Here is a 56,323-nt window from a genome sequence, read left to right as displayed (position 1 = left end):
CCCGAAGGGTTGTCACGGCCTCGCAACGATGGGATTCGCGTCGACGGCGATGCAATGTACGTGGATCTGGCTGATGGCAAGGTCACCCGTGTCACCTACGATCCCGTCCTGGCGGCCTATTGCGCACAGAGTCTGAACGAGTCGCAGCGTTTAGGCCCTGCGCTCTACAGGCCCGAAGGCGAAACGTACTGGCGCAAAAACACGGTTGCCACGCGATTGCGCGCCTATCAACTGAAGCCTGAACACCGGGCAAGTTTTGACCGACGTATCAAGGGGCTGATTACTCAGGATATCCATCTTCGCGATGCCCAGTTGCTGCCGCTTTGCTCAGCTCCGCTGCTGCGGGCCAGAACAGACGCAGACGCATTTTTCAGTGTTGCCAGGCCAACACCCCGTCCTGCCGTCCCCCCTCTGGTCGGCGTGGATTCTTTTCCGAAGCTTGTCGAGACGATCCTTGCGAACTCACCAGGAATGATACTGACCGAAAATTACGCCGGCACCGGCGGCAAGATGCAACTGATAGATAACATGCCGACGCTGGCGGGAAACGGTGTGACCACGCTTTATCTGGATCATTTCAGAACCGATATCGATCAGGTCGCCCTCGATGACTTCCACAAAACCGGCGTAATGAGCAGCGGCCTGATGGATCGCCTGAGAAGCCTGCGTGGCGATACCGATGATTTTCCTGTAACCCCATACACTCATTCGAGCTTGATCAGCGCGGCACAGAAGCAGGGTATCCGGGTCAGGGCCCTGGATTTTGCCGCCTATTACTGGAAGGATATGCTCGAGCACGAGCGCGAAGGTCACTCGGCTTATCACGCCATCCAAGTGATCACGGCTGACAGGCTCAGCCATCCCGAGGGGAAGTGGGTCGCGCTGATAGACGCGCCTCATGAACGTCGAAGAAATTCGAATGCCTATGAACAGCTCCACGGCAGGGAGTTTTTTTATCCACCTCCGATGGCTTACAAACAGGTGCGACTTGAAGGGATCCTGAACGTCCGTGTCGAGGACGCTCCCCATGGCCCGGCCCTGCGTATCATTCAAGAGCCCCCAAGTTCCACTGCGGACCTGAGCCTGGAAGTCGGTGATCGAGGGTTGGTGCCCTATGAATTACCCCGCCGATACCGAAGCGTTCTCGAAGCCGACATTCGAAGCGTTGATCTTTCCAAAGCCCCCAACCACGACCCCACCAAGTATTTACAGCCATACGCCCCCTTCGACTTGGAGGTGGCGAAGCGGGCACGCTCGCGACGCGCCTGGGATACCGTCGACGCCAGCCAGCGGTTTTTCGATCGGCATTGGCCCGTTGCTAAACCGCCGGCACCGACACTGCCGCCCGACAGCCCAGCCTCAACGATTTTCGAGCGTGTTTATCATCAGTCCAACGGACTGGTCCTGGGGGCGGCCTATGATGCCCAAGGTGCAAGAACGCTCTTGATCGACAACATGCAGGCGCTGGCGAAGCAACAAGTCAAGACGCTGTATCTGGAAAACCTCATCACCGAATTCGATCAACCGCCACTGGCTTCTTTCGCCTACACCGGTGAAATGCCCGGGAAGTTGCGGGCCAACCTTCGTCGTCAGGATGAACTTCAACAAGTGGACCTGCAAAGCGCCCACACTTTAGAACATCTTATAACGACCGCCCGACAGCATGGCCTCAGGGTGCAAGCGCTCGACACGACGGCCTCTTTCCGGGACGAATTGAGAGCCTATGAGCCCGCGCGCCCAAGTTCCTTCAAGTACATTGCCCACACCATCATCCAGAGCGATCAGGCTCAACGGGGCCCGCACAAATGGGTGGCGCTGGTCGCAAGCGAGCATGCCAATACCGTCCGAAACGTCCCGGGGCTTGCGGAACTGCAAGGTGCCATTGGCATTCGTGTCACTGATGTTGGCGGTCAACCCACTCGGGTAATACCCGACGAGGGCCAAATCATGACGAGCCTGTTGCCATACCAGCAGCCTGCTCAGAGTGCCCACCCGCCACGCCCCTCACATCAGTTTGTGAAATCGGACTTGTTGGTGGAGGTCAATGTCAGTGCCCAACCGATTCCACGGCCCTCCATCAACCCGGGCAAGTTATTGCACTGGACCACGGACTTCCTGATCGAAAAGTCGGGAGAAGACTTCGTCCTGTACCTTTTACCCAGCTCGCGCTCGGACTTTCAGACCTTCCCCGTGCGCCTGAGCAATGACAAGTTTTCAGTCGACATACCTCATACCTACGATCGCCTGAAAATGATGCATCTAGTGAAATTCAGCAGCCTGGATAATCTGGCGTGGACACTCAAGAGTGCCGGCATGGTACAGATCCGCGGCACTACGTCCATTCCCGTGTCGCCTCGCCGGCTCTTCGATCAATTCCCTGAGCTGACCCAGCCTGGGCAGTACGTCATCAATCACACCTCCAATGGCGCTGAGCTGTTCCATCGGTCCAGGCACGGCGAAGTCCAACTCATACAGATCAACAAAATCAAGAAAACCGGCAAGGTGTATATCGACCACAACGATTGGGGAATGGACGCAGAACACCTATACCCCGACGTGGCGACCCTCATGGCTCATTTGGAAAGCCAGCACGGGTTGGTTCGCGAGCGGACCTATAACCAAGGAGTCCCGCAAAACCCCTCCTGAAAATAGACAAATAGACCACGAGGTTCAGACCATCGGAACGGCTCTGGACCATTAGAAGCACCCCGCCGATAAGGCCTTTTGAAAAAACCAGCCGCAGCGCCTCCATCAGGCTTGCGGCGCTCACCCGCATGTATCAAGGACGAACAAAATGGCTCCAAAACAACCCAAGCGCCCAAAGGAAACGGGCACGCCAAGGCCTGATGCCGATATCGGCCTGCCGAATACGCCGCGGCTTCCCGAACCTGGGAGGTTGCCAGACTCTGCAAGCACGTCACGTCCGTTCACCCCGCCATCGGAGCCAGGCGGCTCTGCCACCCGCTCTCCCGACAGGGGGCAACAACCGACTGTTGAAGTGACCGACGCTTCACGGGACACGCTTACAACTGGGCGGCCCTTGGAACAATCGCTGGTCAGCTACGCATTCGATCCGTGGCAAGGGTTGCCGCCACCGCGCAGCGACGGGATCAGAGTCGAGGGCTCTGCAATGTACGTCGATCTAGGGGGCGGCAAGGTTGCCAGCGTGGCCTACGACACCGCTCTGGGCGCATATTGCGCAAGAAGCCCGAACGAATCGCAGCCCTCAGGGCCTGCGCTCTACAGGCCTGAAGGCGAGATGTACTGGCGCGAAAACATCTTTGCCAATGGTTTGCGCCCCTATCAACTGCAAACGGAACACCGAGCGAGTTTTGACCGGCGTAGTGAGGCTTTGATCGGCGCAGATAGCCGAACTCGCGAAGCGACGTTGAAGCCGTTTTACTCGACTCAACTGACGCGGTTGAGCGACGACGCTCAAACGTTCTATCGCGCCGTCACGCCGGTACCTCACCCACCGCTTCCCTCTCTGGCCGACGTGGATACTTTTGCGAAGCTTATCGAGACGATTCTTGAGGGCTCCCAAGGCGTGATACTGAGCGAAAACTACACCAGCACCAGCAGCAAGATGCAACTGATGGACAACATGTCAGCGTTGGCAGCAAACGGTGTCACCACCTTGTACCTGGATCGCTTGAGAATCGACATCGATCAGATCGCCCTGGACAGTTTGTTTGAAACCGCAGAAGTGAGCAACGCGCTGGGCAGGCATCTAAAACACTTGGATGTAAATACCGACGCGGTCCCGCCAACCCCATACACCTATGGAGGTCTGATCATCGCGGCGCAAAAAAATGGCATACGGGTCAGAGGCCTGGCTTGTGCCGCCAGCTATCGGCAGACACTGTTGTATGGAGAATATCAGGGGCTTTCCGCATACCATGCCAACCAAGTGATCAAGGCCGACAGGCTCAGTCACCCCGAAGGTAAATGGATCGCGTTGATAGGCGCCCCTCGGGAGCGTCAAAGAGAGTCGCCCTCCTACCAGCAACAGCACGATGATCAGGGGTGGAGTAGCTACGCCAGTCGTCCCCGCCTGGAGCAATTTCAGGGTGTCCTGCATATTCGAGTCGAGGATATCCCCAGGGGGCCGGCCTTGCGCATAACGCAGGAATCACCCCTCTCTACCGCAAACCTGAGCCTGGAAGTGGGTGGTCAAGGACTGACGCCTTATGAATTATCCAGGCCATACAGAAATGTCCTTGAAACGATTGTCCGACGCCCCCGACTCCCTGCGGACCCTTATGGTATTTTTCAACAGATTGACTTGACCCCTGACCTCGGCCGCGCGCCCAGAGAGCATGGGCAACGCAAATGGGATATTGTCGACGCCAGCCAACGGTTCTTTGATCGTCATTCGTTACCTCCTAAACCACCTGCGCCCACACTCCCGATCTACAGCCCCGCCTCCGATATTCTCCAGAGTGTCTATCGCCAGTCCAATGGGCTGGTCCTGGAGGCCGCCTATGACGCGGTCGGCGCAAGAACGCTGCTGATCGACAATATGGAGGCGCTGGCGACACAACAGGTCAAGACGCTTTACTTGGAGAACTTGATGACCGAGTACGATCAACCGCTACTGACCGCTTTCGCCTCCAGCGGGATAATGTCCGAGAAGTTGCGGACTAACCTTCGTCGTCAGGATGAGCTTCAACGCGTGGACCCGCAAGGTACCCACAGCTTGGAAAATCTGGTCACCATCGCCCAACAGCATGGCATCCAGGTGCGAGCTCTCGATACGTCTGTCACTTATAGAGATGACCTGAGGACGTACTCTCCCCTACGATCGAGAGGTTTCAAGTTCATTGCCCACACCATTATCGAAAGCGATCAAGTTCAACAGGGCGCGCATAAATGGGTGGCCCTGGTTGCCAGCGGGCACGCCAGTACCGTTCGAAACGTTCCGGGACTCGCGCCATTGCAAGGGGCCATCGGGATTCGTGTCGTTGATGTTGGCGGCCAACCCAACCGGGTGATTCCCGATGAAGGTGAAATCATTTCGAATCGGTTGCCCGTCCTGCGGCCAGCCGTAAACACTCACACTCCCCCTTCCTCCCACCAATTCGTGAAATCGGATCTGCTGTGGGAAGTCAGTGTCAGCACCCAACCGATACAACGACCGATCGCCAGCCCAGGCAATCTATTGCATCGGCCCAATGAATTCCTGATTGAGCGATCGGAAGCAGGCTTTGTGCTTTACCTCAAGCTCGACGGCAGTGACCCATTCAAAACAATCCCTGTGCAAATGAACGATGGCAAGTTTTCAGTCGCAGTCCCATTCACACGGTTGAGCATGGTGCATGAGGTGCAGTTCAACAGCCTCGACAGGCTTGTGTGGGCGCTCCAAGGCAGTGGCATGAAGCAGGTGCCCGGCACTACGGTCATCCCCGCGTCGCCTCATCGACTCGTTGATCAATACCCGCTGCTGACCAGGCCCGGACAGTACATTGTCAATTATCGACCCGAGGGAATTGAGCTGTACCACAGGTCCAGGGATGGCGAAGTCAAACGAACAAAGGTCAATAACGTAGGCAGCCAGATATATATCACCAACGCACGCTGGAGAATGAGCATAGAAAATAAATTCGACGGTATGAAAGAGCTCATGGCTCATTTGGAGAACCAGCATGGCCTGACTCATGTGCAGACGTTTGACATGGGGATTGCTCAGTTCCCCTTGTAACAGTCGCAACGTCAGCTGAAACATGAAAAAGCCCGCCCGACACAATCGCCGGGCGGGCTTTTTCAAGCGGTCAGGCGCTACTCGGTAGCAAGCACCCCGCGACGCACCTGGTCGCGCTCGATGGATTCGAACAGCGCCTTGAAGTTGCCTTCGCCAAAACCATCGTCGCCCTTGCGCTGGATGAATTCGAAGAACACCGGCCCCATCAGGGTTTCCGAGAAGATCTGCAACAGCAGGCGCTTGTCACCCTGCTCGGAAGCACCGTCCAGCAGAATGCCCCGCGATTGCAGTTCATCCACCGGTTCGCCGTGGTTCGGCAGGCGGCCTTCGAGCATTTCGTAGTAGGTGTCCGGCGGCGCGGTCATGAAGCGCATGCCGATGCTTTTCAGGTGATCCCAGGTCTTGACCAGGTCCTCGGTGAGGAAGGCCACGTGCTGGATGCCTTCACCGTTGAACTGCATCAGGAACTCTTCGATCTGCCCGGCGCCCTTGGACGACTCTTCGTTCAACGGGATACGGATCATGCCATCCGGGGCGGTCATGGCCTTGGAGGTCAGGCCGGTGTATTCGCCCTTGATGTCGAAGTAGCGGATCTCGCGGAAGTTGAACAGTTTCTCGTAGAAGCCGGCCCAGTAGGCCATGCGCCCGCGATAGACGTTGTGGGTCAGGTGGTCGATGATTTTCAGGCCCGCGCCCACCGGGTTGCGGTCCACGCCCTCGATGAACACGAAGTCGATGTCATAGATCGAGCTGCCTTCGCCAAAACGGTCGATCAGGTACAGCGGCGCACCGCCGATGCCTTTGATCGCCGGCAGGTTCAGCTCCATCGGGCCGGTCTCGATGTGGATCGGCTGGGCGCCGAGTTCCAGGGCACGCTTATAGGCCTGCTGCGAATCCTTGACCCGGAACGCCATGCCGCACACCGACGGACCGTGTTCGGCGGCAAAGTACGATGCCACGCTGTGGGGTTCGTTGTTGAGGATCAGGTTGATCGCGCCCTGGCGATACAGGTGCACGTTTTTGGAGCGGTGGGTGGCCACTTTGGTGAAGCCCATGATCTCGAAGATCGGCTCCAGGGTGTTGGGGGTCGGGGATGCGAATTCGATGAATTCGAAGCCCATCAGGCCCATGGGGTTTTCGTATAGATCTGCCATGTCGGCGCCTCATCATGCTGGTCAATTAACAAAAAACGTTAGTTGCTGGCGATGCTGAGGACACGGGGCGGCGCGCAGGAAATGCCACGAACGCTGCGGGCGAGGAAATCGCCATAGATCAGTTGAAACCCAAGTATCTTCATTGTCGACCCAAGGCTCTTGCGGGCGAGGCTTCTGCTGCCAGAAGACGTTATTCTTATATGCGTAAATCGATTCTACACAGCGTAACCATGTTTGTCCGCCTTCTGTATCAAATCGCCTTTTCCTTCGACCGCGCAAGGGGTTTGTTGCACAGGAAAATCCCCACCAGGATCACGCCCCCGCCGACACACATCAAGGCCGTGAGCCGTTCGTCCAGCAGCAGCGCCCCCAGCAGCACCGCCGTCAGCGGATTGAGCGCGATGAATACGCCGGAGCGGGTCGCGCCAATCCGACGAATGCCGTCGTACCAGGCGATATAGGCCAGGGCCGAGCCCAGCACGCCGAGGTACAACAGGCTCAGCCATTGCTCCACGTCCAGGCCGCGCAGGGTTTCGAAGCGAATCTGGCCGGCAGCCGCGCAGCCCAGCCACAACATCAGCGTGCCCAACAGAATCGACCAGGTCACAGTCTGCAAGGGGCCGAGGCTGTCATTCAGGCTCCTGGAAAACAACGAATAGATGCCCCAGCCCAACACGCAGCCAAAAATCAGCAGGTCACCGACCCAGCCTTGCGCTGCGCCTTGCAGCAAGGACGGATCACGACTGACGATCACCAGCCCCGCCCCACCGATGCAGAGCACGATGCCGGCCACTTTCAAGCGGCTCAGCCGCTCCTTGAACAACCACCAGGACGCCAGCCCGATCACCGCCGGGTTCAAGGCCACGATCAGCGAGGCCCGCGACGCATTGATGTACTGCAAGCCATAGAAGAAGCACAGGTTGTAGAAAAAAATGCCGAAGAACCCCAGCGCGGCCAATTGCAGCGCCTGCTTCACACTGGGCCTGGCCAGCGGGATCCCGGCCAGGGCGAGAAACGACAGCAGCGCGATACTCGCCAACAGGAAACGCAAGCTGGCGGCAAACATCGGCGCTAAGGCATCGGCAAGGATCCGACCGGCCACGAAGGTTCCACCCCAGATCATGGTGACCATGGCGAGCTTCAGGTAGACCGGCAGGTCTGACGGGGTTGGGAAGGTTTGTTCGAGGATTTTCATGGTTATAACCTGTGGGAGCAAAGCGTGCTCGCGATGAACGATGACCCAGTTTGCCTGCTGAATCGCGTCGCCTTTATCGCCAGCAAGCTTTGCTCCCACAGGGCGCGACCTCGCTAAAAGGGGGTTGTGCTGCTTTCTGATTCAGGTCAGATGCCTCATTATCTTGTTCATGTTCGATCATCGTAAAATGAGCAATCCCTCATGACCCTCACCCAACTCGAAATCTTTTCCCTGGTCGCCGAGTTGCGGGGTTTCACCGCAGCGGCCACACGATTGGGCATCGGCCAGTCAGCGGTATCTCACGCCATCAAATCCCTGGAACAGGAATTGGGCGTTGAACTGCTCAGGCGTCATCAATCCCAGGTAGAACTCAGTGACATAGGTCAGCAATTGCTGCAGCGGGCCCGGGCCATGCTCGGGCTGGCCAACACCTTGCGCCAGGAAGCCGCCGATGCCCGAGGCATGCACCGAGGCACCTTGCGCATCGGCTCGTTCGGTCCCACGTCATCGATCAAGCTGCTGCCCGGTTTCCTGCGGCGCTATCGAGACTTGCACCCGGGGATCGAGGTGCACATCGACGAAGGACCCGACAGGCAGGTCATCCAATGGCTGGACGAACGGCGGATCGACGTCGGCTTCGTGGTGCTGCCCGAGGAGCGTTTCGATACGTTCATGCTGATGGAAGATCAGATGGTCGCCCTGCTGCCCACTAACCATCGCCTCGCCGCCCAGACCAGCCTGAGCCTCAAGGACCTGTGCAACGACCCCTTCGTGCACACCGAGGCCGGATCGTCGGAGCTGGTTTCGCGCCTGTTCAATGCCGCGGGGTTGACACCGAACGTACGTTTTCGTTGTTCGCAACTGCTCAGCACCCTGGATGTCGTCAGGCGTGGCGAAGCGGTGAGCGTGGTGTCCGAAGGCTCGTTGCCGGCCGGTGAAAGCCCGGGCTTCGTCGCGCGCCCCTTGTCGCCGCCGGTGCCGCGCCAGATTGGCCTGGCCGTCCTGGACCGCCGCCAGGCCTCGCCCGCCACCCTGGCGTTCATCGAGCTGGCCCGGCAGTCATGAGCCCAGCATCAAACCTGGGGGAGCATGGCATTGAACCTGTGGGCTTGCTCGCGAAAGCGGTGTATCAATCGACATCAACGGTGACAGACACGACGCTTTCGCGAGCAAGCCCGCTCCCACAGTCACACCGCGGTCAGCAAGCACGCGGCAAGCCATCTATCATGATCGGCATCCGACGATTGCCCCTCATCCCTTTTCTTCTCAGGTTGTGCCGATGCCCTTAACCGCCACACGCTCGCACACCCGGACCCGTCGCTATCTCGTCACCCTGCTTTGCGGCCTGGTACCGATGCTGTCAGGGCTGGCCATTTTGTACCTGCAGGCCGAACGGACGCTGGCGCAACACACTCGGCAGACCGCCGAGGAACTGGTCAGGCAGATCGAGCTGATGCTCGACAGCACCGCCTTGGCGGCCCATGAACTATTACCCCTGGCCGGCCAACCCTGCGAAGCGGTGAAACTGGCATTGCGCGAACAAGTGACGCGCCGCCCCTTTGTCCGTTCGACCAACCTTATCTGGGACAACAACTTGTATTGCAGCTCGCTGTTCGGTGCCTTCGAGGAGCGCGTCAACCCCAGCGACTACTATCAAGGCACGTTGTGGCTCATGAACGGCAACCCGGTCACGCCAGACACCGCGCTGCTGATTTACCGGCTCAACGAGGGCCGCCAAGGCACCTTGGCCACGCTTGACGGGTACCACCTGACGAACGTCTTGCGCTTGATCGGCCGCCAGACCCCGCTACGGCTGCAAGTCGGGCCTAACTGGCTGGCGGCGGACGGCAAGGTCCGGTCAGCGCCCTTGCCCGGGCTGACGGTCGCCCAGCATGAGCTCGGATCATCACGCTACGCCTTCAATGTAGAAGCCGGCTTCGATGAGGGTGAAACCTGGCGCTACATGGCCAGGGAATATCCGCCGCTGTTCAGCTTGCTGATTTTCTTCGGCGTCGTGGCTGGGAGCCTCGGGCACTGGCTGCAAAAACGCGCCTCCTCGCCCAGTCGTGAACTGCAACGGGCCCTGGAAGCCGGCGAGTTCGTGCCCTACCTGCAACCGGTCGTGCACAGCGACAGCAAACGCTGGGCCGGCGTCGAAGTGCTGATGCGCTGGAACCACCCCAAGGAAGGCCTGGTACGCCCGGACCTGTTCATTCCATTCGCCGAACACAGCCGCCTGATCGTACCGATGACCCGGGCGCTGATGCAGCAAACCATGAACCTGCTGGCACCGCTTGCGCCTCAACTCCAAGCGCCGTTTCATGTCGGCATCAACATCACCGCCCGCCACTGCCAGGACCTGGCGCTGGTGGACGATTGTCGCGAGTTTCTCAGCGCCTTCGCGCCGGGTACGATTGCCCTGGTGCTGGAGTTGACCGAGCGCGAGCTGATCGAACCTACGCCCGTTACCCGACAACTGTTCGACCAACTGCGGGAACTGGGCGTCAAGATCGCCCTCGACGATTTCGGCACGGGTCATTCCAGCCTGGCGTACTTGCGCCAGTTCAACGTGGACTTCCTGAAGATCGACCAGAGTTTTGTCGCAATGATCGGTGCCGATACCCTGTCACGGCACCTGCTCGACAGCATCATCGAACTGTCGGGCAAGCTGGGCCTGGACATGGTGGCCGAGGGCGTCGAAACCGTCGAGCAAAGCGACTACCTGAGCGCCCATGGGGTGAACTTTCTGCAGGGCTATCTATTTGGTCGACCGCTTAGCGGGCAGGCGTTCATTGAGACGCTGGCCCGGCATTAATGGCAGTTAACCGCCGCCGTTCTATTGACGACGATGCCCAACTGATTAAAACGCTTGCTGTTGTTACATAACGAAAAAGTTACGATTTACACTTTCCGGATTAACTACTACAATTTTTCTACCTGTGTCAGATAGCAGGAGAATCATTAACACCAAGGCGCTTGGCTTATAGCTTTGTTTGCGGTTGGTATCAGCCAAATATTTTGATTGGAGTAACGATTTTGTCCAGACTCGCTGAATTTCGTGCAGCCGAAAAGGCCCTTCAAGAACAGCTCAAGCAGTTGGAGTCGCTGAAGAACGATGCCGGGCTCAAGAAGGAAATCGAATTTGAGGAAAAGCTCCAGGGACTGATGAAAACCTACGGCAAGAGCCTGCGCGACATCGTCGCGATCCTCGACCCGAACTCGTCCAAGGCGAGCCTGCAATCGACCAAACCCGTCAAGACCCGCCGTGCGCGAGTGGTAAAGGTTTACCAAAACCCGCACACGGGCGAGTTGATCGAGACCAAGGGCGGCAATCACCGCGGCCTGAAAGCCTGGAAAGAACAGTACGGTGCAGCCACCGTTAATTCCTGGTTGCGTGGTTGACAGCCCCCATGATGCAAAAAAGCCCTGAATACACTCAGGGCTTTTTTATGGGCTAAACTTTTGGATTAAATCACGAACGTATTACGCTGACGGCGTTATAGTTTCAAACTGTTTCGCAGCGACTGTATTTCATCCTGGCTTTCAACAAACACCCGCGCCTGCCCTGCATAGGACAGCACATAAGCCTTGCCCTCGTTTAGTGCCGCGACGAGCGCCTGAGACAATACATGTCGTCCGTTTTGCGTGATCGTGCAAGTGGTTTCCAATGCAGTTATGCCGCCCAACATGGAAGCATGGATCTTATTGCACACACTTTGGTAACCGCCCTGGAAGAAATCCTTCTGGATCGATTTGCGCATTTCCAGCAACACGCCTTGCAAGTTGACCTGGTGATCGGGTTCGACGGTAGTCGTGGTCAATTCCATGACCATCACGGCATTGCCTGCCGAATCGCTCTTGGTTGCACGTTGTCGCAAGGGACCCGGCGCCGCGGCGTCGGCGGGCAGCGGCTCGACAACCCAGCCTTGGGGCCAGGCGATCTGCGGTTCGTCCGCCTGGACGCCGCCGACACTCGCAATGCAGGCAACCAGCAGGACAAACAGCGAAAGGAACGGTCGAATCATTGCGTTGGCACTCAAGGGCGAATCGTAAAGTCTGAAGCCCGGGGCAGAACCAGGCAATAGCCACACGCGGTTTGGCGACACCGCGCCCCTTGCGTATCATGGGCGCACCTGCAAGGACGCCGTCTGACGCAAGCCCAGGAACCGCCGCAATCAAGCTTGCGACGCCGTTTGCCCCACTTATTTCCGGAGGGCCCATGAGCCTGCACGAACTCAATACTTTCCCAGGCGTCACCGCCCAACCCGACGCCGCCACGGCCAAGTTCGTCTTCAACCACACCATGCTGCGGGTCAAGGACATCACCCAGTCCCTGGATTTCTACACCCGCGTGCTGGGTTTCTCGCTGGTGGAGAAACGCGACTTCCCGGAAGCCGAATTCAGCCTGTATTTCCTCGCCCTGGTGGACAAGAACCAGATCCCGGCGGACGCGGCGGCGCGTACCGAATGGATGAAGTCGATCCCCGGCATCCTGGAGTTGACCCACAACCACGGCACCGAAAGCGACCCGGCCTTCGCCTACCATAACGGCAACACCGACCCACGCGGCTTCGGCCACATCTGCATCTCGGTACCGGACGTCGTCGCAGCCTGCGAGCGCTTCGAAGCACTGGGCTGTGATTTCCAGAAACGCCTGAGCGACGGTCGCATGAAGAGCCTGGCCTTCATCAAGGACCCGGATGGCTACTGGGTTGAAATCATCCAGCCTGCGCCGCTGTAAACCTCACCACCGCTCCCACATTTGATTGTCAGTGATGTGGATTTTTCGCCCCGCACAAATCTCCTGTGGGAGCGAGCCTGCTCGCGATGACGGCGGCACATTCAGCATTGATGCAGGCTGCATCCACCGCGATCGCGAGCAGGCTCGCTCCCACATTGGTGAGTGGTGAGTGGTGAGTGGTGAGTGGTGAGTGCGTGAAATAGCCACAAAAAAACCCATGAGCCAGGCCCATGGGGTTTTGTTTTTTCTGCTATCGGCTATTCAGGCCGGCGCAGAGGTGCGGATCAGGTGGTCGAAGGCGCTCAGAGAAGCCTTGGCACCCTCGCCTACCGCAATCACGATCTGCTTGTACGGCACGGTGGTCACGTCACCGGCGGCGAACACGCCAGGGATCGAGGTTTCACCCCGGGCGTCGACGATAATTTCACCCCGCGGCGACAGCTCGACAGTGCCTTTGAGCCAATCGGTGTTGGGCAGCAGGCCGATTTGCACGAAGATCCCCTCCAACGCCACATCCCGTACTTCACCGCTCGGACGGTCCTTGTAGCGCAAGCCGTTGACCTTCTGGCCGTCTCCGGTCACTTCGGTGGTCTGTGCGTTGGTCACCACCGTCACGTTCGGCAGGCTGTGCAGTTTGCGCTGCAATACCGCATCGGCACGCAATTGCACATCGAACTCCAGCAACGTGACGTGGGCGACGATACCGGCCAGGTCGATGGCCGCCTCGACGCCGGAGTTACCACCGCCAATCACCGCCACGCGCTTGCCTTTGAACAGCGGACCGTCGCAGTGCGGGCAGTACGCCACGCCCTTGTTGCGATACTGCTGCTCGCCCGGCACGTTCATTTCACGCCAGCGGGCACCGGTCGCCAGGATCACGGTCTTGGCCTTGAGGCGCGCACCGCTGGCGAACTTGATTTCATGCAGCTCGCCGTCCTTGCCTGGCACCAAAGCGTCGGCACGTTGCAGGTTCATGATGTCCACGTCGTACTGCTTGACGTGCTCCTCCAGGGCAACGGCCAGTTTCGGCCCTTCAGTTTCCTGGACCGAGATGAAGTTCTCGATGGCCATGGTGTCGAGCACCTGGCCGCCGAAACGTTCAGCCGCTACACCGGTGCGAATGCCTTTACGAGCTGCGTAGATCGCCGCCGAAGCGCCGGCCGGGCCACCGCCGACCACCAGCACATCAAAAGCATCCTTGGCGCTGATTTTCTCGGCTTGGCGTTCGATACCGCCGGTGTCGATCTTGGCGAGAATCTCTTCCAGGCCCATGCGGCCCTGGCCGAAGTTCACACCGTTGAGGTACACACTTGGCACGGCCATGATCTGGCGTTCATCGACTTCGGCCTGGAACAACGCGCCGTCGATGGCGACATGGCGGATGTTAGGGTTCAGCACTGCCATCAGGTTCAGCGCCTGGACCACGTCCGGGCAGTTCTGGCACGACAGCGAGAAATAGGTCTCGAAGTTGAACTCGCCCTTGAGGGAGCGGACCTGTTCAATGACCTCGACACTGGCCTTCGAAGGGTGACCGCCAACTTGCAGCAAGGCCAACACCAGCGAAGTGAATTCGTGGCCCATGGGAATGCCGGCAAAACGCAGACTGATATCGGCTCCCGGGCGATTCAACGAAAACGACGGCTTGCGCGCATCGCTGCCGTTGTCGAGCAAGGTAATCTGGTGGGAAAGACTGGCAACGTCTTGGAGTAACGCAAGCATTTCCTGGGATTTCGCACCGTCGTCGAGGGAGGCAACGATCTCGATCGGCTGGGTGACCCGTTCCAGGTATGACTTCAACTGAGCTTTAAGATTGGCGTCCAACATACGGGCGATTTCCATTTTTTGAATTTCAGAAAAAACAACGCCCGAGCGAATCTCGCCCGGGCGTTTTTTGGGGCGAAGCGGCTTACTTGATTAAGAGCGAATCGCCCTCGAATGACTCACAGACTTAGATTTTGCCGACCAGGTCCAGGGACGGAGCCAGGGTGGCCTCGCCTTCTTTCCACTTGGCTGGGCAAACTTCGCCCGGGTGAGCGGCAACGTATTGAGCAGCCTTGATTTTGCGCAGCAGCTCGGAAGCGTCACGGCCAACGCCTCCATCGTTGACTTCAACGATCTTGATCTGGCCTTCTGGGTTGATCACAAAAGTACCGCGGTCGGCCAGGCCGACCTCTTCGATCAGCACGTCGAAGTTGCGCGAGATGACGTGGGTCGGGTCGCCGATCATGGTGTACTGGATTTTGCCGATGGCTGGCGAAGTGTTGTGCCAGGCAGCGTGGGCGAAGTGAGTGTCGGTGGAGACGCTGTAGATCTCGACGCCCAGTTTCTGGAACTCGGCGTAGTTGTCGGCCAGGTCTTCCAGCTCGGTTGGGCAAACGAAGGTGAAGTCAGCCGGGTAGAAGAACACGACAGACCACTTGCCTTTCAGGTTGGCGTCCGATACTTCGACGAATTCGCCGTTTTTGAAGGCGGTAGCGTTGAACGGTTTAACTTGGCTGTTGATGATAGGCATCGATGTTTCTCCATCAGGGTTGGAAAGTTGATGGAGGGAATCTTATCCACTCATTCCCGGGCTGGCTCATTGGCAAACCTGATGTGAATGATTGGTTTTGGCTATCAGGAATCTATATGGATAGAGAAAATCTGTAGGAGCTGGTGAAGCCTGCGATTTTTTGATCTTTCGTTTGAGACCCAAGTGTCTTGGGAAAGATCGCAGCCTCGTTGCACTCGACAGCTCCTACGGACAGCTTTTGCGGGTAGCGTCAGGCTACGGGGGTACGCATCGTCACGAATTCTTCGGCGGCCGTCGGGTGCACGCCGATGGTTTCGTCGAAGTCGCGCTTGGTGGCGCCGGCCTTGAGGGCGATGGCCAGCCCTTGGACGATTTCACCGGCATCCGGCCCGACCATGTGGCACCCCAACACCTTGTCGGTCTTGGCATCCACCACCAGTTTCATCAGGGTGCGTTCCTGGCACTCGGTCAAGCTCAGCTTCATCGGCCGGAAGCGACTTTCGAAAATCTCCACCGCATGCCCCTCCTCCCTGGCCTGCTCTTCGGTCAGGCCCACCGTGCCGATGTTCGGCAAGCTGAACACGGCGGTGGGAATCATCCGGTAATCCACCAATCGATACTGCTCGGGCTTGAACAGACGTCGCGCCACCGCCATGCCTTCGGCCAGGGCAACGGGGGTGAGCTGGACGCGACCGATCACGTCGCCAATGGCCAGGATTGACGGTTCGGTGGTCTCGTATTTTTCGTTGACCTGGACAAAGCCCTTCTCATCCAGCGTGACACCGGTGGTTTCCAGGCCCAGGTTATCGAGCATCGGCCGCCGACCGGTGGCGTAGAACACGCAATCGGTGAGCAACGTTTTGCCATCCTTGAGCTCGACCCTGAGGCTGCCATCGTCCAGTTTTTCGATTGACTTGATGTCAGCGTTAAATTGCAGGTCCAGGCCACGGCGGGTCAGTTCTTCTGCCAGGTGCTTGCGTACCGCACCGTCAAAGCCACGCAGGAACAGTTCACCGCGATAGAGCAAAGACGTCTGCGCGCCCATGCCGTGAAAGATTCCGGCGAACTCCACCGCAATGTAGCCACCGCCCACCACAATGACGCGCTTGGGCAGGTCTTTGAGAAAGAACGCCTCGTTGGAGCTGATGGCGTGCTCGCGCCCCGGAATCTCCGGGATCACCGGCCAACCGCCCGTGGCGATCAGGATGTGCCTGGCGGTGTAGCGCTGGCCATTGATCTCAACCTCGTTGGGCCCGGTCAGCCTGGCATGACCTTCGTGCAGCACGACACCGCTGTTGACCAGCAGGTTGCGGTAGATGCCGTTGAGGCGATTGATCTCCCGGTCCTTGTTGGCGATCAACGTGGCCCAGTCAAAACTCGCCTCGCCCGCCGTCCAGCCATAGGCCGACGCCTGCTCGAGGTCCTCGGCGTAATGCGCGCCATAGACCAGCAGCTTTTTCGGCACGCAACCCACGTTCACGCAGGTACCGCCCAGGTAACGGCTTTCCGCCACGGCCACCTTGGCCCCGAAACCGGCGGCAAACCGCGCAGCCCGCACACCACCGGAACCGGCGCCAACCACATACAAGTCAAAATCGTAGGCCATTTTCTATCTCCTTCGGCAGGTCATCAGCATACCTGCTGTTTTCACCTGAGGCAGCGTTGTGATGGTTATGGGGGTGGAAAACGCAAAAGCCAGCCGGGCTGGATCATGTCGAGCGTTCAAGCCCGCTCCCACAGGGTTTTGCATGTGTGATTGAGGCGTTGCGAGCCATTTTTCCCCACGCCAAAAAAAACGCCCCGAACCAGTCGGGGCGTTTTTTTCAAGGCATGGCGCAGGCTATCAGTAAGCCTTGCCCGTCTTGTAGAAGTTCTCGAAGCAGAAGTTGGTCGCGTCGATGTAGCCTTCGGCGCCACCGCAGTCGAAACGCTTGCCTTTGAACTTGTAAGCCATGACGCAGCCGTTCTGGGCCTGTTTCATCAGGGCGTCGGTGATCTGGATTTCGCCGCCCTTGCCTGGCTCGGTCTGTTCGATCAGGTCGAAGATGTCCGGGGTCAGGATGTAGCGACCGATGATCGCCAGGTTCGACGGTGCGTCTTCAGGTTTTGGCTTTTCAACCATGCTGTGAACGCGGTAGATGTCGTCGCGGATCATTTCGCCGGCAATCACGCCGTACTTGTTGGTTTCCTGCGGATCGACTTCCTGGATCGCCACGATGGAGCAGCGGAACTGCTTGTACAGCTTGACCATCTGGGTCAGTACGCCGTCGCCTTCGAGGTTGACGCACAGGTCGTCCGCCAGGACCACGGCGAAGGGTTCGTCACCGATCAGTGGGCGACCGGTGAGGATCGCATGGCCCAGGCCTTTCATTTCGGTCTGGCGGGTGTAGGAGAACGAGCACTCATCCAGCAGCTTGCGGATGCCGACCAGGTATTTTTCCTTGTCAGTGCCCTTGATCTGGTTTTCCAGCTCGTAGCTGATGTCGAAATGGTCTTCCAACGCACGCTTGCCACGGCCCGTCACGATGGAGATTTCAGTCAGGCCTGCATCGAGGGCTTCTTCGACGCCGTACTGGATCAGTGGCTTGTTCACCACCGGCAGCATTTCTTTGGGCATGGCTTTAGTCGCTGGCAGGAAGCGAGTACCGTAACCGGCTGCTGGGAACAAGCATTTCTTGATCATATAAGTCCTTGAAAAGGAGGTGTGTACGAGTTTCGGCGCAGTCTAATCAGGCGACAGGCACCTTACAATGCCCGCACTGGCCAACCGGTGCCATCATAGAGAAATAAAAAACGGCGGATAGTTCAATCGCCTTTCGTTTCGATGGCAGCAGCGGCCCACTGTACGCCAGTGGGCGCTGTTTGCGAGCATTTGACGTATCATGGCGCCCTTGATCCCGCCAATTGAGGCAGCTAGATGTCGGCAACAAGAAACGCAAACGGTTATTCGGTCAGCCAGGGCAAGGACGGCCAGTGGTGGATTATCAACTACCACGGCGAGCAGGTCGCCGGTCCTTTGCCCAGCAAGGCCATGGCGGTGGAAGTGGCCGCAGTATTCCAGGATGAGCGCGCTGCCCCGGCGGCGAAAGAACGCGACACCGCCCCCGCACGCAGCCCACGCCGCAAGAAATAACCAGGCGAGCCTCTAGTAAATGCCACACGAGCATTGAACGAGGCTTGTTTAGCTGTACTTTAGCTGTACCGCAATGGCCATTCGCTATAACCTCGCCGTTGCCCTTCCCTTCTCGATGACGATCCCATGAAGACACTTCTGGCACTGTTTACAGTCCTGGCCTTGGCGGGCTGTGCCTCGGCCGAAAAAACCTACCTGAACAACGGTGAACAAGGCCTGACCATTGACTGCTCGGGCGAGGCCAACGCCTGGGCGACATGCTACGAAAAGGCTGACGCGTCCTGTGCCGGCACCGGCTACCGCATCGTCGGTACCGACGGCACACCCCAGGTCAAGGAAAGCGAGAAGACCCTGGGCGTCGACGTCGGTAACTTCACCAGCCGCAGCGTCGTGGTGGTCTGCAAGTAATCAAATGTGGATCTCGGCAAACTTGATGCCCAGCCCGCGCAAGGTTTCGATCAGTTCATCGAGACGGCTGAAGGACTCGACTTCGTCCTGCTCATCCACCAGGAAAAAACTGCGCCCGGCGCTTTTCTTGAAGAACACGATCCATTCGCCCGGGCTCGCCGGGTTCTGAATCACATGGGTGGCACAGATAAGACCTTCTGCATGGCGCTCACGCACCTGCTCGCGTTTCATCGACTGACTCCATAAATGACAATGCCGCCAACGTCGATCGTGGCGGCATTTTTTGTCGAGGGCAGTAGTTTATCCGATGCCCGGTCCGCTCGTCAGGCGCGTAATGTGATCAGCCGGAAATGCAGGCGTTGGCCGCATCTTGCACATCGCCCGGACGCACCGGCACGTTGGACATGCTTTCGTGCAGCTTGATGCTGCTGCCGCTGGAGCGCTCGTCAATGTCGAACACCGCCGCCGGCAGGGTCGACAGTTTGCCCGGGACGATCAGCCGCACGCCGTTCTTGTGCGGCTCCATTTGCAGCGAGCCACGGCTGCTGGCCAGCTTGTCGGCAACGCACTTGGCGTATTCTTGAGGCTTCTTTCCGGAGATGACGCTCATGGTGGGCGGCGTCTGGTTGATGTCCGATACCGATGCACATCCACTCATGACCAATGCCAACACCCACACGCTGCGCTTCATATGATTCCTCCAATAAAGACCGTCCGACAGTGCAGACGCCGTTTTTCTCCGGTGCTGCACCGCTTTATTTTTTCCGCAACCCGCAATAAATGAACAAAGCCTGGAGCGCGGGCCGGATATTAACACTCGGGGCTGATAAACTGCGCATCATTGCCCCTTGCTATCGTTTTGATTTTGTAGAAAAAGCCCTTCTGGAGGCGCCCATGAAATTCATCCATCAGCGCGAGCACCTGAACGAAGACGACATCGTCGTCATCGAATGCTCCCAAATGTGCAATATCCGTTTGATGAACGACGCCAACTTCCGTAGCTTCAAGAACGGCGGTCGGCACACGTATCACGGCGGCGCGTTCGACACTTTCCCGGCCCGGATCACTGCCCCTAGCACCGGTTTCTGGAACATCACCATCGACACCGTCAACCGCCGTGCAATCAGCGTCACGCGCAAGCCGACCCTGACCCACAAGATCAAAATCATCCGGCGTTCCAGCTCGAAACTGAGCTGAGCCTCGCCCACTTTCAAGACAGGCAAAACCGTGGCCCAGACGACCAAATACGTCATCAAGTACAAACTCAACGGCGAACGCCGCTTCGAATTCGCGCAACTGCAAACCGGTTCCGAGGAAGAAGCCAGGGCAGCCCTGCAAAAGCTGCATGGCGAAACCAACGATGTGATCAGCGACCTCCAGGTCAGCAAGGCGCTGTAGCTCCCGCTCGATTCTGTAGGAACGGTGTAGCAGCTGTGTAGGAGCTGTCGAGTGCAACGAGGCTGCGATCTCTCCCCAGACAATTGAGTCAAGAGCGAAAGATCAAGATCAAGATCAAAGGATCGCAGGCTTCGCCAGCTCCTACAGAGCCCAGCGCGAGCTTGCCCCCTCGCCACAGAATGCCGCACCGCAAGAATCGGGGTGCCCTGCAACGCAGCACTGCGCAGACTGAACAGTCCTTCCAACAAGGATTGCCATCGTGCCCCCTACGCCTTCCCTGCTCCCACACCTCGCCAACCTGGACTGGCCCGCCCTGGAACACAGCCTCGATCAGCACGGCTGTGCAGTCATTCGCAACCTGCTGCCAACAACACAATGCCGGCTACTGAGTGGTTTGTACGCCAACCCCAGTCTTTTTCGTTCGCGGGTGATCATGGCCCGCCATGGATTCGGGCGCGGCGAGTATCAGTATTTTCGCTATCCATTACCGGACCTCATCCAACAGCTGCGTCAGTCGTTGTACCCAATGCTGGTGCCGCTGGCGAACCGCTGGAATGAATGCATGGGCCTGGAGGTACGCTACCCCCACGCACACGCCGATTTCATCCATCGCTGTCACGCCGCCGGGCAATCGCGGCCTACGCCGTTGTTGCTGCAATACGGTCCGCAGGACTACAACTGTCTGCATCAGGATCTGTACGGCGAGCAGGTGTTCCCACTGCAGGTGGCAATCCTGCTGTCGGAACCGGGCCGGGACTTTACCGGCGGCGAGTTTGTCCTCACCGAACAGCGCCCGCGCATGCAATCGCGGCCCCAGGTCATCGATCTGAAACTGGGCGATGCCGTGGTGTTTGCCGTGCACCAGCGGCCCGTCAAAGGCGTTCGCGGTTATTATCGGGTGACCATGCGCCATGGCGTCAGCTGCGTGCACAGCGGCAGGCGGCACACCTTGGGAATCATTTTTCATGATGCGCAGTAATGACACACCGCTCACCTTGGACCTGTTCGCCGACCAGGCGCCCACCACGCCTGGCCAGGTCGAGCAGATCGGCCAGCAAGCATTCGTGCTGCGCGGGTTCGCCTTGCCCTGGCTCGAGCGCTTGCTGCCGGCGTTGGAAGGCGTCTTGCAGGCTGCGCCGTTCCGGCAGATGGTCACGCCCGGTGGCTTTACCATGTCGGTGGCCTTGAGCAGTTGCGGTGCACTGGGCTGGACCACCGACCGCAGCGGCTATCGCTACACCGCCCACGACCCGCAGACCGGCCACCCCTGGCCCGACATGCCGACGGTGTTTCGCGAACTGGCCCAGGCCGCCGCCCGGCAGGCGCGGTTCGAGCATTTCGAACCCGACGCCTGCCTGATCAACCGCTACGTGCCCGGCGCGCGGATGTCGCTGCACCAGGACAAGAACGAGCGCTCCTTCGCCGCTCCCATCGTCTCGATGTCCTTGGGCCTGCCGGCGGTGTTCCAGTTCGGCGGTTTTGAGCGCAGCGACAAAAGCCTGCGCATCCCGTTGTTCCATGGCGACATTGTGGTCTGGGGCGGCGTGGACCGGTTGCGTTACCACGGCGTGTTGCCGCTCAAGGACGGCCAGCACCCGCGCCTGGGGACCCAGCGGATCAACCTGACGTTTCGCACGGCTGGGTGAAGGTGCAGAATTCAACCGCAAGACCCGGAGTGTCGTCACTTGGATGGCTCGCTACTCTAGTGTCCTGTAACACAAATACTGTTCGTTTTTGCGAAACAGGGCACTAGACAAAACGGGCCAATGGACATCACGACCATGAACAGCACTTCGAACAACCTCGCCCCTGAACTGGATCCTCGCTGGGCTGCCGTGCTCGCCCGGGATCCACGCGCCGACGGTACCTTCGTCTATGGCGTGAAAACCACCGGCATCTACTGCCACCCCAGCAGCCTGTCGCGCCTGCCCAACCCGCGCAACGTCGAGTTCTTCGACACGCCGGAGCAGGCCCAAGCCGCCGGTTACCGACCCAGCAAGCGCGTGGCCCGGGACCAGACCCAGATCGCCGCCCAACAAGCGGCACGGGTCGCGGCTGCCTGCCGGCAGATCGAGGCAGCCGAGGCACTGCCGGGCCTGAATGAGCTGGCAGAAAGCGCAGGGTTGAGCCCCTTCCATTTTCATCGGATCTTCAAGGCAGTCACCGGCCTGACCCCCAAGGGTTATGCCGCCGCCCACCGCTCACGCAAGGTGCGCGAACGTCTGGCCGATGGCGGCACGATCACCGAGGCGCTGTACGATGCCGGTTTCAACTCCAACAGCCGCTTTTATGAGGCTGCCGACAAGGTGTTGGGCATGAAACCCGCCGACTATCGCGCCGCCGGGCAGAACACTGACATCCGTTTCGCCGTCGGCCAATGCTCCCTCGGTGCGATTCTGGTGGCGCAAAGCGAGCGTGGCGTGTGCGCGATCCTGCTGGGGGACGACCCGGACGCGCTGGTGCGGGACCTGCAAGACAAGTTCCGCCGGGCCAACCTGATCGGTGCCGACCGCGAGTTCGAGCAATTGATCGCCCAGGTGGTTGGCTTCATCGAAGCGCCGGCCCTGGGCCTGGACCTGCCCTTGGACCTGCGCGGCACCGCCTTCCAGGAGCGGGTCTGGCAAGCCTTGCGGGACATTCCCGCAGGCAGCACCGCCAGCTACGCCGAGATCGCCCAGCGCATCGGCATGCCCAAGGCCGTGCGGGCCGTGGCCCAGGCCTGCGGCGCCAACAGCCTGGCGGTGGCGATCCCTTGCCACCGGGTGGTACGCAGCGACGGCAACCTGTCGGGCTATCGCTGGGGCGTGGAGCGCAAGCGTCAGTTGCTGGCGCTGGAGCGCTCATCCGGGGATTGAATGCCAATGTAGACCGCCACCGAATCGGGGCTGCTGTAGAGCTCGAAATCGGTGGTGAAGCGACGCACGGTTTGCGGGTTGTCGGCGAAATACGCCCAGATCAGGCCCCAGGCCTGGATCACGCAGTCGGGCATCGGCCCCTTGGCCGCAAACATCAGGTAATCCCCGCCCTCGATGGCCACGGCAGGGTAGCCTGCGCTGGTCGCATCCACCTGCACCCCGGCCGTCACATCGAAGTGGCCGGTGGCGTCAGACTCATAATTGGAATACACCCCATAGACGAACGACTCCGACTGCCGGGCCGCAATCGTATCGAACAGCCCTTCGGTGAAGAACCGCTGCCACATCGGGCCGATCCGGGCGGTGTCGGGCTGCTGCTCGTCGGCGTTGCGGGTGCGTACCTGCAAACCGGCCACGGTGAAGGGTTCGACGGTCTTGAGTTTCACGTCCATGGGGCGGGTTCCTTGATGTATGAAGCCCGCATGGTACCCCTCCCGTCGTCGGGATCAAGTTGCAGCGCTCGATTGAAAAACTCGACTGGCCCACGCCTCCCCACACCTGCTAAAAACGCTGTTTCCTTCTGCCGTCGGAGACCCCGCACATGAGCCAGTGGCCAGACACTCGCATTCTTGACCTGCTCGGTATCGAGCTGCCCATCCTCCAGGGGCCGATGGCCGGGGTGACCGGGCCAGCCATGGTGATCGCGACGTGCAATGCCGGCGGGCTGGGTTCGATGCCGGCGGCGATGCTCGATGTCGAGCAACTGCGCCAGGCGCTGACGACCATCGGCGAACAGACCGACAAGCCATTCAATGTGAATTTTTTCTGTCACCAGCCGCCGGCCTTCGACGAACAACGGGTCGCGGCCTGGAAGCAACGGCTCAAGCCGTACTACCAGGAACTGGGCGTCGACTTCGACGCGCCGACCCCGGTGTCCAACCGCACGCCGTTCGACGATGCCGCCTGCCGGGTGCTGGAAGAGATGCGTCCCAAAGTGGTCAGTTTCCATTTCGGCCTGCCGGAAAAAACCTTGCTGGACCGGGTGAAGGCCACTGGCGCGAAAATCCTCTGCTCGGCCACCACCGTCGAGGAGGCCATCTGGCTGGAACAGCATGGTTGCGACGCGATCATTGCCATGGGCTATGAAGCCGGTGGTCATCGCGGGATGTTCCTCAGCGACGACCTCGACACCCAAGTCGGGCTGTTTGCCTTGCTGCCGCAGGTGGTGGATGCGGTGAAGGTGCCGGTGATCGCTGCCGGCGGCATTGGCGATGGGCGGGGGATCGTCGCGGCGTTCGCCCTGGGGGCCTCGGCGGTGCAACTGGGCAGCGCCTACCTGTTCACGCCCGAGGCGAAGATCAGCGCCTCCCATCACCGCGCCTTACGCACGGCCAAGGAAAGTCAGACCGCCGTCACCAACCTGTTCACCGGTCGTCCGGCCCGGGGCATCGTCAACCGGGTGATGCGCGAAGTGGGCCCAATGAACCCACTGGCCCCGGCTTTTCCCTTGGCGGGTGGCGCATTGATGCCGTTGCGCGCCAAAGGCGAAGCAGACTTCAGCAACCTCTGGGCCGGCCAGGCCTTCCCCCTGGGCCGCGAGCTGTCGACAGCCGAGCTGACGCAGTGGCTGGCCGAAGAGGCATTGGCCCGACTCCACAGGGCAAATGTCTGATCGAACGCCATCGCGAGCAGGCTCGCTCCCACAGGGTTCTGTGGTGTACATGAGCCCTGCTGCCACCTCAGGTCCCATGTGGGGCTTGCTCGCGATGGCGCCAGCCCTTGCACCCTCACTCCCCAGGCAAAATGCCGCGTTCCGTTTGTCGGCCATTCGCTATATATTCCGGTATATAGCGAACCAGACCTTACGGAGCCTCATCCATGCCCCTCACCCGCTTCGCACCGTTGTTGCTGACCACGCTCTTTACCGTTGGCGCTGTCCAGGCCGCTGAGGTACAGGTGGCGGTCGCTTCCAATTTCACCGCGCCGATCCAGGCCATCGCCGCCGACTTCGAAAAAGACACCGGGCACAAGCTCGTGGCGGCTTACGGCGCCACCGGACAGTTTTACGCCCAGATCAAGAACGGCGCGCCATTCGAAGTCTTCCTCGCCGCCGACGACACCACCCCGGCCAAACTCGAAAGCGAAGGCGACACCGTCAAGGGCTCGCGCTTCACCTACGCGGTCGGCACCCTGGCGCTGTGGTCGGCCAAGGACGGTTATGTCGACAGCACAGGGCAGGTCCTCAAGCACAACGACTTCCAGCACCTGTCCATCGCCAACCCGAAAGCCGCGCCCTACGGCCTGGCCGCAACCCAGGTATTGGACAAGCTCGGCTTGACCGCACGGGTGAAAAGCAAGCTCGTCGAAGGCCAGAACATCACCCAGGCCTATCAATTCGTCTCCACCGGTAACGCCGAACTTGGTTTCGTCGCCTTGTCCCAGGTGTACAAGGACGGCAAAGTGACGGGCGGCTCGGCGTGGATCGTACCGGCCGAACTGCACGACCCGATCAAACAGGACGCGGTGATCCTCAACAAGGGCCGGGACAACCCCGCTGCCGTGGCCCTGGTGGATTACCTCAAGGGCCCGAAAGCCGCCGCCATCATTCAAACCTACGGTTACCAACGCTAAATGCCACTGACCAGCGCCGACTATGCCGCCATCTGGCTGACCCTGAAACTGGCGTCATTGACCACAGTGATCCTGCTGCTCATCGGCACGCCCATCGCGTTGTGGCTATCGCGCACCCGCTCCTGGCTGCGCGGGCCGGTGGGTGCGGTGGTGGCGTTGCCGTTGGTGCTGCCGCCCACGGTGATCGGCTTTTACCTGTTGCTGGCATTGGGACCGAACGGCTGGATCGGCCAGCTCACCCAAACCCTCGGGTTGGGCACCCTCACCTTCAGCTTTACCGGGCTGGTGATCGGCTCGGTGATCTATTCCATGCCGTTTGTGGTGCAGCCGTTGCAGAACGCCTTTGCCGCCATCGGCAATCGTCCCCTGGAAGTCGCCGCCACCCTGCGGGCCGGGCCCTGGGATACGTTTTTCAGCGTCATCCTGCCCCTGGCTCGCCCCGGTTTCATCACCGCGGCGATTCTCGGTTTTGCCCACACCGTCGGCGAGTTCGGTGTGGTGCTGATGATCGGCGGCAACATTGCGGAGAAAACCCGGGTGGTGTCGGTGCAGATCTACGACCACGTCGAAGCCCTGGAATACGCCCAGGCCCACTGGCTGGCGGCGGCGATGCTGGTGTTTTCATTCCTGGTGCTGCTGGCGCTGTACTCCAGCCGCCAAACCCGTGCCGGTTGGAGCTGATTGATGATTCACGCGCGTTTTCAGCTCGACCACGAGGCTTTCTCCCTGGACCTGGATGTGCAACTGCCGGGCCGGGGCGTGACCGCCCTGTATGGGCCTTCCGGTTCCGGCAAAACCACCTGCCTGCGCTGCATTGCCGGGTTGGAGCGGCCGGCTCGCGGTTTTATCGAGGTCAACGGCCAAGTCTGGCAAGACAGTGAGCACGCAGTGTTCGTGCCGCCCCATAAACGGTCGGTCGGGTATGTGTTCCAGGAGGCAAGCCTGTTCGCCCATCTGTCGGTGCGGGCCAACCTGGCGTTCGGCCTCAAACGCATCGCGCCGACACAGCGGCGGGTGGACATGGAACAGGCGACCGAACTGCTGGGCATCGGGCACTTACTCGATCGACAGCCGCACAACCTGTCTGGCGGCGAACGCCAGCGGGTGGGCATCGCCCGCGCCTTGCTCACCAGCCCGCAACTGCTGCTGATGGATGAGCCGCTGGCGGCCCTCGATACCCGACGCAAAAACGAAATCCTGCCATACCTGCAGCGACTCCACGATGAGCTGGACATCCCGGTGCTGTATGTCAGCCATTCCCAGGACGAAGTGGCGCGCCTGGCCGATCACATCGTGCTGCTCGACGGCGGCCGCGCACTGGCCAGTGGGCCGATCGGCGAGACCCTGGCCCGGCTCGACCTGCCATTGGCCCTGGGGGATGACGCGGGGGTGGTGATCGAGGGCAAGGTCAGCGGTTATGACCCGGCTTATCAATTGTTGACCCTGAATCTGCCCGACAGCCAACTGAACGTACGCGTGACCCATACGTCCCTGGCCCTCGGCCAACCGCTGCGTTTCAAGGTCCAGGCCCGGGACGTCAGCCTCAGCCTGGCGAACGATGCCCAGACCAGCATCCTCAATCGCCTGCCGGTCACCGTGGTCAGCGAACAGGCCGCCGACAACGCCGCCCACGTGCTGATCCGCCTGGAAGCCGCCGGCACCCCGCTGCTGGCGCGTATCACCCGTTATTCGCGCGATCAGATGAAACTGCATCCGGGGCAGGTGTTGTGGGCGCAGATCAAGGCGGTGGCGGTGTTGGCGTAGGGTCCGAAACCTGCGGATCCCACTGTGGGAGCAAGGCTTGCTTCCACAGGTTTGCTCCCACAGGTTTCGGGGCAGCATCAAAATCTTGGCACGACCACAATAGGCTGCGGTCAATGAGTTCACAGGCCACTGGATTCGTTGCCAAGGACTCGTTTCATGCCCGATACCCAACCGCCGGATGCACTGCCGGCCGACCTGCATTATGTCGATGACACGGCCCCGGGCATCACCCGCAAAAAGCAGCGGGGCACATTCTGTTATTTCGACCCGCAGGGCCAGCGCATCACCGACGCGGCCGAGATCCAGCGCATCAATGCCCTGGCGGTGCCGCCGGCCTACACCGATGTCTGGATCTGCACCGACCCGCGCGGCCATCTCCAGGCCACCGGGCGCGATGCTCGCGGACGCAAGCAGTACCGCTACCATGCACGCTGGCGCGAGGTTCGTGATGCGGACAAGTATTCGCGAACACTGGCATTCGGACGCGCGCTGCCGCGCTTGCGCAAACGCCTGGAGCAGATCCTCGCTACGCCCGGGTTCAGCCGCGACAAAGTCATGGCCACCGTCATCACCCTGCTGGACGTGACCCTGATCCGCGTCGGCAACAGCCAATACGCTCGGGACAATCGCTCATACGGCCTGACGACCCTGCGCAACAAACATGTCGAGATCAACGGCAGCGCCATCGCCTTCCAGTTCCGTGGCAAGAGCGGCATCGAGCACCAGATCACCGTGAAGGACCGCCGCCTGGCGCGGATCATCAAGCGCTGCCAGGAGATCCCCGGGCAGAACCTGTTCCAGTACCTGGACGAACACGGCGAGCGCCACTCCATCAGCTCTTCGGACATCAACGCCTACCTCAAGACCCTCACTGGCGCTGACTTCACCGCCAAGGACTACCGCACCTGGGCCGGCAGCGCAGCCGCTCTGGCCGGGTTGCGGACGCTGCGCTGGGAAACCGAGAGCGAGGCCAAAAGGCATGTCGCCGAAATGGTCAGGCAAGTCGCCCGACAGCTGGGCAACACACCGAGCGTCTGTCGCAAGTGCTACATTCATCCTGCGGTGGTGGAGGGTTTCCTGCTCGGTGCCCTGACCCAGTTGCCCAAACCCCGGGCACGTAAAGGCCTCAGCGAAGAAGAAGCCGGGCTGACGCTATTTTTGCAGCGCATGACACAAGCCGCCCAGAAATGCGAGCAGCAGCAACCGGCTTGACGCGCTCACCGCCAGCCCGCCACGGATGAGGAACATCCGGAGATCGGGGGATTGCGACGCAAGATTCGTTAAAGACCGTTGAGGCGCAGACCTGCTGCGCCCTGGCGCTTCCCGCCCTTTCCCTCGCCACAAATACGGAATTCCATATATTCGATTGTCCGCATACACTCCGACACAGCCCAACCTTGCGCTTATCGGAGCCGATCGATGAAAGTCCTCTTCATGTGCACAGCCAACAGTTGCCGCAGCATTCTCAGCGAAGCGATGTTCAACCACCTGGCCCCCGCCGGGTTTGAGGCCGTCAGCGCCGGCAGTTTCCCCAAGGGCCACGTGCTGCCGCGCAGCCTGAGCACCCTGCAAGAAGCCGGTATTAGCATCCAAGGCTTGCGCAGCAAGGGTCACGACGCACTCGAGGGCAGCCCGCCGGACATCGTCATCACCGTGTGCGACAGCGCCGCTCGCGATGCTTGCCCGGTGTACTTCGGTCCGGCCATCAAAGCCCACTGGGGCCTGGTCGATCCATCGACCATTAAAAGCAGCGACGATCAAATCGGCCAGGCCTTCCATGCCACCCTGGATCGTATCGAAACACGCTGCCGGGCCTTTTTCGCCCTGCCCTTCGACCAACTCGACGCCCGAGCCCTGAAAGCCGAGCTCGACCGCATCGCCACCCTCTGACCGATCAATCCGCGCGATAGGCCTGCTTCACCGTCTCGATCCAGCTCGCCTCCAGGCGCGACTGTTCGGTGTCCAGGCCCAGTGCCTGCATCTGCGCCAGGTGCGCGTCGGCCTCTCGCGCCAGAGAGCCTTGGCCGCTGGAGTTGGCGTCCAACTGATGCATCTGCCCCAGCCCCAGGTGGTAGAAGCGCAGCAGCTTCATGGCGGTGGGGTCCTGGGCCTGCACGCCGGCGGTCACCTGATGCATCACGTTGGTGATTTTCATCAGGCTGCGCTTAAGCTGCCAGCCGTACACGGCGGCGGCCATCCACGGCTGCGACCAGAAATACTGGCGCATTAGAACAGCCATCGCCAACACCGCGACAATCACCCCGCCGAGATTGAAACGAAAGTTATCGCCTCCGGGCGTCCCCAGCACCATCACAGCCAGGCTGGACAGCAGCATCGCCAGTGCCAGGAACACCACCGCGATGATCAGGGTGCTGCGGCGGGTCTGCTTGCGGTAGGTGTCGCCATCCCACGGTTTGATCTCGAACATCGCGGTGCAATTTCCTTGTACGGCATCAAAAGAGTCACGCATTATCGCCTCCCCGGTCGATTTAGCTATGCTGGGGCTCATTTTGTATGGCAACCGACTCGCCGGGACCGGATCAAAGTCCATGGCGATAGCGCAAGGATCGTGCGATCTTTCAGCGTGGACGTTTTTTTCAAGATGCCGTCGTTGTGTGCATGGCATCGTTTTCAAGGAAAGCTGAATGACTCAAAGACATGTAATCAACGCCTCGGTAAGCCCCAAGGGCAGTCTGGAAACCTTGTCCCAGCGCGAAGTCCAGCAACTGAGCGAAGCCGGTTCCGGCAGTATCTATACCCTCTTCCGCCAGTGCGCCCTGGCCATCCTCAACACCGGCGCCCATGTTGATAACGCCAAGACCATCCTGGAAGCCTACAAGGACTTCGAGATCCGTATTCACCAGCAGGACCGGGGCGTGCGCCTGGAGCTGCTGAACGCGCCGGCCGATGCGTTCGTCGACGGCGAAATGATCGCCAGCACTCGGGAGATGCTGTTCAGCGCCCTGCGCGACATCGTCTACACCGAAAACGAGCTGGACAGCCAGCGCATCGACCTCAGCTCGTCCCAGGGCATCAGCGACTACGTGTTCCACCTGCTGCGCAACGCTCGCACCTTGCGTCCTGGCGTGGAGCCGAAAATCGTCGTGTGCTGGGGCGGTCACTCGATCAACACCGAAGAATACAAATACACCAAGAGAGTCGGCCACGAACTGGGCCTGCGCAGCCTGGACATCTGCACCGGTTGCGGCCCAGGCGTGATGAAAGGCCCGATGAAAGGCGCCACCATTGCCCATGCCAAACAGCGTATCCATGGCGGTCGCTACCTGGGCCTGACGGAACCGGGCATCATCGCCGCCGAGGCGCCGAACCCGATCGTCAATGAGCTGGTGATCCTGCCGGACATCGAGAAGCGCCTGGAGGCCTTCGTGCGTGTCGGCCACGGCATCATCATCTTCCCGGGTGGCGCAGGCACGGCCGAAGAGTTCCTGTACCTGCTGGGCATCCTGATGCACCCGGCCAACCAGGACCTGCCGTTCCCGGTAGTCCTCACCGGGCCGAAAAACGCCGCGCCGTACCTCGATCAGTTGCATGCGTTTGTCGGTGCAACCCTGGGTGAGGCGGCGCAGAAGCACTATCAGATCATCATCGACGACCCGGCCGAAGTGGCGCGGCAAATGACCCAGGGGCTCAAGGAGGTCAAGCAGTTCCGCCGCGAACGCAACGACGCCTTCCACTTCAACTGGCTGCTGAAGATCGACGAGGGCTTCCAGCGCCCGTTCGACCCGACCCACGCCAACATGGCCAGCCTGGGCCTGAGCCGCGACCTGCCCTCCCACGAACTGGCCGCCAACCTGCGCCGGGCGTTCTCGGGGATCGTGGCCGGTAACGTCAAGGACATGGGCATCCGCCTGATCGAGGAGCATGGTCCGTACGAAATCCACGGCGACACCGCCATCATGGAACCGCTCGACCGCCTGCTCCAGGCCTTCGTCGCCCAACACCGCATGAAACTGCCGGGCGGCGCCGCGTACGTGCCGTGCTATCGCGTGGTGACCTGACCTATCTGAGGACCACAGATCCAATGTGTACAAGCGAGCTTGCTCGCGATGACAGCGGCACATTCAGCACAGATGCAAGCTGACCCACCGCTATCGCGAGCAAGCTCGCTCCCACAGGGGGCGACGGTGGTTACAGGGCTGGGGTCAGCCGCATCAGGCCGGTTTCATCCACTTCAATGCCTAGCCCCAGGTAATCCTTGATCTGCGGATGAAGGGTGACCACTGGGTGCGTATGCGTCGCTGTCACCACCAGCACATCCGCCCCCACCGCCTCGCCAGCGCGGATACCCGCCTCGGCGTCCTCAAAGACCAGGCACTCTTGCGGTGCCACTTGCAGGCGTTCGGCGGCCAGGCGATAGCAGGCGGGGTTGGGCTTGCCATCGCTGACGTCTTCGGCAGTGACCATGACCAAAGGGCGCGCAATTCCGGCGGCTTCCATACGACGCAAGGCCAATGCCATCGGTGCCGACGTGACAACCGCCCACCGCTCTGGCGGCAGGCTGTTCAGAAAGGCCTGCGCACCGGCCACCTGCACCACCCCTTCGACATCTTCGATTTCCTCGCGGGTAATCTGCTCGGCTTCAGCCTGGGCATCCACCCCTGGCAGGCGCTGGCGGGCGATGGTGTCGATGGCCCGCACGCCATGGATCGTCGGCAAGAACGTCGCCACGTCCACGCCATGGCGCATGGCCCAACGCGTCCAAATCCGCTCGGCGGCGGCGATGGAATTGAGCAGTGTGCCGTCCATGTCGAACAGGAAGGCGCGGTAGGCAATGTGGGTGGGCAGGCTGGCAGGCATCGGATCCTCGGTGACGGCATGGCGGGTGACGCCCACTGTACCATCGCCAGCCCCCAATACCCTGTGGGAGCGGGTCTGTGGATGAGCCTGTGAGAGCAAAGCTTGCTCCCACAAGCGCGCACCCAAGAAATGGTGTTGTGTCACAAAGCGACAATCTAAACGAGGCGCTCGATCGACTGATGCTGCCACACCCGCTTGTAGTACAGCGTCTGCAACAACAGCATGCTCAGGTAGGCGACCGGGAACGCCATCCACACCCCTTGCAGCCCGAAGTGAGCGTCCAGCAGATACGCCGCTGGCAGTTGCACAGCGACGATGCAGAAAATCGAGATGGCGACCGGCGCCAGCACTGTGCCACTGGCGCGCATGATACCGCCGACGATCGCCTGGAAGCCGAACACCAGCAGGCTCCAGAGCATGATGTGCAGCAGGTGTTCGGCCTGGACCCGTGCCGCCGGGTCGGTGATGAACAACCCCAGTAGCCAGTGGGACAACAGGTAACCCAGGACCACCAGCCCCCCCGTAAGCCAGAGGTTGATCAACAACCCCGTGCGCAGGATCGGCCCCAGGCGCTCCTGGCGTCCGGCACCGATGGCCTGGGCGCCGAGGATCGAGGCGGTGATGGCGATCGACAGTGCCGGAAACTGCACGTAGTTGACGATCTGCGTCACCGCGCCGTAGGCCGCCGTGGCCTGGGAACCATGGCTATTGACCAGTGCCAGGATCACCAACTCCGACAACGAGATCACCACCATCTGCAACCCTGTGGGCAAGCCAATGCGCAGCACTTTGCCCAGGATGTCCTTGTCCAGGCGCATCGCCGCGAACAACGCCCGGTCCGGCGCCAGGGCATGCTCGCGACGGTTCAGGCGCCACGCCAACATGGCCATGCCCGAGGCCGTCCCCACCAACCCCGCCAGCGCCGCACTCTGGATACCCATCTGCGGCAACCCCAACCAGCCACGAATCAACGCCGGCGTAAGCAGCAGCCCGACACTGGTAGAGATCAGCAACGCCAACATCGGTGACACCGTATCGCTCACCCCGCGCAGCAGTTGGGTAAACAGCACAAATACCAGCAACATTGGCAGGATCCACATCATGACCCGGGCATAGGAAACGGCGTCCTCCAGCACATCAGCCGGCGTGCCGAGCCCCTGCAACGCCTGACGCGCAAAGACACTGCCGAGCACCGCCGCCGTCAGGCCGATGATCGCCCCCAACAACAACGTCGAACCGGCAATTGCCTTCACCGTACCGGTTTCTCCGGCGCCGTAGGCTTGCCCGATCAATACCCCCGCGCCCACACCGAGGCCAATCACCAATGCAATAAAGAAAAACAAGATGGGAAACATGCCCGACACCGCCGCCAAAGCCTGGGTACCGAGCATCTGGCCGATGTAGATGCTGTTGAACGTGCCAGACATGGACTGCAGGAAGTTGGACAGGACCATGGGGGCCAGGAACAGGAGGTAGGTTTTCCAGAGGGGCTGGGTGGGCATGGGGGCTCTGATGGCAGGTTCGAAATCCAATGCGGGGTAATTTAGCGCAATCCATACCACTCGTTTCAGAAGATTCAGCGCGGTTCGCTTTTGTGACGAGGGCGCTCGCTCCCGTCGGGCTGCGATCTTTCCAAGGCCAGTTGAGTCGCAAGTGAACGATCAAAAGATCGCAGCCTTCGGCAGCTCCTACAGCGCCGCGCGGGAACAAGCTCCCTCGCCACAGGGGTTCTATGTTGCGGCTTATACCTTCGTCGGGTGCATTCGACATTCCACAGACTGCGTCTAATCTGGAGTAGCACAGTGCCACGTACCCTGTAGGCCAATGCCTACAGCGATACCGGTATCGGACAGCCGGTCTTAAAGTCCGAGTAGAGGTCGCAGATAACCAGTTATTCGCAAAGAACCTGTTAGAAACTCTGTTCAAGGACCGAACCATGACGTCGTACTCACACGGTCATTCCTTCGCCCACCCACCGCGCATCCTCTGGCACACAGTGCTCGTCGCTTTCGTTGCAGCTGTTGGCGTCGTGCTGATCAACGGTCCAAGTCTACAAAACATCTTTCTGGGCATTGCCCTGCTGGTCGTTGGCGTCGGTGCTGGCATATGGGGTGCACGCTCGCAACGTCAACAACTCGACAGCGCCATCGCCACCGCCATGGGCCGCCACGACCTGCAAGCCACCGAGCACCTGACCCATAACACCCATGCACAACTCAACGAAGTCATCCTCGGGGCCATGCCGATCTGGGCCAAGCAGGTCGAAAGCTCCCGGCAGCAGACCGAAACCGCCATCGTCTCGCTGACCAGCCGTTTCACCGGCATCTCCTCACGCCTGGAAGACACCGTGCAAGCCTCGCACCTGGCCGCTGGCGACCTGGCCGGCAGCAGCAGTGGCGGCGCCGTGCAGGTGCTGGCCCAAAGCGAAGGTGAACTGGTCAAGGTCATCGATTCCCTGAAGGCCACCCAGGCCAGCCGCGATGAAATCCTGGCCCAGGTGCGCAACCTGACAGCCTATACCGGCGAACTGCGGACCATGGCCGCCGATGTTGCGGCGATTGCCGCGCAAACCAACCTGCTGGCCCTCAACGCCGCCATCGAAGCCGCCCGTGCCGGCGAGGCCGGGCGTGGGTTTGCCGTGGTGGCCGACGCCGTGCGCAGTCTCTCGAGCAAATCCAGCGAGACCGGCCAGCAGATGTCGGCCAAGGTCGACATCATCAACACCGCCATCACCCAACTGGTGCAGGCCGCGTCCAGCGGCGCGGACCAGGACAGCCATTCGGTCAGCGCCTCCGAGGAAAGCATCCAGCACGTGCTGGAGCGTTTCAAGAGCGTCACGGGCCGGCTGGCCGACTCGGCCGACATGCTGCAGCAGGAAAGTTTCGGCATCCGCGATGAGCTCACCGAGGTACTGGTCAGCCTGCAATTCCAGGATCGGGTCAGCCAGATCCTCAGCCACGTGCGCGACAACATCGAGGACCTGCATGTGCACATGCAGCAGGCCAATCAGTCACCCGAACAGGCTGTTTCTATCGACGCCCGCCAATGGCTGGCGCGCATGGAAACCACTTACGCCACCGACGAGCAACGCCGCAATCACCACGGCGACTCGGGCGCGCAGCAGGCTTCACAGGAAATCACCTTCTTTTAGGAGAGCCGTTCATGGCTAAAAGTGTATTGGTTGTCGACGACTCCGCGAGCGTTCGGCAGGTGGTCGGCATCGCGTTAAAAAGTGCCGGCTATGACGTGATCGAGGCCAGCGATGGCAAGGACGCCCTGGGCAAGCTCAATGGCCAGAAAGTGCACCTGATCATCAGTGACGTGAACATGCCCAACATGGACGGCATCACCTTCGTCAAGGAGGTCAAGAAGCTGGCCAGCTACAAGTTCACACCGATCATCATGCTCACCACCGAATCCCAGGAGTCGAAGAAACAGGAAGGCCAGGCCGCCGGGGCCAAGGCTTGGGTGGTCAAGCCGTTCCAGCCGGCGCAGATGCTGGCGGCGGTATCCAAGCTGATTCTTCCTTGATAGCCGGAGGCTCCCATGCCGTTGCAGTACGAGACACACGATGACACCGCCCAGGTGCACATCGACGGCGAGCTGACGATCTACACCGCGGCCGAGCTGGCCGCGCAGTGGCTGCCGCACCTGGGGGCCACGCCGCGAATGGCCCTGGATCTGTCGCAAATCACCGAGATGGACGGCGCCGGCCTGCAACTGCTGCTGATGGTACAGCGCGAGGCCTCCAGGGCTGGGACTCACCTGACACTGATCGGCCAAAGCAAGGCCGTCACCGAGACACTTGCCCTGTGCAACCTGGTTGCCTAGGGCCGCTGCAATACGTCGGACACGACAAAGGATATGAGCGTGAGCATCAATCTCGATCAGGCACAGCAGACCTTCATCGTCGAGGCCCGGGAACAGTTGCAAGCGATGGAAGAGTCGCTGCTGCAACTGGAAACCGACCCCGGCGACGATGACGCCATTGGCGCGATCTTCCGGGCGGCGCACACGATCAAGGGCTCGGCCGGGCTGTTCGGCCTGGAACCGATCGTCAGCTTCACCCACATCGTCGAAGACGTGCTCGATCGCCTGCGCAACGGCAGCGTCGAGGTGGACACCGGCCTGATCGCGGTGCTGCTCAAGTCCAGCGATCACATGCTCGAACTGATCAACGTGGCCGCCAACCAGGGCGGCGCGCTGCCGCCACCGGCCCTGCAACGGGAAGTGGAACTGTGCCAGATCCTGCAGGAGTACCAGGCGCCCTCGCCGACCGCGGCCCCGACGCCAGCCCCAGAAATCAAACCCGGTGAACCCAGCGAAACACACCTTTGGCACATTTCCCTGCGCTTCGGCCAGGACGTGTTCCGCAACGGCATGGACCCGCTGTCGTTCCTGCGCTATCTGCAAACCCTGGGAGAAATCGTCGACCTCAGCACCTTGACCGACGCCCTGCCCGCCGCCGATGCCTGGGACGCCGAATCCTGCTACCTGGGCTTCGACATCGCGTTTCGCTCGCTCGCCAGCCACGGGGCGATCAACGAAGTGTTCGATTTCGTCCGGGAAGATTGCCAGATCGAGATCGTTGCCCAGGATGACGACGTCGCCCCCGCGGCCAACACCGACCTGGCGACCACGGCGCCGGAGCAGGCCGAGGAACGCACCGCGCTGGTTGCCAGCGGCGAGTTGTTGTCCGACCAGCGCAAGACGCCGCGCATGCCCGCCCAGATCGCCAGCGACAAACAAGCGGTGACCAGCGACAGCAAGGCCAAGGACGGCACCTATGTGCGAGTCAACGCCGACAAGCTCGACGAGCTGATCAACCTGGTGGGCGAACTGGTCATCGCCAGTGCCGGCGCCAGCCTGCTGGCCCGCACCTGCAACAACGATCCATTGCAGGAATCCACCTCGACGGTGTCATCCCTGGTGGAGGAAATCCTCGACGGCGCCTTGCGCCTGCGCATGATCCCCATCGGTGAAACCTTCAATCGGTTCCGCCGGGTGGTGCGCGATGTCAGCCAGGAACTGGGTAAGGACATCGACCTGATCATCAGCGGTGCGGAAACCGAGCTGGATAAAACCGTGGTGGAAAAAATCGGCGACCCGCTCATGCACCTGCTGCGCAACGCCATGGACCACGGCATTGAAACCGCCGAGGCACGGCTGGCGGCCGGCAAACCGGCCAAGGGGCACCTGCACCTCAACGCCTATCACGACTCAGGCAGCATCGTGCTGGAAATCGCCGACGACGGCGCCGGTCTGAACCGCGACCGGATCCTGGAAAAAGCCCAGGAACGGGGCCTGGTGACGCCCGGCGCGAGCCCGACCGACCAGGAAATCTACAACCTGATTTTCGAACCTGGCTTCTCCACCGCCCAGGCCGTGACCAACCTGTCGGGGCGTGGCGTGGGCATGGACGTGGTCAAGCGCAACATCACCCTGCTGCGCGGCACCGTCGACCTGGACAGCCAGCCCGGCAAGGGCACCGTGGTGCGCATCCGCCTGCCGCTGACCCTGGCGATCATCAATGGTTTTTTGGTGGGCATCGGCCAGTCGACCTATGTCATTCCGCTGGACATGGTCCAGGAATGCATCGAGCTGAGCGAAGACGATGGGCGTGCCAGCCGCGAACAAGGCTACCTCGACCTGCGCGGTGAGGTGCTGCCGCTGGTCTACCTGCGCGATCACTTCAGCCACGAAGGCCCGGCCGCGCGCCGGCAGAACGTGGTGGTGGTGCGCTACGCCGAACTCAAGGCCGGGCTGGTGGTGGATGACTTGCTGGGTGAGTTCCAGACCGTGATCAAGCCACTGGGAAAGCTGTTTGGCGCCCTTCGCGGCATCAGTGGCTCGACCATCCTGGGCAGCGGCGCCGTGGCGTTGATTCTCGACGTACCGGCGCTGCTCACCCAGATCGCCCAAGTGGAAAATCGCTACACATCGACTCAATGACAACAAGCCAACGCTCGCTGACGCTTTAGCAATTCCATGGAGAGGTACTTCCCAATGAAATGGTTCTACGACCTTAAAATCGCCACCAAGCTAATCACTTCATTTCTTGTGGTGCTGGCGCTGACAGCCGTCATGGGGGTGTTCTCGATCATCCAACTGGGCCAGGTGAACGGCACCACCATCAATATCCGGGAAAACTGGATGCCGTCCATGCGCGCCGCCTCGGGCATGCGTTTCTACGGGGCGAACTATCGTCTCAAGGAAAACAGCTTCATTACCGCCGAGTCCGAACAGGAGCGCGTCACCATCGAGCAAGAAGCGCAAGAAGCCAGGAAAGGTTTTGAAACGCGCCTGGCGACCTATGAAAAACTGCTCTCCAGCGCAGAAGATCGCCAGCTGTTCGAAGCCACTCGTACTGATTGGCTCGCTTACCTCGCGGTGAGCAAGGACCTGCTTGCACTTTCCCGACAGAACCTGGCCGAACAAGCCCATGCGCTGCTCAGGGGTGAGTCCAGGCGTCGATTCGAGCAGGTAGCCTCTGACCTGCAAAAACTGGTGGAACTCAATGATGTCGGCGCCGGCAAGGCCAGCGAGCACGGCACGGAGCTGTTTGAAAACGCGCGCCTGTCGATCATTGCCGTGCTGGTTGCCGCCCTGCTGGTGGGCCTGGGCCTGGCGCTGTTCATTTCGCGGGTCATCTCTCGCCCATTGAAACAGGCCGCCGCGGTTGCCGGACAATTGGCTGAAGGCAACCTGAACACAAAAATCGAGGGTGGCTCCAAGGACGAAACCGGCATGGTGCTCAACGCCATGCAGAACATGGTCGGCAAGCTCTCGCACATCATCGGCGAAGTGCGGAACGCCGCGGACAACCTGGCCAGCGCTTCCGAAGAAGTCAGCGCCACCGCGCAATCGATGAGCCAAGCCACCAGCGAGCAAGCGGCCAGCGTCGAGGAAACGAGTGCCTCTATCGAGCAGATGAGCGCCAGCATCAACCAGAACACCGAGAACGCCAAAGTCACCGATGGCATGGCCAGCAAGGCCGCCAAGGAAGCCACCGACGGCGGCGAATCGGTGCAGCAGACCGTGGTGGCGATGAAAAAAATCGCTCAGCGCATCAGCATCATCGACGACATCGCCTACCAGACCAACCTGCTGGCGCTCAACGCGGCCATCGAAGCCGCCCGCGCCGGGGAACACGGCAAAGGCTTCGCGGTGGTCGCCGCCGAAGTGCGCAAGCTGGCCGAACGCAGCCAGGTGGCCGCCCAGGAAATCGGCGAGCTGTCCTCCAGCAGCGTCGACATGGCCGAGAAGGCCGGGCACCTGCTCAACGAGATGGTCCCCTCGATCAACAAGACCTCGGACCTGGTGCAGGAAATCAGCGCCGCCTCCGAAGAACAGGCCGCCGGTGTGGCGCAGATCAACACCGCCATGACCCAGCTCAACCAGGTGACCCAACAAAACGCCTCCAGCAGCGAAGAACTGGCCGCCACCTCCGAGGAAATGAGCAGCCAGGCCGAGCAACTGCAACAGGCCATGAGCTTTTTCACCTTGGACACACCGCCCAAATCGGCCAACCAGCCCTTGAAGGTGGACAACACGCCGGGCCCGTCCAGCCGCAAACCGGCCCGAACTGCCGCGCCCGCCCTGCCCAAGGCCTTCGCCTACAGCATGGCCAGCGCGCCGGACGAATCCGAGTTCACCCGGTTCTGACGATAGGTTCCCATAGGCTCGCTTAAAGGAGATAAAGGCATGGGCGCCATCGCGACCACACGTCAAACGGCCCTCGCGGTCGAGGAAGAAGCGCAATACCTGACGTTTATGCTCGGCACGGAGATGTTTGCCATCGGCATCCTGTGCATCAAGGAAATCATCGAATACGGCAACCTGACCGTGGTGCCGATGATGCCGACCTTCGTACGCGGGGTGATCAACCTGCGTGGTGCGGTCGTGCCGGTGGTGGACCTGTCGGCCCGTTTCGGCCGGCCGAACTCGGCGATCAGCCGCCGCAGCTGCGTGGTGATCATCGAGGCGGCCAGCGCCGACGGCCAGGCCCAGGACATTGGCCTGCTGGTGGACACAGTGTCGGCGGTGCTGGAAATCCCGGCCTCGCAAATCGAGCCGCCACCGAGCTTTGGCGCGAAGATCCGTGCCGATTTCATCAGTGGCATGGCCAAGGTCGATGGCAAGTTCGTCATCGTGCTGGAGGTGGACCGCGTGCTGTCCATCGACGAGATGTCCCAACTCGCAGAAGCCAGCCCGAGCGCGCTGGAAGTGGATGCCCCGTGAACGCTGATGTTTGCAAGGAACGCACGGCAAGTTCACTGGTGCTCAGTGACCGCGAGTTCGGCCAGTTCCAGTCCTGGCTGTACCAGGCCGCCGGCATCAGCCTGTCCGAAGCCAAGAAAGCCCTGGTGGCCGGGCGCTTGTTCAAGCGTCTCAAACACTATGAGCTGGACAGCTACGGCGAGTATTTCAAGCTGATCATGAACGGCCAGCGCACCGATGAGTTGCAGGTAGCGCTGGACCTGTTGACGACCAACGAGACCTACTTTTTCCGCGAACCCAAGCATTTCGATTTCCTGCGCCAGCACGTATTGCCCCACGCGACACCGGGCAAGACCTTGCGCTTATGGAGCGCGGCCAGTTCATCAGGGGAAGAACCCTACAGCCTGGCCATGACCCTGGCCGAAGGGCTGGGCACCACGCCTTGGGAAGTCATTGGTTCGGACATCAGCAGCCAGGTGCTGGCCAAGGCGCGCTCCGGGCATTACCCGATGGAACGTGCCCGCAACCTGCCCCATCCGCTGCTGGTGAAATATTGCCTCAAGGGCACCGGCAGCCAGCAAGGCACGTTCCTCATCGACCGGGCCTTGCGCAACCGGGTCAACTTTATCCAGGTCAACCTCAACGACACCTTGCCGGAGCTGGGGGAGTTCGATGTGATCTTCCTGCGCAACGTCATGATCTATTTCGACCAAGCCACCAAACGAAAAGTGGTTGCCCGCTTGCTGCCCCGGCTCAAGCCCGGCGGGTACTTCATCGTCAGCCATTCAGAAAGCCTCAACGGCGTGTCCGATGCGTTGAAACTGGTGGCGCCATCGATTTACCGCAAACCATGAGCGCCGCCATCAGCGAAGTGGCCGAGCTGTACCTGGCGCCAGGGGAGTTTCGCTTCGCCACCTGCCCAACCCGCCTGCGCACAATTCTCGGCTCTTGCGTGGCGATCACGCTGTGGCACCCGGAACGCAAGATCGGCGCCATGTGCCACTTCATGTTGCCCAGTCGGGGGCGCTGCTCCACCGCACTGAACGGCCTCTACGCCGACGAAGCCATCGAACTGTTCATCCGTCAGGCCCGGGCTTATCGCACCGAACCCGAGGACTACCAACTCAAGCTGTTCGGCGGCGGCGAGATGTTCCCCGAGCTGCAACGCCACGTGCCCTACGGCGATGTGGCGCGGCTGAACGTCAACGCCGCGCTGGAAATGGCCGCCCTCTATCGCCTCGACCTAATTGCCCAGGACATGGGCAGCACCGGCCACCGCAGCATCATTTTCGATCTGCGCAGCGGCGATGTGTGGGTCCGGCACCAACCTATAAGGACCCGGCACTGACCATGTCAAAAAAGATCAATGTACTGCTGGTGGATGACTCGGCCGTGGTTCGCCAGGTGTTGCTGGCGATCCTCAGCGACACACCGGACATCCACGTCATGGGCGCGGCGGCCGACCCGATTTTCGCCATGGACAAACTGGCCCGCGAATGGCCCGACGTGATCGTGCTGGACGTGGAAATGCCGCGCATGGACGGCATCACCTTCCTGAAAAAAATCATGAGCGAGCGCCCCACGCCGGTGGTGATCTGCTCGTCCCTGACGCCCCGGGGCGCGGAAACCACCTTGCAGGCGATGGCTGCCGGCGCGGTGGAAATCATCACCAAGCCCACCACCGGCCTGAAGAACTTTCTGTTGGAGTCGGCGCCGGAACTGGTGTCGGCGATCCGGGCCGCCGCCCAGGTCAACGTGCGCAACCTGGGCAAGCGTCCCGCCCCGATCGCGCTGACACCGGCGACCAAACTCACCGCCGACGCCGTGCTGCCCGCCGCCAACGGCCACGCCATGGCGCAGACCACCGAACGCATCGTCGCCCTGGGCACCTCCACCGGCGGCACCCAGGCCCTGGAAGCGGTGCTCACCGCCCTGCCACGGGTGTGCCCGGGCATCGTCATCGTCCAGCACATGCCGGAAAAATTCACCGCCTCGTTTGCCGCCCGGCTCAACAGCCTGTGCCAGATCGAAGTGCGCGAGGCCCGCAACAACGACCGCATCCACCCGGGCCTGGCGCTCATCGCTCCAGGCGGCAAACACATGATGGTGACCCGCAGCGGCGCGTTCTATCACGTGCAGGTGGTGGACGGTCCACTGGTCAACCGCCACCGCCCTTCGGTGGACGTGCTGTTTCGCTCCGTGGCCAAATTCGCCGGCCGCAACGCCACCGGCATCATCATGACCGGCATGGGCGACGACGGCGCCCGCGGCCTGAAGGAAATGCTCGACGCCGGCAGCACCACCGTGGCCCAGGACGAAGCCAGCTGCGTGGTCTTCGGCATGCCCAAGGAAGCGATCAAACTCAACGCCGCACAACGGGTGATGGGCTTGCAAGAGATCGCACAGGTCATCCTGCATCGATAACAAGCGCTCGCCCCTGGCCCCTGTAGGAGCTGTCGAGCGAAGCGAGGCTGCGATCTCTTGAGCCTGACACAAAAAATATAGATCGCAGGCTCAAGCATGCCCTGCGCGTGATGAATGCGGCGTGACCGAGCGAAGTGCCACGGAGTCGGGCAATGAAGCGACATGGACGGTATGTGACGGAAAAGCAAATTTCGTGTCCAGGTCAGCAACCGCTTCCATGACCTTCAGATTGATCCTCTGCTGGACGTCCATGTAGACGTTATAACTGGCGTCCAGAACGATATAGACCGTCTCGAACTCCAGCGCGCTCTGGCCAAAACTTCTGAAATGACACCGATCGAACCGGGCTTGGTCTTCATTCCTGATGATGGCTTCAACCCGTTGCGTGATCTGCCTGACCTGTTCGGTTGAACAGTCATAAGTCAGGCGAAACTCGAAAACAATCCGACGCTCCTGCAACCGTTTGTAATTCTGAATAGTGCTGCCGATCATATCGGCGTTCGCCATGACAATTTGTTCGCCCCCCAGACTTCGTATGCGGGTCGTCTTCAGGCCAACGCGCTCCACCGTACCGGCAAGCGAACCCACCACGATGAAGTCGCCCACCTCGAATGGCTTGTCAACGGCAATCGACAGCGAGGCGAACACATCGCCAAGAATATTCTGCACCGCGAGCGCCACAGCGATACCACCGACGCCAAGGCTCGCCACAAAGGCCGTGATGTTAACGCCAACGTTGGACAGCATCGCGAGTAAAATCACCGCCCATAGGAGCACCCTTGCGCCCCAGAGGCTCAGGGTCGCCAAGGCACTTGCTTGAAATATCCCATTCGCACCATGGACAGAAAAATAGCGGTGCAGCAAAAGCGCCAACGCTCGGTTCGTCCATAAGCCGACCTGCAACGCCGCCACCACGAACCAAAGGCTGCTGACACGACTGAGCCAGCGCTCAGGCAAATCAAGTAGGCCTATCCCGACCAGAATCGATGCCAATAACAGCAGCGCGTTGCTGGTTGCCGACAGCACCTGGCTGGCAATGTGACCAAGGTGAGTATCGCCCGCCCCCGCCCTAGCCTGGATTCTCCTGAAAACAAACCAGATCGCGGTTCTTGCAAACACGTAGCTGAGCACAGCAGCGCAAAATGCAAAGATCCAGCTCGCCAACGAAATACCTAGCAACGTGTACCCGGTGAAAAAACCCTCGAATCCCTCAATCATCGCTTCCCCCTTGAGTCCTGCCGCTGCGCATGTGTCACGCAGCCGCGCCAGGTAAAACGCCACGTGATCCAGTGCGCAAATCAAGTGGCCTGTTGGGGTTAGTCGTTATGGGCACCGGTCTGTTCAATGAAATCGTCACGGCGTCGCCAGGAGAAAGCGCCAACCACCGTGCCTATACCGGCGAGATCGTCGCCAGTACGCCGATCAAAAGGGTCAGCGCCAAAAAACCACCCAAAAAAAACGCCATCTTCGCCATGAGCACTCCTGAATCAAGACATTGCAGTACACCGGCCGCCCGAGAGGCTACCCGCGCGGTTATTCTGGGGTGGGGCTCGGGTTCATTACAGGGGCACCTGAGGCAGGAAAGTACGGATCAGACGCGCGCGCCCAGGCCTGCGCCGGGTTCGCTCAACGCAATCACCCTGGGATTGGAACGTGGCGCGCGGTCGGAAAAACTCAACGAGGTAAATCGCTAATGGTCCTCGATCACGGCTATCATTGCCGCTCGCCCTTTTGACAGGCGATGTCGCAGGCCACCCTCAAGGATCCAGGTATGACTTTTCTGCCGTCACGCTCCACCCTCCTCGTCTCCAGCCTCTTGCTCAGTTCCCTGTGCTTTGCCGAAGGCGAGCCGGTGGACGGCAGCCTCATCAAAGACTCGACCAAAGCCGCCGTTTCAACGTTCATTACCGCCGGCAAGAACCTGTTGGGCGGCGTCAGTGAAGGCGTGCTCGATGGCCGCGAATCGGCCCAAGGCACCGATGGCGCCGCGATCATTTCCTCCGGCGAGCAAATGAAAGATCGCATCGCCGTTGAAGTATTGAAGCTCGAGCCCAGCGACGAAAACGTCAGCATCACCCTTGGCTTCAAGAACAGCACCGACACCCAACTGCGCGTGGTCAACCTCGGCCAGACCGGCGTGCTGCTGGCCATCGACCAGGCGGGTTACTCCAACCGCCTCACCGGGCTGGGCAACCCGGATGAAGTCACCATTCCGGCGAAGACCGCCGTGCGCCAGAAGTTCGTGTTTGAAGCCATGAGCGAGGCGGTCAGCACGGTACGGGTGTGGGGGCAGGATTTTCCGGTCAAGAAATAGTGCACCCGCTCGTTCGGACGATCGTTCCCACGCTCCCGCGTGGGCATGCATCCCGTGATGCTCTGCGTCACCTTCCAGAAGCGGAACGCGGAGCGTCCCTGGCGGCGTTCCCACGCGGAGCGTGAGGAACGATCGTTCAAAGTTGTAAGCATAACGCAACCTGTGGCGAGGGGATTTATCCCCGCTGGGCTGCGCAGCAGCCCCAAAAAACCGCGCAGCAGAACACAGGATTCATTGATAAACCCCAAGCTCAATCCGGGCCAGATAATCTTCTACTACCTGAGACTTTTACCCCACTCCCCGGCTCAAGCCTCAACGCCAGCACGCTCATCAACACAATCACCGCCCCAACAATAACCATCGCTGACGGGCGCTCAGCCAACACCAAAGAAGCCATCAACATCGCCGTGGGCGGTATCAGGTAAAGCACCATGGAAGCGCGGCTCACGTTGCTGTGCGCCAGCACGTAAGCCCAAGCAAGGTACGCCAACGCGCTGGGAAAAATACCGAGGATCAACACCGCCAGGTTCACCGAAGCCGAAGCCTGCCACGCCGCGCTCAACATGCCCGGCGCAAAAATGAACAACAGAATTGTGCCCGACCAAACGGTGTAGCAAACCAGGGTCAAACCGTCATAACGATGGGCATGGCGCCTCTGCAAAGCGAAATACAAACTCCAGGACAGCGCCGCCAACAGGATCAATAACCCATGGGCGTCCATGTCACCCAAGCCACGATCCCCCGCGACCACCACGCCCGCGCCAAGCAAGCCGCACAGCACACACCCCCACTGCCAACCACTGACCCTGTCCTTGAAGACAAAATGCGCCAGCAGCGTGCTGAACAACGGCGTGGACTGGGCCAGCACACTGGCCGCCCCGGCGCTGACGCCCCGCTGACCGTAATTGAGGGCGATGTGGTGCAAGCTGACGGCAAAGAAACCCAACACCGCCAGCAACGGCAAATCCCTGAGACGCGGCCAGAAAATACCCTTCACCATTGCAACGAGGGCCATGAACACTGATGCGATGAGAAAACGCATCAGCGCCAGTTGACCGGGTTCATAAGCCTGCAAGCCAATGCGAATCCCGATCGGCGAATAGGCCCAGCAAACGATCACCAACAGCGTCGCCAGGATAACTTTCACACCGGTTTTGCCGGAGGAACCTTCAACCCGCGCAAAACGCGTTTCCATCTAAAGTTCCTGCTCACTGACCGATTTGAATCGAAGTATCGAAACCACCCCACCTCAGCACAAGTGACTTAAACTCAGCCCACTATTCAGTTTTGGTGAGCTATGGAACTGTCCCAACTGCGCATGCTTAAGACGGTCTGCGACACCGGCAGCATCGCCCGCGCCGCCGAAGTGCTGCACTGCGTGCCGTCCAACATCACCGCGCGCCTCAAATCCTTGGAACGGGAACTCGGCACGCCGCTGTTTTTCCGCAAAGGTCGCGGGCTGCAAGTCAGCCCGGCGGGCGAAGTGTTTCTGGAGTACGCGACAAAAATACTGAGCCTGACAGAAGAGGCCCGCCGCGCAGTCGCCCCCACCCGCGCACCGAGCGGCCCACTGCGCATAGGCGCCATCGAGTCCAGCGCCACCGGGCGCCTGCCTCAGTTGCTCGCCCAATACCACGCGCAGTATCCGCAAGTCTCACTGGAACTGAGCACCGGCACCTGGGCGCAGTTGCTGGACGATATCCAGCATCACCGGCTCGACGGCGTGATCGTAGCGGTGGACATCGAACGGCCCGGCCTCAAGCGAGCGGTGATGTACCGCGAAGACCTGGTGCTCATCGCCTCCGAGTCCCACGGCCCGTTGCGCAGCGCTGCCGATTTGCAAGGCAAGGCAATCTTCATGTGGCCCACGGGCTGTCCGTATCGATTGGCGCTGGAGCAGTGGCTGCTGCGTCATGGTCAGGTACAACCGATCACCAGCATCGCCAGTTATGGCGCCATCGTTGGCTGTGTCAGCGCGGGTGCCGGCGTCTCGCTGGTGCCTCGGGGGATCTATGAGCAATACCGCCAGCGGGCGGGTTGGACGGGGTATGAGTTTCCTGAACTGACGGGGATCGATAACCTTTTTTACTGGCATGAAAACGCTGGGAAACATCCTGCCAGAGAGGCGTTTTTGACGATGCTGCAAACGGAGCTCGGAGCGTAACCATCCCCAACCGCCTCGGCGCAACGGGAGGGAGCATTTGGTTGCGTTGGCCGAGGCGACGGGGATGTCGAAGCAGGGGCTGATGCCGGTGGGGGTGGCGGCGCTTGATGGGTTCAAGGCGCAGGGAGTTGTATCGGGGACTTATTGAGAGTGAGTTGTGATGACTCATCTACGAACTCCGTATCGACGCCGGACCACCAACAATGCCAACCGGGCATTGTCGGTCATCTGGACTCTGCCGTGTTCGCGGCGCTATGCAATAGCTATTTCATGCTTTCAAGGGAATATTTCGCATCGTCACCAGCGCCGTGGCGCAGAGGGTTTCCTTACCTTGTTTCACGGCAAATAAATCGGCAGCCGCAACCGTGGTGTTGTTCGACGCTTTGATGACTCTCCCCCTGGCTAGTAGCTTTTCACCGTCAGCCGGGGCGATTAATTTGACGGTGAAATCAGTGGTCATATTGATCCAGCCAGGCGGCAGCAGCGTCCCAGCGGCCGAGCCTCCAGCAAAATCTGCCAATGCTCCGACGATGCCACCTTGAAAATATCCATTATGCTGAGTGAGTTCTTTGCGCGCCGGCTGTTCAATTTCACAATGACCTGGCTTCAGATAATTGTAATGAAACCCCAGCAACTGCGCTGCTGGCATACTGAGTACTGCGCGTTGGACGTGCTTGTCGAAGTCGGGATTGCTTGCAGCGAAATCTTCCATGGAATTCATCCTTATAGTAGGCATTTGTGAACAACACTAACCCTGCCATCGCTCGAGCTTATTATCGATGTACTGAGTACGTATTGCGTTGCGCATGACCTTGCCGCTACTGGTTTTCAGCAGTTTTCCTGGCATTAACAAAACAATTGTGCTCGATATCATGTCTTTATTCGGCCTGTCACATGTAGCTCTCCTTGGCGAATAAACCAAGGTCTCCTGTACGTAAATAAGCCGGTTGAATGTCGCCTGATAAACGCTTTGCGAACGTGTCTGCAGAGAGAGGTTACTGACTCCAATAACCCCGTGCGAGAGGGCCTTGAGTGTAATGATCAGACGTGGCGAGCAGTCATCACTGCGCCGAGGCGGTTCAAAGAGATCAACAACCAGCTCCCAGGCTGCATCGGGAATTCGTAACGCTTCACCATCGTGGCCTCCTGCCTTCGATGGGCGCGAACTCTACCGAATGTTAGTGTTTAGCGGCGGTGGCGGCGGTTTCAAAGGATTTCGTACAGAACCTAACGGAGATTCCAATCATTAACACGGAGTCAGCATTGGAAATAGCCCCCTACTTCATCCTCGATGAAACGCCCCATTGGGTAGTCAACCACCACCTGGCCTCCGCCCTACCCGGCTACCTCATGCTCGGCTCCAAGCATCACGTTAATTCACTGGCCCAATTGCCCGAACCCGCACTCGCAGAGCTGGGCAGCCTGATGGCAAACATCCAGAGCGTCGTTGAAACACAACTGAACCCCAAATGGCTTTACATCAGCCGCTTCGGCCACGATCCCCGCTACCCCATCCACTTCCATTTCATCCCGGTGTACGACTGGATCGAGGCACTGTTCTGGAAAGATGCGCGGTACAGGTTGCTGGAAACATTCGGGACTCAAGAGAACGCCCAGACATTAACCGATGGCGCAGAGCTGACGTTGTTCATCTGGCGTGAGTTTGGTGAGAGCCCCACGCCGCCAGCGATCCAAGGGCCCTCTATCAGCCAGGTAATTGAAAAGTTGCGGCAAGCGTTCAGGACTCAGCCGATACCAAACCTTCCTCCAGCGCATTGGCCATGATGTCTGCTGCTGATGCGTTGACCCAGGTCGAAATATCAGTTTCGCCCCTCGACGCAAGCCAACGTCCGACCATTTGATAACCCAACGAGTAACCGAGCCATTTGGGTTTGTCGCCAAAACCAAAGAACCACTCGTTGTGATCGTAATACCGTGATTCAAGAGTTTGCAGCCCAACCGGTGAGCGTAAAAGATCGGCAGATGCGATGGCATGCTCCCAAGGCTCCGGATCAGTACCAAGCACATGCCGAACAAACTGACCGGCAAGCCCTTCGCTGACCAACGCCTCGCCTAATGTCCAACCATAACCAGGGCCGCCCATGCGCAGGCAATGATGAACCTCATGAACAACATGCCGACGCAGTGCGCCGGTGCGTAGGCTGGAAAAGAAATTCGGATTGTCGGGATCAAGGGTCATGGTAAACATGGAGCTGCGATACGCCCGTCCTACCAGGCCCATTTCTGGAATGGTTTCGCCCGGTAGCCGCTGAATCAGGACATCGAGTCGCGGCGGGGGCATTAGGCGAGCAATAGCCTCGTAAGCGGCGTCAAACTCGTCAACCAGCTCTCGGCGAAGCTCGGCAAGACTCCCCGAGGCCTCCAGCCAGTGCAGCGTCCATTGCTCCATGTCCCCTCTCCTTTATTAATCAAAGCACCTGGCTCGATGACTCCGGGCCGCTCGCGACGGTAGATCCCCGCTGGGTAACTGTCCAGTGTCGATCAGGTTTGACTGCGCCTCTGTCTGCCCGGTTATCTCTGGCAAAAAACTGTCTCGATTCCTACAAGGCTCTCGGAAGCAGGTGTCTTGCCCGTCCAATCTGGTGAAACCTATAGTCATCCCATCGCCGAATAGGGTGATCAGGTTTGGCGACCTGCGTATCGGATCAGCCCTTTAAGTTAATTGGAGCAATCCCATGCAAAGATACACACCCATCACCGGCATCGACTGCACTCCCGCTTCCCTGCTCATCGACACCCAAGCGCCGCTTGACGTACTACACGCCACAGCTGATTACCGCATCCGTGTGGTGACCCAGGTGCTGGAGAACATTGCATTTCGCTCTGAAATCACCAGCGATACGGTGGTGCTTTCGGACTTTGCACAGCTTTTGGTGATTCCGTTGCGGGATGGGTGCGATTTGCTGGAGGTGATTGGTCGGCGGCTTCAGGCGCAGGTTGAAAGCTGACGGAACGACGGGCGCCTGAGAGCGCCCGTTTTACGTAGTCAAAGATGTGTATCTGCATCACGCACCAGATCTGACCATCTAGTTTAAAGATCCCGACTTGCAGAAAGCGGCCAAAACTGGTCCATCGAGTTTCTACAAAGCAGGGGTAGATTCATTCGATCAATCACGACTCTGCACGTCGCACAACCTACTAACACTCGACCAGAGGTCGTATAAATCGTCAGCCATGCGTTCCGCCATGCGAGCTCTCTTTTCAGGGTTGGTCAGTACCATCAAATGCTCATCGCTGGGATTTTTCATGTTGAGTTCAGTGGTGTAGCGCCATAGCAAACCGTTGCTACTGACTCCGTTGTTTTCTAACAGCGCCGTCAGTGCATCCAGGCGGCTGTAATCATGCGGATGGGTGTCGGCATCGCAGTAATAACCGCAGTAAAAGCGGTGATTGAGCTCGATGTAAACCGCGCCTGATACAGAGCCGAGCTCGTAAAAAAGGCCAAAATGGCGGTTATCCCGGACCGCGCTGTAGTAGCGGTCGATTATCGCCGCCGTCGGCGCTTTAAAGGGTTTTGGCAACTCGGGATATTTAACCTCTATACACTGCGCAACCGCTTGCCAGAGTTCCAGTTGCAGGTCTTTCAAGGTCTCGATGTAGGCTTTTTGCAAGTCCCGAACCACGAGCAGATTGTTGCCCTGACGTAACGTCTGCTTGATAGCGTCCATGTAAGCATGTCCTTGGTTCTGGAAGGTCAATTTTGCGATGAGATCGATGTATTGCAGCAGGCTTTCACGCACGGCAGCTTCGCGGATCACCCACGGTTGGCATTGCTCCAGCCATGGCAGGATGTCGGCGGCGTAGCTGATACGTTGGTAATCGATGCCCAGACAACTGCGGGGATCAGCATCGCGGCCATCCAAGGTAAGGTAGACCGGCGGATAGGTCTGGTAGCCCTCGCCCTGAAGGGTCTCCAGATAGCGAAATAACTGAGCCTCCTGGTCCTCGGCGTAGAGCTTGTTTTCGATGATGATCGCTTGCCGTTTGGCGTTACGGATCAGGATATCGACGTTGCGGTACTCAACCTCCACCGTGACGTCGCGGCAGTCGAAACCCTCGATATTCAATGCGTCTAGCAGTAACTGCAGCAGTTTGCCACCGGCCGCATGAGCGCCTTGGGGGTTGAGCAAGAAGGCCAAGTAGCGAGAGTGCAGGCGCACTTCATCCGAGCCACTGCGCAGTAAGGTGAACAGGTTGAAAGCCGGGGGGCGATGCAGTTCGGCCCGGAGTAAAGCGGCGCGATTGATCAAAATGTGCAAGGCTCATCTCCTTGTGCTTGCAATGTTGATGGTGATTGTATTGCGCCATCACTGAATCCGCATCCGGTATATGCAGTTCGCTCAAATTTAGGATTTCTTGCATATCAGCCTTTGGCAAGGCGCAAGCCCAAGCAAGCGCCCGCTTTTGGCCGAGAACTGCCGCTCCAAAGGGCCGCTTCCGGCCAGGAGCGGACGGTCGACAGAATAATGGCAAATGACTGGCGTCGCATGGTCTGGTGCCTAAACTGATTGAGCAGCCTGGGCTTGCCATCCATGTCGTGTTTCTCCTCGAGTAGTGTCGCGTTCGCAGTGACCACTTTCAGGCAAAACAAGGACTTACAGGATGACAAGGAACGTTATACGACACGCCATAGCGACAGGGCATGTCGCCTAATAGTAGAGATCAGAAATGCCCACACATATGAGCACCATCAAATTTCTCGGTACAGCATCTGAGATTGCGGAACAGGTAAGAGAGCTTATGCGATTGCATGTTTCGACGGAGCCAATAAGGATTGCGGTCGCATTCTGGGGGCATGGTGCTGCCGAAATCGTCGGGCAAAATGCCAACCGGTATCAGATAATCTGCAACTTGAAGTCAGGTGGAACGAATCCTGAGGTCGTTCGCTCAATCAAAGCGCAGCCAAACGTTTCAATCCTACAACTCGATACGCTTCATGCGAAGGTTCTCATCAGCGACGGTGGCGCCTTGGTGTCATCGGCAAACCTTTCAACCAACGGCCTTGCGCTGGAAGGAGTCAATTCGCAAACTTGGAAGGAGGCAGGCATTGCGCTGCCTGCATCGACAATAGAACGCTCAGAGATGATTGAATGGTTCGAGCGGCTTTGGGATCAAGCCAGAAGGATTGACGAGTGTGATCTTGAGGCAGCAGACCACGCATGGGCGCGGCGACAAGCCATGCTTCAAAGCACTAACCAAAATTCGCCAGAGGTCGGCGGCACCGAGAGCAAAGGTCTTACCCTGCTTCGGACAGTTGCGTTCTCAGGCCGGGCGCCGATGAAGCAAGTCTATTTGCGCTCGGCAGCCGCCATTGTCGCTCTTGACGGGTGCACTGGAAATGCTATGCCCAGCAGCCCATTTAAGTTTTTGTTCTGTGGGGGAACAAGTCGCGCATTCAATCACCATGAATCTAAGTTCGAAGAGGAGAACGGAAGACTAAAGCTTCAGAAAAACTTCGTTGGCTATTTCATAGGTTCAGACGGATTAATCGGCACCGCTTCGAGTCCCGGACGCCTCAAGTCGTTCTCAGACGCAACCGTTCACGCGGCTGCTCGATGGATGCTGGGTGAAGGAACCCGACCCGATCAACTCGAAGGCGATATCTTGGAAGCAAGTTTCCTGCTGAAATGATGGCGACGCTGATCCCTGCCCTGCGCTCAACCGGACCTGGCGCACAATCAATGGGGTCAGAGACATTGATCCTCTAAAATCAATAACTCTGACCCCATTGATCCTGCAGGTTGACCATCAGGGAAGACAAACCGGTGGGAATGATTGGTGCCGGGGTCAGAGGCGCGAATCGCTAGGCGATGAACGCCCTGTTTTGCTAGTTGACGGGTATCCTTTCACGAGTAATGCTGGCATATAGCCAACGCTTGGCTGCTGAAGGGAATCGAGATGAACGACATCGCCGTCACACCTACAGAAGATGAAGAGCAGGAAGAGCTACCAGTAGTTCTTCAAAGAAAGAGGAAGGACAACGAGGCGGAAAAGATAAGGGTACTCTCCGCAATTGCAAGCAACAGCCCGACACGCGTAACAGACAGAGTTGCCTGGATTCTTAACCATTACCCTCAAGCTCGCGATTCGGATGTGAAATGCCAGATCATCTATTGGAAAACCTTCCAAACCGATCTGTACAGCGGCGGTGATATATCTTTCGAAAACTATCCAAAGCTACAACGACTTCACTCAATTGCTCGTGCACGTGCTGTGGTACAGAATGTACTTGGCCTTTTTATCGCCTCACCCGAGGTTCGAAAGTTTCGAGGAAAACTTGAAGAAGAAGAAAAGCAGCGCGCGCTTGAAGTGAGACCTTCCCATCCGGTGTACTGCATCTACGCTGATGAAAGCGGCAAAACCGGGAAATATCTGCTCGTCGGAAGCCTTTGGGTTCTGCGCAGTTATGAAACAATGAAGTTAACAGCTGCCATTAATCAGAAGAAGACGGAGATTGGGTTCAAGGGTGAAATGCACTTTAAGGAAATCGGCAAAGGAAATCTAGAAGCCTACGAAGCACTTCTCGGGGCTATTGTTCAAAACTCATCCTCTATCTCCTTTAAGGGGCTGGGTGTCGTAAGAAGTGGCCTCTACAATGTAGACGACACTCTGAACAAGCTGTTTTACCACATGGTGATCCAGGGAATATCAGAAGAGAATAAGTCGGGTCGAGCAGTACTCCCTCGAAACCTACAGTTCCGGAAAGACGCGGAAGAGGTATCCAAAGACAAACTGGCTGTAATGGAGATAAAGCTGCAACTGCAGAATGCTTCACAAAATATTTTTCAAGGAAATGTTTACATTGACGTAGTTGAAGTCGAGGACTCTAGCATTTCGCCTCTTATGCAAATTGCTGACCTTTTCGTCAGCTCCATCTCTAGAGTTCTCAATAAAGAAGAAGGAAAAGAAGGCCCTAAAGACATCTTTGCGAAGAAGTTTTTGGAAGCTTTCGGTGTGGATACCAAAGATGACCATCTAGACGGACTAAGCGAGTGCGTGCGCTTCTCCTGACGAAATTAGCGTTTACGATCGAAGCTGACGACATGCGTCTCAAAACACGCAAATACGGAATTCCCCACGGCTGGTAAAAATGGAGCAATCTCCTAGGGATAGGTCTATTTGGATATCAACGCATGTCCGCTATTGGCTGATTTTCGCCTGTCGCTAATGGCCGCAATGGGTCTACTCCGGCTGTTGGCAACCGGCAGCAGTCGACCTGAAGCCTCCGGTCGCGACAGGTAACAACCGGCCAAACGCTGCCTGGCAGGTGCGGCTGCCGCAGCCAGAAGCAGTAAGTCAAAGACTCGGGACTATTTCAGACCATCCTTTAGCTCAATCGGTACCTGGAGTTCCTGCCTGTGCTCGACCCACTCAGAGTAGGGGACTGTCCGGTCGGCTGGTTTGACTGTCTTGATCAGAGGCTTGATCTGCTGTCTATCGAGGTCGAAGACCCTCTGCTTTACCTTCGTGACATCGGCAATTTCTTCAGGCGTAAGCTCCACATCCCAATCAATCGGTTTATTCGGTGTATCGGTGAATCCAAAGCGCAGGCGATATCGTTCAACTGCTTGGACTTCGTCGTTCGACAATTCCAGGCTTGTCGTAAGCGTGCCAATGTCCGCTTTCTCGAACAAAAGGGCCCTGCATACCTTTGGACAAGGAGGCGAAGGCATAAATGGGAAGGACTCACACTTGCATGTGATGTCCGCAGAAGCGCTTATCGCAACCATCCAGAACAGCACTCCAACAACCCAGTTCGATGTCATGCGTCGCCCTCCCCGCGGTCAACGTCGCGAAACAGCACCCACCAAAGAAGATAGGCTGTGAGCCAAAGTGCAAACGCGATGACCCCGTAGAATAGGTAATCCAGTTGGGCCTGGAAGTCGGCGTTGATCTGATTGAACGCCTTATCCTGAGCAGCACCCTTGGTAAACAACGCAGCTAGGTAGCTACGCGAGAGCTCATTGCCCGCCCGAACGGATACCAGCAGGAAGATCCAGACTGGAGCTAGGAGAAAGTACAAGCTACGCCATCTCCGGCCAGCTGGGCTGTAATGCGAAGACCCAATAACGACAGCTACCGAGCCGCCGAGCATGGCCAGCGCCCATGTAGTGAGCTGCGACGAAGCGCCGGCGATCTCCTTCAGCCCTGCGAGGAATAGGTCCATTTCAATCCCCATGTTCAGCCACCAAGCATCTAGCTGAGGTTAGCCCTTCCATTCCAATGCGCAATGGCGACGGCGATCCACTCAACGTGCCTATATGAGCGCTGACTCCTCCGCCAGATGTTGCAGCCGTAGCCCCCCGCTTTTGTCCAGAAGCGGATGCTCAGGGTCAGGCAGCTAGCAGTCGACAAAAAATGTACGGGAGTGATTAACTTCTGATTTACTCATCGCACAACGCCGCCACTAGGAGAGCCGCAATGGATGCGGAAAGTATTTATGATGAACTTGTGAAGTTAATTGTCACGATAGATGATTTGAGAGCGGTAAACGTAACAGCTGCACAACAGTTAAAGCAAAGTGTCATGCCTAAATCAATCTATAAATATCGACTCGGCAGATATAACGAGTGCGGGTCATGCTGGGATATTGAGAATCTAAAAAGCAACCAAATTCGAATGACATTGCCCGAGGCATTTAACGATCCTTATGATTCTTCTTTTAACATAGCTATTAGGGCGAATAATGAGACCAAAAGGCAGCTTCTTGACCAAATGATTTACACCCCTTCGAAACGATCAATGCGGATTCCACGACACTTGGACACTCAGCCCACGATCATTTGGACACTCATTCCACGCTCACTTGGACAGGCAGTCGGAGCGCAGCGACGCAGGTTCGCATTGTTAGTCTGAAGTCCCGGTTGCAG

Annotated in this window: 56 protein-coding genes and 1 pseudogene (1 of these 57 cut by a window edge); 37 read left to right on the top strand and 20 right to left on the bottom strand. The window is 59.3% G+C overall.

All coding sequences use genetic code 11. The annotated features are described in order from the left end of the window. Together AACY42_RS08915 and AACY42_RS08910 are read left to right on the top strand one after the other, a co-directional pair. On the top strand, positions 1-2,646 hold the 3' portion of the coding sequence (locus AACY42_RS08915) for a membrane-targeted effector domain-containing toxin (protein ID WP_339478690.1). It extends 24 nt beyond the left edge of the window; the window shows 2,646 of its 2,670 coding nt (coding positions 25-2,670); the start codon falls outside the window, past its left edge; the stop codon is at positions 2,644-2,646. Positions 2,647-2,794: 148 nt separating this feature from the next. Further along, the gene (locus AACY42_RS08910; protein ID WP_339478689.1) at positions 2,795-5,701 is read left to right on the top strand and encodes a membrane-targeted effector domain-containing toxin; all 2,907 of its coding nucleotides are present in this window, start codon (positions 2,795-2,797) and stop codon (positions 5,699-5,701) included. Between the two features lie 77 nt (positions 5,702-5,778). Here the strand turns inward: AACY42_RS08910 and hppD are convergent, their stop codons facing one another. Next, the gene (hppD, locus tag AACY42_RS08905) at positions 5,779-6,855 is read right to left on the bottom strand and encodes a 4-hydroxyphenylpyruvate dioxygenase (RefSeq protein WP_339478688.1); all 1,077 of its coding nucleotides are present in this window, start codon (positions 6,853-6,855) and stop codon (positions 5,779-5,781) included. A gap of 250 nt (positions 6,856-7,105) precedes the next feature. Further along, positions 7,106-8,050 carry a DMT family transporter gene (locus AACY42_RS08900; RefSeq protein WP_339478686.1) on the bottom strand — a complete coding sequence of 315 codons (945 nt, stop codon included), beginning with the start codon at positions 8,048-8,050 and terminating at the stop codon, positions 7,106-7,108. Between the two features lie 201 nt (positions 8,051-8,251). Between AACY42_RS08900 and AACY42_RS08895 the strand changes: the two genes are divergently transcribed. From AACY42_RS08895 to AACY42_RS08885, 3 genes are all read left to right on the top strand, one after another. Beyond that, a complete protein-coding gene (locus tag AACY42_RS08895; protein WP_339478685.1) occupies positions 8,252-9,115 on the top strand; it encodes a LysR family transcriptional regulator in 864 nt (287 codons plus the stop codon). Between the two features lie 214 nt (positions 9,116-9,329). After that, complete coding sequence (locus tag AACY42_RS08890; protein WP_339478684.1) at positions 9,330-10,865, top strand: EAL domain-containing protein; 1,536 nt, start codon at positions 9,330-9,332, stop codon at positions 10,863-10,865. A gap of 221 nt (positions 10,866-11,086) precedes the next feature. Beyond that, a complete protein-coding gene (locus tag AACY42_RS08885) occupies positions 11,087-11,452 on the top strand; it encodes a histone-like nucleoid-structuring protein, MvaT/MvaU family (RefSeq protein ID WP_339478683.1) in 366 nt (121 codons plus the stop codon). A gap of 95 nt (positions 11,453-11,547) precedes the next feature. Here the strand turns inward: AACY42_RS08885 and AACY42_RS08880 are convergent, their stop codons facing one another. Continuing rightward, the gene (locus AACY42_RS08880) at positions 11,548-12,075 is read right to left on the bottom strand and encodes a DUF4946 domain-containing protein (protein WP_339478898.1); all 528 of its coding nucleotides are present in this window, start codon (positions 12,073-12,075) and stop codon (positions 11,548-11,550) included. A gap of 194 nt (positions 12,076-12,269) precedes the next feature. Here AACY42_RS08880 and gloA point away from each other — a divergent pair, with 194 nt between their 5' ends. After that, positions 12,270-12,791 carry a lactoylglutathione lyase gene (gene gloA / locus AACY42_RS08875; RefSeq protein ID WP_339478682.1) on the top strand — a complete coding sequence of 174 codons (522 nt, stop codon included), beginning with the start codon at positions 12,270-12,272 and terminating at the stop codon, positions 12,789-12,791. A gap of 261 nt (positions 12,792-13,052) precedes the next feature. Here gloA and ahpF read toward each other — a convergent pair whose 3' ends face one another. From ahpF to galU, 4 genes are all read right to left on the bottom strand, one after another. Beyond that, a complete protein-coding gene (ahpF, locus tag AACY42_RS08870; protein WP_339478681.1) occupies positions 13,053-14,615 on the bottom strand; it encodes an alkyl hydroperoxide reductase subunit F in 1,563 nt (520 codons plus the stop codon). Positions 14,616-14,739: 124 nt separating this feature from the next. Further along, a complete protein-coding gene (gene ahpC, locus AACY42_RS08865) occupies positions 14,740-15,303 on the bottom strand; it encodes an alkyl hydroperoxide reductase subunit C (protein WP_339478679.1) in 564 nt (187 codons plus the stop codon). Positions 15,304-15,553: 250 nt separating this feature from the next. Beyond that, on the bottom strand, positions 15,554-16,909 hold the full coding sequence (gene gorA, locus AACY42_RS08860) for a glutathione-disulfide reductase (RefSeq protein WP_339478677.1): 1,356 nt from the start codon (positions 16,907-16,909) through the stop codon (positions 15,554-15,556). Between the two features lie 237 nt (positions 16,910-17,146). After that, positions 17,147-17,986, bottom strand: a complete 840-nt coding sequence (gene galU / locus AACY42_RS08855) for a UTP--glucose-1-phosphate uridylyltransferase GalU (protein ID WP_003182953.1) — start codon at positions 17,984-17,986, stop codon at positions 17,147-17,149. 234 nt (positions 17,987-18,220) lie between these two features. Between galU and AACY42_RS08850 the strand changes: the two genes are divergently transcribed. Further along, a complete protein-coding gene (locus tag AACY42_RS08850) occupies positions 18,221-18,436 on the top strand; it encodes a hypothetical protein (protein WP_018605984.1) in 216 nt (71 codons plus the stop codon). Between the two features lie 126 nt (positions 18,437-18,562). Next, the gene (locus tag AACY42_RS08845; RefSeq protein ID WP_339478674.1) at positions 18,563-18,844 is read left to right on the top strand and encodes a hypothetical protein; all 282 of its coding nucleotides are present in this window, start codon (positions 18,563-18,565) and stop codon (positions 18,842-18,844) included. Here AACY42_RS08845 and AACY42_RS08840 read toward each other — a convergent pair whose 3' ends face one another. Continuing rightward, positions 18,845-19,075 (bottom strand): hypothetical protein, encoded by a 231-nt coding sequence (locus tag AACY42_RS08840; RefSeq protein WP_339478672.1) that lies wholly within the window; start codon positions 19,073-19,075, stop codon positions 18,845-18,847. Positions 19,076-19,184: 109 nt separating this feature from the next. Next, positions 19,185-19,535, bottom strand: coding sequence for a hypothetical protein (locus AACY42_RS08835; RefSeq protein WP_339478671.1), 351 nt, complete (start codon positions 19,533-19,535; stop codon positions 19,185-19,187). A gap of 203 nt (positions 19,536-19,738) precedes the next feature. On the opposite strand from AACY42_RS08835, the gene AACY42_RS08830 reads away from it, so the two are divergent. From AACY42_RS08830 to ada, 5 genes are all read left to right on the top strand, one after another. After that, positions 19,739-20,041, top strand: coding sequence for a DUF1883 domain-containing protein (locus AACY42_RS08830; RefSeq protein WP_003182962.1), 303 nt, complete (start codon positions 19,739-19,741; stop codon positions 20,039-20,041). A 30-nt stretch (positions 20,042-20,071) separates the two neighbouring features. Next, positions 20,072-20,242, top strand: coding sequence for a hypothetical protein (locus AACY42_RS08825; RefSeq protein WP_339478669.1), 171 nt, complete (start codon positions 20,072-20,074; stop codon positions 20,240-20,242). Between the two features lie 259 nt (positions 20,243-20,501). Beyond that, a complete protein-coding gene (locus tag AACY42_RS08820) occupies positions 20,502-21,221 on the top strand; it encodes a 2OG-Fe(II) oxygenase (protein WP_339478667.1) in 720 nt (239 codons plus the stop codon). Beyond that, positions 21,208-21,888, top strand: a complete 681-nt coding sequence (gene alkB, locus AACY42_RS08815; RefSeq protein ID WP_339478666.1) for a DNA oxidative demethylase AlkB — start codon at positions 21,208-21,210, stop codon at positions 21,886-21,888. The genes AACY42_RS08820 and alkB overlap by 14 nt, the downstream gene beginning before the upstream one ends. Before the next feature lie 135 nt (positions 21,889-22,023). Next, positions 22,024-23,097 (top strand): bifunctional DNA-binding transcriptional regulator/O6-methylguanine-DNA methyltransferase Ada, encoded by a 1,074-nt coding sequence (gene ada / locus AACY42_RS08810; RefSeq protein WP_339478665.1) that lies wholly within the window; start codon positions 22,024-22,026, stop codon positions 23,095-23,097. On the opposite strand, the gene AACY42_RS08805 is transcribed toward ada, so the two are convergent. Then, positions 23,061-23,549: a GyrI-like domain-containing protein gene (locus tag AACY42_RS08805; protein ID WP_339478663.1), complete on the bottom strand. Its 489-nt coding sequence runs from the start codon at positions 23,547-23,549 to the stop codon at positions 23,061-23,063. The two genes, ada and AACY42_RS08805, sit on opposite strands and share 37 nt — an antisense overlap. 149 nt (positions 23,550-23,698) lie before the next feature. On the opposite strand from AACY42_RS08805, the gene AACY42_RS08800 reads away from it, so the two are divergent. From AACY42_RS08800 to AACY42_RS08775, 6 genes are all read left to right on the top strand, one after another. Further along, positions 23,699-24,769: an NAD(P)H-dependent flavin oxidoreductase gene (locus AACY42_RS08800; protein ID WP_339478661.1), complete on the top strand. Its 1,071-nt coding sequence runs from the start codon at positions 23,699-23,701 to the stop codon at positions 24,767-24,769. A gap of 206 nt (positions 24,770-24,975) precedes the next feature. Continuing rightward, positions 24,976-25,728: a molybdate ABC transporter substrate-binding protein gene (gene modA, locus AACY42_RS08795; RefSeq protein WP_339478660.1), complete on the top strand. Its 753-nt coding sequence runs from the start codon at positions 24,976-24,978 to the stop codon at positions 25,726-25,728. Further along, positions 25,729-26,409: a molybdate ABC transporter permease subunit gene (gene modB / locus AACY42_RS08790; protein ID WP_339478659.1), complete on the top strand. Its 681-nt coding sequence runs from the start codon at positions 25,729-25,731 to the stop codon at positions 26,407-26,409. A 3-nt stretch (positions 26,410-26,412) separates the two neighbouring features. Next, entirely contained in the window at positions 26,413-27,492 is a 1,080-nt protein-coding gene (gene modC / locus AACY42_RS08785; RefSeq protein ID WP_339478658.1) for a molybdenum ABC transporter ATP-binding protein, read from the top strand. 156 nt (positions 27,493-27,648) lie between these two features. Next, positions 27,649-28,704 (top strand): DNA topoisomerase IB, encoded by a 1,056-nt coding sequence (locus AACY42_RS08780; RefSeq protein WP_339478657.1) that lies wholly within the window; start codon positions 27,649-27,651, stop codon positions 28,702-28,704. A 207-nt stretch (positions 28,705-28,911) separates the two neighbouring features. Next, positions 28,912-29,382 (top strand): arsenate reductase ArsC, encoded by a 471-nt coding sequence (locus AACY42_RS08775; RefSeq protein ID WP_339478655.1) that lies wholly within the window; start codon positions 28,912-28,914, stop codon positions 29,380-29,382. Between the two features lie 4 nt (positions 29,383-29,386). On the opposite strand, the gene AACY42_RS08770 is transcribed toward AACY42_RS08775, so the two are convergent. Further along, positions 29,387-29,920, bottom strand: coding sequence for a DUF3087 family protein (locus tag AACY42_RS08770; protein WP_339478897.1), 534 nt, complete (start codon positions 29,918-29,920; stop codon positions 29,387-29,389). A 217-nt stretch (positions 29,921-30,137) separates the two neighbouring features. On the opposite strand from AACY42_RS08770, the gene ppnN reads away from it, so the two are divergent. Beyond that, positions 30,138-31,511 carry a nucleotide 5'-monophosphate nucleosidase PpnN gene (ppnN, locus tag AACY42_RS08765; protein WP_339478653.1) on the top strand — a complete coding sequence of 458 codons (1,374 nt, stop codon included), beginning with the start codon at positions 30,138-30,140 and terminating at the stop codon, positions 31,509-31,511. Between the two features lie 130 nt (positions 31,512-31,641). On the opposite strand, the gene AACY42_RS08760 is transcribed toward ppnN, so the two are convergent. Further along, complete coding sequence (locus AACY42_RS08760; RefSeq protein ID WP_339478896.1) at positions 31,642-32,310, bottom strand: HAD-IA family hydrolase; 669 nt, start codon at positions 32,308-32,310, stop codon at positions 31,642-31,644. 155 nt (positions 32,311-32,465) lie between these two features. Beyond that, positions 32,466-33,812: an MATE family efflux transporter gene (locus AACY42_RS08755; RefSeq protein ID WP_339478651.1), complete on the bottom strand. Its 1,347-nt coding sequence runs from the start codon at positions 33,810-33,812 to the stop codon at positions 32,466-32,468. A 704-nt stretch (positions 33,813-34,516) separates the two neighbouring features. Between AACY42_RS08755 and AACY42_RS08750 the strand changes: the two are divergent. The 9 genes and pseudogenes from AACY42_RS08750 to AACY42_RS08710 all read left to right on the top strand — a co-directional run. Then, positions 34,517-35,461, top strand: a pseudogene (locus tag AACY42_RS08750) (methyl-accepting chemotaxis protein); the annotation flags it as partial. 11 nt (positions 35,462-35,472) lie between these two features. Then, a complete protein-coding gene (locus AACY42_RS08745; protein WP_003203044.1) occupies positions 35,473-35,841 on the top strand; it encodes a response regulator in 369 nt (122 codons plus the stop codon). Positions 35,842-35,856: 15 nt separating this feature from the next. After that, positions 35,857-36,141 carry an STAS domain-containing protein gene (locus AACY42_RS08740; protein WP_339478647.1) on the top strand — a complete coding sequence of 95 codons (285 nt, stop codon included), beginning with the start codon at positions 35,857-35,859 and terminating at the stop codon, positions 36,139-36,141. A gap of 39 nt (positions 36,142-36,180) precedes the next feature. Then, positions 36,181-38,262, top strand: a complete 2,082-nt coding sequence (locus tag AACY42_RS08735) for a chemotaxis protein CheA (protein ID WP_339478645.1) — start codon at positions 36,181-36,183, stop codon at positions 38,260-38,262. 54 nt (positions 38,263-38,316) lie between these two features. Continuing rightward, a complete protein-coding gene (locus AACY42_RS08730; protein ID WP_339478643.1) occupies positions 38,317-39,975 on the top strand; it encodes a methyl-accepting chemotaxis protein in 1,659 nt (552 codons plus the stop codon). A gap of 39 nt (positions 39,976-40,014) precedes the next feature. After that, positions 40,015-40,551 (top strand): chemotaxis protein CheW, encoded by a 537-nt coding sequence (locus tag AACY42_RS08725; RefSeq protein ID WP_018606024.1) that lies wholly within the window; start codon positions 40,015-40,017, stop codon positions 40,549-40,551. Further along, positions 40,548-41,384 (top strand): CheR family methyltransferase, encoded by an 837-nt coding sequence (locus AACY42_RS08720; RefSeq protein ID WP_339478639.1) that lies wholly within the window; start codon positions 40,548-40,550, stop codon positions 41,382-41,384. The genes AACY42_RS08725 and AACY42_RS08720 overlap by 4 nt, the downstream gene beginning before the upstream one ends. Further along, positions 41,381-41,878 (top strand): chemoreceptor glutamine deamidase CheD, encoded by a 498-nt coding sequence (gene cheD / locus AACY42_RS08715; RefSeq protein WP_339478637.1) that lies wholly within the window; start codon positions 41,381-41,383, stop codon positions 41,876-41,878. The genes AACY42_RS08720 and cheD overlap by 4 nt, the downstream gene beginning before the upstream one ends. Before the next feature lie 2 nt (positions 41,879-41,880). Further along, a complete protein-coding gene (locus tag AACY42_RS08710; RefSeq protein WP_339478635.1) occupies positions 41,881-42,954 on the top strand; it encodes a protein-glutamate methylesterase/protein-glutamine glutaminase in 1,074 nt (357 codons plus the stop codon). Between the two features lie 90 nt (positions 42,955-43,044). On the opposite strand, the gene AACY42_RS08705 is transcribed toward AACY42_RS08710, so the two are convergent. After that, positions 43,045-44,172: a mechanosensitive ion channel family protein gene (locus tag AACY42_RS08705; RefSeq protein ID WP_339478634.1), complete on the bottom strand. Its 1,128-nt coding sequence runs from the start codon at positions 44,170-44,172 to the stop codon at positions 43,045-43,047. Positions 44,173-44,279: 107 nt separating this feature from the next. On the opposite strand from AACY42_RS08705, the gene AACY42_RS08700 reads away from it, so the two are divergent. Both AACY42_RS08700 and AACY42_RS08695 read left to right on the top strand, forming a co-directional pair. Continuing rightward, entirely contained in the window at positions 44,280-44,648 is a 369-nt protein-coding gene (locus AACY42_RS08700; protein ID WP_339478633.1) for a hypothetical protein, read from the top strand. 77 nt (positions 44,649-44,725) lie between these two features. Continuing rightward, on the top strand, positions 44,726-45,268 hold the full coding sequence (locus AACY42_RS08695) for a hypothetical protein (RefSeq protein ID WP_339478631.1): 543 nt from the start codon (positions 44,726-44,728) through the stop codon (positions 45,266-45,268). A 250-nt stretch (positions 45,269-45,518) separates the two neighbouring features. Here the strand turns inward: AACY42_RS08695 and AACY42_RS08690 are convergent, their stop codons facing one another. Beyond that, complete coding sequence (locus AACY42_RS08690; RefSeq protein WP_339478629.1) at positions 45,519-46,463, bottom strand: DMT family transporter; 945 nt, start codon at positions 46,461-46,463, stop codon at positions 45,519-45,521. A gap of 102 nt (positions 46,464-46,565) precedes the next feature. On the opposite strand from AACY42_RS08690, the gene AACY42_RS08685 reads away from it, so the two are divergent. Then, complete coding sequence (locus AACY42_RS08685; RefSeq protein ID WP_339478627.1) at positions 46,566-47,432, top strand: LysR family transcriptional regulator; 867 nt, start codon at positions 46,566-46,568, stop codon at positions 47,430-47,432. Between the two features lie 268 nt (positions 47,433-47,700). On the opposite strand, the gene AACY42_RS08680 is transcribed toward AACY42_RS08685, so the two are convergent. Beyond that, the gene (locus AACY42_RS08680; RefSeq protein WP_339478626.1) at positions 47,701-48,144 is read right to left on the bottom strand and encodes a PaaI family thioesterase; all 444 of its coding nucleotides are present in this window, start codon (positions 48,142-48,144) and stop codon (positions 47,701-47,703) included. 551 nt (positions 48,145-48,695) lie between these two features. Between AACY42_RS08680 and AACY42_RS08675 the strand changes: the two genes are divergently transcribed. Further along, the gene (locus tag AACY42_RS08675) at positions 48,696-49,217 is read left to right on the top strand and encodes an HIT family protein (protein WP_339478624.1); all 522 of its coding nucleotides are present in this window, start codon (positions 48,696-48,698) and stop codon (positions 49,215-49,217) included. Here the strand turns inward: AACY42_RS08675 and AACY42_RS08670 are convergent. Beyond that, positions 49,171-49,842 carry a DUF2268 domain-containing putative Zn-dependent protease gene (locus tag AACY42_RS08670; RefSeq protein WP_339478622.1) on the bottom strand — a complete coding sequence of 224 codons (672 nt, stop codon included), beginning with the start codon at positions 49,840-49,842 and terminating at the stop codon, positions 49,171-49,173. The genes AACY42_RS08675 and AACY42_RS08670 overlap by 47 nt on opposite strands. A gap of 286 nt (positions 49,843-50,128) precedes the next feature. Here AACY42_RS08670 and AACY42_RS08665 point away from each other — a divergent pair, with 286 nt between their 5' ends. Next, entirely contained in the window at positions 50,129-50,401 is a 273-nt protein-coding gene (locus AACY42_RS08665; RefSeq protein ID WP_018601122.1) for a hypothetical protein, read from the top strand. A gap of 159 nt (positions 50,402-50,560) precedes the next feature. Here the strand turns inward: AACY42_RS08665 and AACY42_RS08660 are convergent, their stop codons facing one another. Then, the gene (locus tag AACY42_RS08660) at positions 50,561-51,712 is read right to left on the bottom strand and encodes a PDDEXK-like family protein (protein WP_339478618.1); all 1,152 of its coding nucleotides are present in this window, start codon (positions 51,710-51,712) and stop codon (positions 50,561-50,563) included. A 421-nt stretch (positions 51,713-52,133) separates the two neighbouring features. On the opposite strand from AACY42_RS08660, the gene AACY42_RS08655 reads away from it, so the two are divergent. Next, positions 52,134-53,084, top strand: a complete 951-nt coding sequence (locus tag AACY42_RS08655) for a phospholipase D family protein (protein WP_339478617.1) — start codon at positions 52,134-52,136, stop codon at positions 53,082-53,084. A gap of 267 nt (positions 53,085-53,351) precedes the next feature. Further along, on the top strand, positions 53,352-54,464 hold the full coding sequence (locus tag AACY42_RS08650) for a DUF3800 domain-containing protein (RefSeq protein ID WP_339478616.1): 1,113 nt from the start codon (positions 53,352-53,354) through the stop codon (positions 54,462-54,464). 299 nt (positions 54,465-54,763) lie between these two features. On the opposite strand, the gene AACY42_RS08645 is transcribed toward AACY42_RS08650, so the two are convergent. Both AACY42_RS08645 and AACY42_RS08640 read right to left on the bottom strand, forming a co-directional pair. After that, positions 54,764-55,219, bottom strand: coding sequence for a hypothetical protein (locus AACY42_RS08645; RefSeq protein ID WP_339478615.1), 456 nt, complete (start codon positions 55,217-55,219; stop codon positions 54,764-54,766). Then, entirely contained in the window at positions 55,216-55,620 is a 405-nt protein-coding gene (locus AACY42_RS08640) for a hypothetical protein (RefSeq protein ID WP_339478613.1), read from the bottom strand. Before AACY42_RS08640 ends, AACY42_RS08645 begins: the two co-directional genes overlap by 4 nt. A 254-nt stretch (positions 55,621-55,874) precedes the next feature. Here AACY42_RS08640 and AACY42_RS08635 point away from each other — a divergent pair, with 254 nt between their 5' ends. Beyond that, on the top strand, positions 55,875-56,309 hold the full coding sequence (locus AACY42_RS08635; protein WP_339478611.1) for a hypothetical protein: 435 nt from the start codon (positions 55,875-55,877) through the stop codon (positions 56,307-56,309). The last annotated feature ends 14 nt before the right edge of the window (positions 56,310-56,323 follow it).

The sequence above is a fragment of the Pseudomonas sp. RL_5y_Pfl2_73 genome (assembly GCF_963970515.1).
GTDB lineage: Bacteria > Pseudomonadota > Gammaproteobacteria > Pseudomonadales > Pseudomonadaceae > Aquipseudomonas.
Note: the sequence above shows the minus strand (reverse complement) of the source record. Positions and strands in the feature narration are given on the sequence as shown.

Excerpts from the sequence above, each read along its gene's own strand:
- AACY42_RS08845 (WP_339478674.1), top strand. The coding sequence starts at position 18,563 with ATGAAGACACTTCTGGCACTGTTTACAGTCCTGGCCTTGGCGGGCTGT.
- gorA (WP_339478677.1), bottom strand. The coding sequence starts at position 16,909 with ATGGCCTACGATTTTGACTTGTATGTGGTTGGCGCCGGTTCCGGTGGT.
- galU (WP_003182953.1), bottom strand. The coding sequence starts at position 17,986 with ATGATCAAGAAATGCTTGTTCCCAGCAGCCGGTTACGGTACTCGCTTC.
- alkB (WP_339478666.1), top strand. The coding sequence starts at position 21,208 with ATGATGCGCAGTAATGACACACCGCTCACCTTGGACCTGTTCGCCGAC.
- AACY42_RS08705 (WP_339478634.1), bottom strand. The coding sequence starts at position 44,172 with ATGATTGAGGGATTCGAGGGTTTTTTCACCGGGTACACGTTGCTAGGT.
- modB (WP_339478659.1), top strand. The coding sequence starts at position 25,729 with ATGCCACTGACCAGCGCCGACTATGCCGCCATCTGGCTGACCCTGAAA.
- AACY42_RS08760 (WP_339478896.1), bottom strand. The coding sequence starts at position 32,310 with ATGCCTGCCAGCCTGCCCACCCACATTGCCTACCGCGCCTTCCTGTTC.
- AACY42_RS08725 (WP_018606024.1), top strand. The coding sequence starts at position 40,015 with ATGGGCGCCATCGCGACCACACGTCAAACGGCCCTCGCGGTCGAGGAA.
- AACY42_RS08840 (WP_339478672.1), bottom strand. The coding sequence starts at position 19,075 with ATGAAACGCGAGCAGGTGCGTGAGCGCCATGCAGAAGGTCTTATCTGT.
- AACY42_RS08640 (WP_339478613.1), bottom strand. The coding sequence starts at position 55,620 with ATGGACCTATTCCTCGCAGGGCTGAAGGAGATCGCCGGCGCTTCGTCG.
- AACY42_RS08710 (WP_339478635.1), top strand. The coding sequence starts at position 41,881 with ATGTCAAAAAAGATCAATGTACTGCTGGTGGATGACTCGGCCGTGGTT.
- AACY42_RS08665 (WP_018601122.1), top strand. The coding sequence starts at position 50,129 with ATGCAAAGATACACACCCATCACCGGCATCGACTGCACTCCCGCTTCC.
- AACY42_RS08850 (WP_018605984.1), top strand. The coding sequence starts at position 18,221 with ATGTCGGCAACAAGAAACGCAAACGGTTATTCGGTCAGCCAGGGCAAG.
- ahpF (WP_339478681.1), bottom strand. The coding sequence starts at position 14,615 with ATGTTGGACGCCAATCTTAAAGCTCAGTTGAAGTCATACCTGGAACGG.
- AACY42_RS08880 (WP_339478898.1), bottom strand. The coding sequence starts at position 12,075 with ATGATTCGACCGTTCCTTTCGCTGTTTGTCCTGCTGGTTGCCTGCATT.
- ahpC (WP_339478679.1), bottom strand. The coding sequence starts at position 15,303 with ATGCCTATCATCAACAGCCAAGTTAAACCGTTCAACGCTACCGCCTTC.
- ada (WP_339478665.1), top strand. The coding sequence starts at position 22,024 with ATGAACAGCACTTCGAACAACCTCGCCCCTGAACTGGATCCTCGCTGG.
- AACY42_RS08740 (WP_339478647.1), top strand. The coding sequence starts at position 35,857 with ATGCCGTTGCAGTACGAGACACACGATGACACCGCCCAGGTGCACATC.
- AACY42_RS08895 (WP_339478685.1), top strand. The coding sequence starts at position 8,252 with ATGACCCTCACCCAACTCGAAATCTTTTCCCTGGTCGCCGAGTTGCGG.
- AACY42_RS08680 (WP_339478626.1), bottom strand. The coding sequence starts at position 48,144 with ATGGAAGATTTCGCTGCAAGCAATCCCGACTTCGACAAGCACGTCCAA.
- ppnN (WP_339478653.1), top strand. The coding sequence starts at position 30,138 with ATGACTCAAAGACATGTAATCAACGCCTCGGTAAGCCCCAAGGGCAGT.
- modC (WP_339478658.1), top strand. The coding sequence starts at position 26,413 with ATGATTCACGCGCGTTTTCAGCTCGACCACGAGGCTTTCTCCCTGGAC.
- hppD (WP_339478688.1), bottom strand. The coding sequence starts at position 6,855 with ATGGCAGATCTATACGAAAACCCCATGGGCCTGATGGGCTTCGAATTC.
- AACY42_RS08670 (WP_339478622.1), bottom strand. The coding sequence starts at position 49,842 with ATGGAGCAATGGACGCTGCACTGGCTGGAGGCCTCGGGGAGTCTTGCC.
- AACY42_RS08890 (WP_339478684.1), top strand. The coding sequence starts at position 9,330 with ATGCCCTTAACCGCCACACGCTCGCACACCCGGACCCGTCGCTATCTC.
- AACY42_RS08650 (WP_339478616.1), top strand. The coding sequence starts at position 53,352 with ATGAACGACATCGCCGTCACACCTACAGAAGATGAAGAGCAGGAAGAG.
- AACY42_RS08645 (WP_339478615.1), bottom strand. The coding sequence starts at position 55,219 with ATGACATCGAACTGGGTTGTTGGAGTGCTGTTCTGGATGGTTGCGATA.
- AACY42_RS08655 (WP_339478617.1), top strand. The coding sequence starts at position 52,134 with ATGAGCACCATCAAATTTCTCGGTACAGCATCTGAGATTGCGGAACAG.
- AACY42_RS08730 (WP_339478643.1), top strand. The coding sequence starts at position 38,317 with ATGAAATGGTTCTACGACCTTAAAATCGCCACCAAGCTAATCACTTCA.
- AACY42_RS08635 (WP_339478611.1), top strand. The coding sequence starts at position 55,875 with ATGGATGCGGAAAGTATTTATGATGAACTTGTGAAGTTAATTGTCACG.
- AACY42_RS08755 (WP_339478651.1), bottom strand. The coding sequence starts at position 33,812 with ATGCCCACCCAGCCCCTCTGGAAAACCTACCTCCTGTTCCTGGCCCCC.
- modA (WP_339478660.1), top strand. The coding sequence starts at position 24,976 with ATGCCCCTCACCCGCTTCGCACCGTTGTTGCTGACCACGCTCTTTACC.
- cheD (WP_339478637.1), top strand. The coding sequence starts at position 41,381 with ATGAGCGCCGCCATCAGCGAAGTGGCCGAGCTGTACCTGGCGCCAGGG.
- AACY42_RS08780 (WP_339478657.1), top strand. The coding sequence starts at position 27,649 with ATGCCCGATACCCAACCGCCGGATGCACTGCCGGCCGACCTGCATTAT.
- AACY42_RS08685 (WP_339478627.1), top strand. The coding sequence starts at position 46,566 with ATGGAACTGTCCCAACTGCGCATGCTTAAGACGGTCTGCGACACCGGC.
- AACY42_RS08690 (WP_339478629.1), bottom strand. The coding sequence starts at position 46,463 with ATGGAAACGCGTTTTGCGCGGGTTGAAGGTTCCTCCGGCAAAACCGGT.
- AACY42_RS08775 (WP_339478655.1), top strand. The coding sequence starts at position 28,912 with ATGAAAGTCCTCTTCATGTGCACAGCCAACAGTTGCCGCAGCATTCTC.
- AACY42_RS08830 (WP_003182962.1), top strand. The coding sequence starts at position 19,739 with ATGAAATTCATCCATCAGCGCGAGCACCTGAACGAAGACGACATCGTC.
- AACY42_RS08835 (WP_339478671.1), bottom strand. The coding sequence starts at position 19,535 with ATGAAGCGCAGCGTGTGGGTGTTGGCATTGGTCATGAGTGGATGTGCA.
- AACY42_RS08770 (WP_339478897.1), bottom strand. The coding sequence starts at position 29,920 with ATGTTCGAGATCAAACCGTGGGATGGCGACACCTACCGCAAGCAGACC.
- AACY42_RS08800 (WP_339478661.1), top strand. The coding sequence starts at position 23,699 with ATGAGCCAGTGGCCAGACACTCGCATTCTTGACCTGCTCGGTATCGAG.
- gloA (WP_339478682.1), top strand. The coding sequence starts at position 12,270 with ATGAGCCTGCACGAACTCAATACTTTCCCAGGCGTCACCGCCCAACCC.
- AACY42_RS08745 (WP_003203044.1), top strand. The coding sequence starts at position 35,473 with ATGGCTAAAAGTGTATTGGTTGTCGACGACTCCGCGAGCGTTCGGCAG.
- AACY42_RS08700 (WP_339478633.1), top strand. The coding sequence starts at position 44,280 with ATGGGCACCGGTCTGTTCAATGAAATCGTCACGGCGTCGCCAGGAGAA.
- AACY42_RS08695 (WP_339478631.1), top strand. The coding sequence starts at position 44,726 with ATGACTTTTCTGCCGTCACGCTCCACCCTCCTCGTCTCCAGCCTCTTG.
- AACY42_RS08910 (WP_339478689.1), top strand. The coding sequence starts at position 2,795 with ATGGCTCCAAAACAACCCAAGCGCCCAAAGGAAACGGGCACGCCAAGG.
- AACY42_RS08805 (WP_339478663.1), bottom strand. The coding sequence starts at position 23,549 with ATGGACGTGAAACTCAAGACCGTCGAACCCTTCACCGTGGCCGGTTTG.
- AACY42_RS08900 (WP_339478686.1), bottom strand. The coding sequence starts at position 8,050 with ATGAAAATCCTCGAACAAACCTTCCCAACCCCGTCAGACCTGCCGGTC.